The organism is Anaeromyxobacter sp. SG66 (assembly GCF_022690805.1).
GTDB classification, from domain to species: Bacteria; Myxococcota; Myxococcia; order Myxococcales; family Anaeromyxobacteraceae; genus Anaeromyxobacter; species Anaeromyxobacter soli.
The window spans coordinates 1-55,489 of sequence record NZ_JALCZC010000019.1 but is presented as its reverse complement, the minus strand read 5'-3'; the positions used below and the strand labels follow the sequence as shown (position 1 = coordinate 55,489).

Here is a 55,489-nt window from a genome sequence, read left to right as displayed (position 1 = left end):
CAGCAGGTCGAGCTTCGTCGCGGGGTCGCCCGCGTCCTGGAGGGCGACGACCGGGCCGGGCGACGGCGGGCGAGAGTCGTCCACGAACCGATCGTGCGGATCGACCACGAGCGACCAGACCTCGCGGAACGTCCGCTCCGCGTCGCGCTTCTTCACCACGAGCTGCACCGGCGCGGCGGGCGCCGGGAAGCGCACCGACTCGGAGAACGTCCGGTTCGCCTTGCGCGCCTCGTCGGTCAGCTCCCACTCGCCGAAGATCGAGGCGAAGCCGCGCGAGTAGAGGACCTTCTGCGTGCCGAGGTCGCGGACCTCGAAGAAGTACTTGCCGAGGTTCGTGTCGTCGACGGGACGGTCCGGCCGGCCGGGGAAGGGGAGGGGCTCGAGCACCACGCGATCGAGGCTGAAGCGCTCGTCGGTGGCGGTGCCGGTGTGGAAGTAGTCGACCCGGAGCGTGCGCGGGGGCGCCGCGACGAGGCTGACGGCGGCGAGCAGGGTGGCGAGCATGGCGCGGGAGTGTAGTACGGGGCCTGCACCGCACGGGCCGGGGCGCGCGCCACGCCGGGGGCTCCCCGACCCTTCTGCGCCGATATCGCGAGGCTCCAGGTGGGAGGGCCCCAACCGCGAGCGCCTGAACGCCTGGGCGCACCACGCCGAAGGGGTTGCATCGTGCGCTGGGCGCGGTCTACTTACCGGGCATGGCGGCGCGGAACGACGATCGGCAGGGGCGGGCTCCGCTGAGCCCGAGGGACCTGCTCGAGTTCCACCCGTGGATGCTCGCGCTGGCGGTCTTCCTCGCCTGCGCGATCGGCATCGCGCTCATGGAGCAGGTCCGCGACGCCCGCGACATGTGGGCCGCGTTCCAGCCGCAGGACGACGCGGGCCAGCACCCCTGAACGACCTTCCCCCGTCGGACGATCGGCCCAGGACCTGTTTCGCATCGCGTCGCGCGCCGCTCCCCGTGAAGCCGGTACGGTCACCCCGGTAGCTCGACGGAGCGAACGGCGCCTCCCGCTTCTCCTCCGCGCCCCCACGTCACTAGCTTGCTCCGGCGGCACCGATGGCGCTCCTCCGCATCCTGGTCGTCGACGACAACCACCTCGTCCGCAGGCTCGTGAGCCTCATGCTCGAGGACGCGGGGCACGTGTGCCTCGAGGCCGAGTCGGGAGAGGTCGCGCTCGCGCTCGCCCACGCCGATCCGCCGGACCTCCTGCTGGTGGACGACGCGATGCCCGGCATGCGCGGCGCGGAGGTCGTCACCGCGCTGCGTCGCTCGCCGGACCTCCGCCTCGCCTCCCTCCCGGTGGTGGGCATCTCCGGACGCCCGGCGGCGCGCGTCGAGCTGTTCGCGGCCGGCGCCGACGTCTTCGTGCCGAAGCCGATCGAGGAGGGTGCGCTGCTCGCCGGGATCCGGGCCGCGCTCCACGCGCCGCGCCCCGGCGGCGCCGCGCCACCCGGCCAGCCTTCGGCGTGACGGCGTGCTCCGCCCGCCGTCCTCGATGATGAGCCCGGCGCGCGGGGGGCGCCGTCACTCCTCCAGCCGCACCGGGTCGTCACGCAGCCGGCAGCCCTCGTCGTCTCCCTCCGCGCAGGCGCGCTCGAACAGCGCCCGGGCGCGCGCCTCGTCGTGGGGCACGCCCGCGCCGAAGCGGAGGAGCACGCCGAGGCGGCTGCACCCCGCGGCGAGCCCGAGCTCGCAGGCGCGGGCGTAGCGCTCCGCGGCGCGCGAGCCGTCCGCCGGCGCCGCCCGCCCCTCCTGCAGCACCTTCCCCGCCTCGAGGCACGACTCCCCGTCGCCGTCCGCGCAGCGCGCCTCGCCGGCGGGCAGCGCCATCGCAGCGCAGGCCGCGTCCGCGCCGAGGCGACAGGCCCGCCACAGGAGCTCTCCCCGTCGCTCGCCGTCGGCCTCGCGGGCGAGCGCGAGGCACCCCTCGGCGGCGCCGAGATCGCAGGCCCGCTCGGCGAGGCGGTCGGCGCGGCCGGGCGGGGCGTCCGCCGCGAGCAGCGCGCACGCGCGGGCCGAGCCCATCGCGCACCCCTCCTCGCGGGAAGCGCGGGCCCCCTCCCGATCGCCCCGCGCCGCGCGCAGCTCGGCCGCGCCCGCGCACGCGTCGGCGACGCCGGCGGCGCAGGCGCGAGCGAAGAGCGCGAGCGCGCGCTCGGGATCGGGCCTGCCTGCGGTCCCCGCCTCGAGCACGCGCGCGAGCCCGTGGCACGCGAGGCGCCGGCCGGAGTCGCACGCCTCCTTCAGCGCGTCGGCGCAGCCGGGCTCGCCGCCGGGAGGCTGCGGCGCGCTCGGGAAGAGGGCGCGGTGCAGCGCGCAGGCGGAGGGCGGGAGGCCGGGGGCCTGAGCGAGCGCGAGCGCGACGAGGAGGGCGAGCACGGAGGTGGGGAGGATAGCGCGGAGCCCGGTGGAGCGGGTCGCGTCACGAGGCGCGCGATGGGGTCGCTACCGCTCGCAGGCGGCGAGCGCGCGCGCGAAGAGCCCGCTCCCGGCGGTCCCCTCGCGCCGGGCCTGCGCGCGGATGGCGGCGCAGGACGAGGCGGGGGAGCGGCGAGAGAGCACCTCGGCGGCGCCGGCGCGGACGCCGCGATCCGGATCGCGCTCGAGGAGCGGGCGCAGCGTGGCGTCGAGCTTCTCCCGGGGGACGAGCCGGCCGAGGCCGCGGATCGCGGCGCGGCGGACGGCGCGCGGCTCGTGGGTGTCGGCCGCGAGCGAGCGGTGCAGCTTCTCGGCGCGCGCGCCGCCTATGGCGGCGAGCCCCTCGAGCGCGAGGGCGCGGCGGGTGGGGAGCGCGTCGGAGGCCGCGACCTCGGCGAGCACCGGCTCGGCGTCCGGCCCGAGCGCGCGCCAGGTCTCCGGCCGGATCGGACGATCGATCGCGCCGAGGAGCTCGAGCGTCCTCGCGCGCACGGCGGGATCGCACGGGCGGGCCCCGGCCTCCGGCGCGCTCGCGCCGGGGGGCGTGCACGCGGGCGCGCGGGCGGCACCGGTGGAGGAGACGAGGGCGAGCGCGAGGGCGGCGAGGGCAGCGGTCATGGAGGCTCCGTCAGCGGACCGCAGGGTTGAGGCGCATGACCTCGGACTGCTGCGGCGTGACCGACCCGTTCGAGCGGGTGTCGTCGAGCAGCCAGAACATGAGGTTCGAGGCGCCGGCGCAGGTGGTGCCTGCGCCGGAGCAGTCGGCGCCGGTCACGTCGAAGGGCGTCTGCGAGGGGTCGGTGAGCTTGTCCTCGCAGGTCGCCCGATCGGCGACCGGCGCGCAGGTCGCGCAGGCGCAGGTGGGCGTGTCGGAGAGCGGGTCGAACATCGTGCCGGACCGCTCGGTCGTGTGGTACAGGCCGAGCCAGTGGGACGCCTCGTGCGCCACGATGAAGGCCATGCGGTCCGTGCCGCAATGCGCGATGTCGACCGTCCCGCCGCAGCTCCCCATGCCCAGGTCCGCGAGCGTCACCACCGCCCCCCCGTTCACGGTGCCGGGGACGCCGGACGGGCCGGGGATCGAGCCGTCGATGCCGACGATCGCGAACGGGTCGTTCGGGTCGTTCGCGGTGACGGTGAGCTCGTCCACGAGGAAGAGGTGGATCGACGGGCGCTGCGCCTCGGCGAGCGTGAAGAGCTGCGAGAGCGGATCGCACGGGCCGGTGGAGTCGATGTTCACGTTCGCGTACCTCGACTGCGCCCACGCCGGCAGGTCGTGGAGCACCACGCTGCCGAGGCAGAGGCCCGCGTGTCCGAGCACCGCCGCCACGCTCTGGAACAGGCGCGCGAGCTGCGGGTCGTGCGCGAGCCCCGCCGCGGTCGCGCTCGCCGACGCGACGTAGACGTCGACGTCGAGCGTGCCGGTGGAGGTGATGGGGCCCGCGCGCGTGAGGACCTGCACGTCGTAACGGCTCGAGCTGCTCCCCCCGGTGCACCCCGACATCGCGGCGCACTCGTAGGCGTAGTCGTTGACCGTGAGCGTCCAGGTGCCGGGCGGCAGCCCGCCCGCGCTGCGCGCGGCGTCCAGGCCGGGGGAGGTGTTGGGGAGCGTGAGCGCGCCGGAGACGGGCGTGAACCCCCCGTAGTAGCCGAGGAGGCCGGTGTAGTCGGGATAGCCGTTCGCGTCCTGGGGGATCTTGGCGAGCTCGTCGTAGAAGACCCGGGAGTCGGGTGCGGTGACGCCGGTGGGGACCACCGAGTTCGGGATCCCGAACGCGCACTGTCCGCTCACGCACTGCACCCCGGCCCCGCAGTCCGCCGTCACGCCGCACGCCTGCCCGGTCTCGAGGTAGACGAAGTCGGGCGCCGAGCCGGCGACCTCCTGGGAGACCACCGTCACGCTCCAGGTCCCCGGCGGCACCTGGAACTGCGCCTGGGCGCCGACCGGGAGCTCCCCGAGCGATTGGGCCCCCGGGTACACCGGCGCGCGGATGGGGGTCTGGCAGGCGGTGCCGGGATCGGGCGCCGTCATGGGATCGCCGAGGACGGCCGTGGGGTGGGAAGGCGGCGAGCAGGCCGCGGAGACGGGCGCCGCCGCCGCACACTTTCCGGCGATGCAGACGAGGACGCCGCCGCAGTCGATCGCGGCCTTGCACGTCTTTTCGGTCCCGCTGCTCTTCGACCCGCCGCCACAGGCGAGCGCGCAGGCGAAGGCGAGGACCGCGGCGGGGGCGAGTCGTCTGCGCACCGTCCGACATCCTAAGCTCCACCGCGGGGCCCGGCGACCCGCGAGGACGGGGCGCCTCAACGCGGGAGCTCCCCGTGGAACGCGCGGTCGAGCAGATCCGCGAGCACGCGGGCGGTGAGCCCCCACACGACGCGCGCCGGATCGGCGTGGAACGACCACACCCGCCACTGGCCGGTCGCTGCGTCCACCTCCTCGAACGGCACCCGCACCGAGAGGAGCGCCGCGGCGGCCTCGGCCGGAAGCCGCGCCGGATCCCACAGCGAGGCGCGCCGGTTCCCCGGGTCGAGCAGCCGGGCGAGCGGCAGCTCGAACGGCTCGGAGACCTCGGCCTCGGCGCGCACGAAGGCGGGGGGCGGGGCGGGCACCGCCGCGACCACGGGGGTGACGACGTAGCGCGCGATGCTCGGGACGTCGTCGAGCGCGCCGAGCAGCTCCACGCCGCCGGGCGCGAGCCCGACCTCCTCGTCGGCCTCGCGCAGCGCCGCGGCGAAGGCGCTCTCGCGCGGCGCGCAGCCGCCACCGGGGAACGAGATCTCGCCCTTGTGGTGCGGGAGCGTCTCGGTGCGGCGGGTGAAGAGCAGCGTGGGGCCCTCGGGCCGCGCCAGGATCGGGACGAGCACGCCCGCGCGCCGGAAGCCGGGCACCTCGAGCGCGCGCGCCGGCCGCTCGGCGAGCGCGGCGCGAACGCGGGCGATCGCCTCCTCGAAGCTCGGAGCGGGCGCGGCCATCGCCCGTGCTCATAACCGGACGGCGCCCTCGCCGCGAGCGGGCGGGCGGGCGGTCAAGCCGCGCGGGTTGACAACCCGGTGGCCGAATGGGGACAACCGGAACGTGCGCAGCGACATGATCAAGAAGGGGTTCGAGCGGGCCCCCCACCGCAGCCTGCTCCGCGCGACCGGCCTCACCGACGCCGACTTCGACAAGCCGTTCGTCGGGATCGCGAACAGCCACGTGGACATCATCCCGGGCCACTTCTTCCTCCAGGAGTACGGCCGGATCGCGAAGGACGAGATCCGCAAGGCGGGCGGCGTCCCCTTCGAGTTCAACACCATCGGCGTGGACGACGGGATCGCCATGGGGCACGCGGGCATGCTCTACAGCCTGCCTTCGCGCGAGCTCATCGCCGACTCGATCGAGACGATGATGAACGCGCACTGCCTCGACGCGCTCGTCTGCATCCCGAACTGCGACAAGATCGTCCCCGGCATGGTGATGGGCGCGCTCCGGGTGGACGTGCCGACGGTGTTCGTCTCCGGCGGGCCGATGAAGGCGGGCCACAAGGCGGACGGCACGCCCATCGACCTCACCACGATGTTCGAGGCGGTCGGCAAGCGCGCCCGCGGGGAGATGGGCGACGCCGAGCTGCACGACATCGAGTGCCGCGCCTGCCCCTCCGGCGGCTCGTGCTCCGGGATGTTCACCGCGAACTCGATGAACGTCCTTTGCGAGGCGATGGGCATCGCGCTCCCCGGCAACGGGACCATCCTGGCGCTCACCCCGGAGCGCGAGGCGCTCCTGCGCCGCGCGGCGCGCCGGGCGGTGGAGATCGCCGGCGACGAGCGCTTCCGGCTGCGGCGCATCGTCACGAAGGACGCCATCCACAACGCGATGGTGGTCGACATGGCGATGGGCGGCTCGTCGAACACCGTGCTGCACATGCTCGCCATCGCGCGCGAGGCGGGCGTCGCCCTCGACCTGAAGGACATCGAAGCGATCGCGGGGAAGGTCGCGCACATCGCGAAGATCGCGCCGTCGCTGTCCACCGTGCACATGGAAGACATCCACCGCGCGGGCGGCGTCCCGACGGTGCTGCACGAGGTGGCGCGGCGCGGGGGGCTCGTCCGCGAGGACGCGCTCACCGTGAGCGGCGAGACGGTCGGCGAGCGCATCCGCGAGGCGGAGATCAAGGATCGCACCGTGATCCATCCGCTCGAGGAGGCCTACTCGCCCGTGGGCGGCCTCGCGGTGCTGTTCGGCAACCTCGCGCCGGAGGGCGCGGTGGTGAAGACCGCCGGCATCGAGCCCTCGATGCGGAGGTTCACCGGCCGCGCGATCTGCTTCGACTCGCAGGACGAGGCGACCGCCGGGATCATGGCCGGCAAGGTGAAGCCCGGGCACTTCGTGGTCATCCGCTACGAGGGGCCGAGGGGCGGGCCGGGCATGCAGGAGATGCTCTCGCCCACGGCGCTCATCCAGGGCATGGGCCTCGGCGAGCAGGTCGCGCTCGTCACGGACGGCCGCTTCTCCGGCGCGACGCGCGGCGCCTGCGTCGGGCACGTGTCGCCGGAGGCCGCCGAGGGCGGGCCCCTCGGCCTCGTGCAGGACGGCGATCCCATCACCATCGACGTGGCGGCGCGCGCGCTCACCGTGGACGTCCCCGACACGGAGCTCGCCCGGCGGCGCGAGGGCTTCCGCCCGAAGCGCAAGGAGGTCCGCTCCTCCTGGCTCAGGCGCTACGCGCTGCTCGTGTCGAACGCGTCCGCGGGCGCGGTCATGAAGACGGAGCTGTAGGGCATGTTCGAACGGGGGCTGCGCCCTCAGGATCCTACACATCTGGCGTTCAGCGCCCCGCCGTGATCTACCCTCGCCATGGACATCCGCGGCGAGGTCGACACGGCGGACTTCGGTGACAAGCGGCTGAGCAAGCGGCTCGTTCGCCTCGCGGAGCAGATCGCGAAGGCGCCCGATCGGAGCTTCCCGAAGGCGGCCGGATCGGACGCGGCGCTGGAGGCCACGTACAGGTTTCTCGGAAACGAGGCCGTAACCCCCGAGGTGGTGCTGGTACCGCACGTTCGCGCCACCGTCAGTCGGTGCGCGAGCGCGGGCGCCGTCGTGGTCGCGCACGACAGCTCGGAGTTCCGGTTCAGCTCGGAGCGCGAAGGTCTCGGCCGAATAGCAGGTGACACGACGCACGGCTTCCTCGGCCACTTCGCGCTCGCGGTGGCTGCTCGCGACCGCGCGCCCCTCGGCGTGCTCGGCATCGAAACCGTGTTTCGTGAGCGCGGGGGCCGGACGCCACGCCATCGCGAGCGTCGGCCCATGGAAGACAAGGAGTCGCGTCGCTGGGTGGACCTCGTTCGGCGCGCGGACGCGGAACTCGGCGAGCGCGTTTCCGCGGTGCATGTCATGGATCGCGAAGCCGACGGATACGAGCTGTTCGCGGCACTCGCGTCGGAGAACCGACGCTTCGTCGTTCGGCTGCAGTTCGACCGCGCCACAGAGACTGCGCTGGGGCGGGGCCGCATCAGCGATGTCCTCAGGGGCAAGAGGGCGCTGCTCACGCGGCAGGTGGCGCTCTCGGCGAGGTCGCCCCAACGGCGAGATCCTCCGAGCCGAGCGAAGAAGCATCCCTACCGGAGGGAGCGTTCGGCAACGCTCTCCGTGACCGCCTGCTCCGTGACGATCCTGCGCCCCTCACATCTCGGCGCGCGCGTTCCCGAACGCCTGCGCCTCAACGTGGTGCGCGTTCGCGAGAAGAACGTCGGGCGTGGCATCGATCCGGTCGAGTGGCGACTGGTCACGACCGAGCCCGTCGAGACCGCCGAAGACGTGGCAGCTATCGTCGACGCGTACCGCGCCCGGTGGGTTATCGAGGAGTTCTTCCGCGCGCTGAAGCAGGGATGCGCGTACGAGAAGCGCCAGCTCGAATCGAAGCACGCGCTCCTGAATGCGCTCGCGGTGTTCACACCCATCGCCTGGCAGCTGTTGGCGTTACGCCAGCTCTCCCGCGATGACGCAGATCTGCCGGCGGACCGCGTCCTCTCCCCCCTCAAGCTGATGCTCCTGCAGCGGCACCCCGACGTGAAGCTCCGGGAGGAACCCACCATTCGCGACGCGATGTTCGCCGTCGCGAAGCTCGGCGGGCATATCAAGAACAACGGCGAACCGGGCTGGCAGGTGCTCGGAAGGGGCTACGAAGACCTGCTGTTACTCGAGCGCGGAGCGGCGCTGGCCCTCAGGATGTGATCAATCCTGAGGGCTGCGCCCCCGCCCCGCCGACGGCTGGCCGCCGTCGTCGGGGACCCACCCCTGCTCGCCGGGTCCCGTGCGCCGCCGCGAGCGGCTTCGCCGCTTCCGCGGCGTCGCCCCGGCGGGCTCGCTTCGCTCGCCTGTTTCGCGAATCATTGATCGGCCGCTCACCCCCTGCGCTCCCAGACCGCCGCGAAGAACCCGTCCGTCCCGTGCCGGTGCGGCCAGGTCCGCACGAACCGCTCTCCCGTGATCACCGCCGGGTCCGCGGCGGGCGCCACGCGCACGTACTCCGGGTGCCCCGCCTCGAAGGCGAGCGCCACCTCCTCGTCCTCCTGCCGCCGGAACGTGCAGGTCGCGTAGACGAGCCGGCCGCCGGGCCGGACGTGGCGCGCGGCGCGCGCGAGGATCCCGAGCTGCAGCGCGGGGAGCGCCGGGAAGCTCGCCGGATCGATCCGCCAGCGCTGGTCCGGCCCGCGGCGCAGCGCGCCCAGCTCGGAGCAGGGCGCGTCCACCAGGACGCGATCCGCGAGGAGCGCCTCCGGCGCCGCGGCGCCCTGGATCACCACGGAGGGTCCAGCGCCCGCGCGCGCCGCCCGCACGCGCAGCCGGTCGAGCCGCGCGGCGTCGGGATCGACGGCGAACACGCGCCCCGCCGCGCCGACGTCCGACGCGAGCAGGAGCGTCTTCCCGCCCGCGCCCGCGCAGGCGTCGAGGATCGTCTCCCCCGGTCGCGCTCCGACGAGCGCGCCGAGGAGCTGGCTCCCCTCGTCCTGCACCTCGACGATCCCGGCGCGGTGGGCCTCGAGGCCGAAGACGTTGGGCCGCGCCGAGGTGACCACGAGGCAGGCGGGGGCGAGGCGCCCGGCCCGGGTCGCGACGCCTTCCGCGGCGAGCCGCGCGGCCGCCGCCTGGCGCGTGGCGCGGAGCAGGTTCACGCGCAGGCAGATCGGCCCGGGGAGGTCGAGCGCGTCGGCGAGCGCGTCCGCCTCGTCCCCGGCCGCAGCGACGAGCTCTGCCGCGAGCCAGTCGGGGAGCGAGGCGCGATCGGCGAGGGCGGTGGGCGCCGGTCGGGGCGGGGGCAGCGCGCCCGGCGCGAGCGCCGCGAGCGTCTCCGCGTCGGGGCGGAGGGCGAGGTCGCGCAGCAGCGCGCCGAGGAGCAGGCGCGGCGGCGCGTCCGGATCGCCGAGCTGGGCCCGCAGGCGGCGCCGCCACAGCGCCACGCCGAAGAGCGCCTCCGCGAACGCCCGTCGCGCCTCGCCCGGAAGCGCGCGCTCGCCGCGCAGGACGCGATCGACCACCCGCTCCGCTGCCGCGCCGCCGAGGATCTCCGCGAGCGGCGCGTCGAGCGCGGCTGCCCGTCCGGCGAGCGCGTGCCAGGGGATCTCGCGCAGCCGCTCCTCGGGTCTCGGTCGCACGGGCGCATCCTCCGCGCGAGCCGGGCCTCGGTGCAAGCCGCCCGCCGGGCGGGTGACGGCGCGCATCAGGTGAGCACGTAGAGGATGGGGACCTCGACCGACTGCTCCTCCGACGGGCGAGGAAACGGGGCCGAGGCGCGGACGTCCTCGAGGGCGCACTCGTCGAGGACCTGCCTTCCGCTCGACTTCACGACCCGAAGGTCGGCGACGCTCCCGTCCGTCCGGATCGTGAAGGCGACTCGCACGAGGCCCGTCCAGCCCATGGCCGCGGCGACGATGGGGTAGGGCCGCGTGGAGGCGCGCTCCTGGATGCGCCGAACGATCTCGCGCTGGTGCAGGACGAGCCACTCCGACGCCTCGACGCCCCCCGGCGCGATCCCGCCGCCGGCGCCTCCTCCGCCGCGCGGGAGCCGGCTGTACGGATCGCCGCCCTTGCCGGAGAAGGCGACCTCCCCGCCGGTGAGCGCCGGCAGCTCCCCCGGGTCCACCGCCTCGAGCGGCGGTGCGCTGGCGGAGACGGGCACGTTGGGAGGGACGAGGCGGCGGGGATCCGGGCGACGGGCGGGCCCGGGGGCGGGGCTCAGCGGCCCCGGAGCCCGGCGCTCGGGGGCGGGGGCCGGCGAGGGCAGCAGGAGCCGCTCGCGCAGCGCGCCCGGAGGGACGAGCAGGACGTCGAGCGGGACGGCCGGCCGCGGCGGCGGCGGCGGTGACCGGGTCGCGACCCAGACCACGAGCGCGTGCGCGACCACGGCCCCGCCGGTGAACCCGAGCCGCCGCGCCCCCACCGGCTCGCGCGAGATCACCCTGAACCCCCGATCCGCCGCCACCTTGCCTCTTCTCCACCGCGGGTCACTACGACGCGGCGTTCCGGGAGCCTAGATAGCATCGATCCGGGCGCTCGCCTCCGTCCCCCGCTACACTGTGATGGGGTAGCGGTGCCCTCCTCGAGCTGCCGGCCGGCGCGGGCTCGCGTGCCCGGCCCTTCGAGAGAGAGCGGTGCGCCGCGCGTGAAGGAAGGCATGCGATACGGATCGGGAACGGCGCGCCGGCTCGCGCTCGGCTTCGGGGCGCTGGTGCTCCTCTTCGCCGCGGCGTCTGCGGTCGCCATCGCGGGCTCGATGCGGATCCACCGCGGGCTCACCGAGATGAAGTCGCGCGAGGAGGGGGTCCGCCTCTCGCTCGAGCTCGCGAGCGCGGTGCGCGACCAGTACGCGCACCAGGCGCACACCATCATCATCGGCGACACCTCGCACCTCGGCTTCTACGCTACCTCGCGCGAGACCGTGCTCCGGCTCACGCGCGCGCTCCGTCAGGCGGCGGAGGAGCCGGAGGAGCGCGCGCTCGTGGACCGGATCGAGGCGGAGAGCGGCCGGCTCGATGGCATCTTCCGCGAGCGGATCGTGCCGGCCGTGCTCTCGGGCGAGCACGCGAGCGTGAAGCTCGAGCACGGCCGCGCCCAGCTCGTCGTGACGCGGATCCAGGACCTCACCCAGGCCCTCGTCGAGCGCTTCGAGACCAAGATCCGCGCCTTCCGCCAGGAGGCCGAGGCCGTCCAGCGCCGGACGCTCGGGTTCCTCGTCGGGCTCCTCGTCGCGGCGCCGGGGGTGGCGGTGATCGTCTCGGTGGTGATCGGCCGGTCGATCGCGACGCCGGTCGCGCAGCTCCAGGCGGGCGCGGCGCGCATCGCGGCAGGGGAGCTCGACGCGCGCATCGAGGTGCACGGGGCCCCCGAGCTCGAGGCGCTCGCGCGGCAGTGGAACGCCACCACCGCCGCCCTGCGCGAGCACCAGGACCGCCTGGTGGAGTCGGAGAAGCTGGCCGGGATCGGCCGCCTCGCCGCCGGGGTCGCCCACGAGATCAACAACCCGCTCGGCGTCATCCTCGGCTACGCGAAGCTCCTCCGGAAGAAGGCCGACCCTGCGGTGGCCGAGGACCTCGCGGTCATCGAGGAGGAGACCCTGCGCGCGAAGGAGATCGTGGACGGGCTGCTCGACCTCTCCCGGCCGCTGCCGGCCGCGGCGCAGCCGGTCGATCTGCGGGCCCTCACCGACGACGTCGTCTCCCGGCTGCGGGACGCGCGGCTGCTCGAGGGCGTGGTGGTGTCGGTCGCCGGCGGCGCCGTCGCGCCGGGCCACCCCGAGAAGCTCCGGCAGGTCCTCGTGAACCTCGTGCGGAACGCCGCCGAGGCGGCCGGTCCGGGCGGGAGGGTGGCGGTCCGCCTCGCGGCGCAGGACGGCACCGCGGAGGTGTCGGTGGAGGACTCCGGACCCGGCATCGACACCGCCGACCGCGGGAAGCTGTTCGAGCCCTTCTTCACCACGAAGCCCCGCGGGACCGGCCTCGGGCTCGCCGTGTCGCGCGCCATCGCGCGGGCGCACGGCGGAGATCTGGCGGCCGACGCGGGCGACGGCGGGGGCGCGCGCTTCGCGCTCAGGCTCCCGGCCCGCGCGGGCCGGGCGGAGGCGTAGATGGAGCCGGTGCGGATCCTCGTCGCGGACGACAAGGAGAACATGCGCAAGCTGCTCGCGAAGATCCTCGCGGACGGCTTCGAGGTCGAGACCGCGCAGGACGGCGCGAGCGCGCTCGCGCTCGTGGCGACCCGCGCCTACGACGTCGTGATGACCGACATCCGCATGCCCGGCGCGGACGGCTTCGAGCTCCTCGCGGCGGTGAAGGCGCGCGCGCCGACCACCGAGGTGGTCATGATGACGGGCTACGCGACCGTCGCCGACGCCGTGCGCGCGATGAAGCAGGGCGCGTTCGACTACCTCGAGAAGCCGTTCGACCCGGACGCCGCGCTCGCGGTCGTGGCGCGCGCCGCCGAGCACAAGCGGCTCGTGGACGCTGCCCGCCGCACCGCCGCACCCGGCGACGAGGACGCCTTCCACAACCTCATCGGCCGCAGCGCCCGGATGCGCGAGGTGTACGCGCTGCTCGAGAAGGCCGCGCAGGTGGACGCGACCGTGCTCGTGCTCGGCGAGACCGGCACCGGCAAGGAGCTCGCCGCGCGCGCCGTCCACTACCACTCCGCGCGGCGCGAGCGCCGCTTCGTCGCGGTGAACTGCGGCGCGCTGCCGGGCGAGCTCGTGGAGAGCGAGCTGTTCGGCCACGCGCGCGGCGCGTTCACCGGCGCCGCCGCCGCGAAGCGGGGCCTGTTCGAGGAGGCGGAGGGCGGCACGCTCTTCCTCGACGAGGTCGGCGAGCTGCCCCTGCCCGCGCAGGTGAAGCTCAACCGCGCCCTCCAGGAGAAGGAGATCCGGCGGGTGGGCGAGAGCACGCCGGTGAAGGTCGACGTCCGCATCATCGCCGCGACCCACCGGGACCTCCGCGACGAGGTTCGGGCCGGCCGGTTCAGGGAGGACCTCTTCTACCGGCTCAACGTGATCGCGGTGACGCTCCCGCCCCTGCGCGAGCGCGCCGAGGACACGCCGCTCCTCGCCGCGCACTTCCTCGAGAAGCACGCGCGCGCGCTGCGCCGGAACATCACCGCCATCGAGCCGGAGGCCCTCGTGCGGCTCGCGAGCCACGAATGGCCGGGCAACGTGCGCGAGCTCGAGAACACCATCGAGCGCGCCGTGGCGGTGGCGGGCGGGGACCGCATCACGCTCGCGGACCTCCCTCCCGAGATCGCCTCCACGCCCGCCGTGGCGACGCCCGCGGGGGCGCTCGCCGCCCTGCCCTACCGGGACGCGGTCGCGGGCGCGCGGGAGCGGGTCACGCGCGAGTACCTGGTCGCGCTCCTGAGGGAGTTCGAGGGGAACGTCACGCGCGCGGCGGAGCGGGCGGGGCTCGAGCGGGAGAGCCTCCACCGCCTGCTCCGCAAGCACGGGCTCCGCTCCGAGGACTTCAAGGCGCCGTGAGCCCCGGTCGAGCGCCCCTTCGCGCTCGGCGCTCTCCGGGGGAGCGAGCGGGCGCCATCCCGCGGCGCGACAGAAATCGGGGCGCCCGGAGAATTCGTGCCCGGGCCGCGCCGTTTGTATTCACGAGTGCGAGACCCAGCCACCGCAGCAGCGCTCCCCCGTGCGCGAGACCCCCGGCCCTTCCCGCGTCCCGACGGACTCGACGTCGTCCGGGCCGGGCGCTTCGGCGTGCAGTACGAGCCCATCGTCGAGGTCGCCACGGGCCGGCTCCACGCCTACGAGGCCCTCGCGCGCTTCCACCGGCGCGACGGCGTGGCGGTCCCGCCCGCGGTGGTCTTCGAGCGGCTGCGGGCCGCGCCGGAGCTGCTCGTCCGCACCGAGCTCGCCCTGAAGCGCCTGCAGGTGAAGGAGGCGCCGGGGCCGCGCGTGTTCCTGAACGTCAGCCCGGAGATCTGGTCCCTCGCCGCCGCGAGCTTCCAGGAGGTGTTCGCCTCCTCGCGCGTGGCGGTGGTGGTCGAGGCCGTGGAGTGCGTGCACGCGAACGCCGTCGGGCGCGGCGCGACGATGCTCCGCGATCTCGCGGAGGCGGGCATCCCGGCGGCGCTCGACGACCTCGGCGGCGCGAACGTGTTCGTGAGCGTGGAGGAGCTCCACCTCGCCCGCGTCCTCAAGCTCGACCGCTCCGTGCTCCGCAGCGTGGGCGACCCGTCGCGGCGCGCGATGCTCGACTCGCTCCTCGCGTTCGCCGGACGGACCGGGAAGCGCGTCGTCGCGGAGGGGGTCGAGACCGCGGCGGACTTCGCCCTCGTGCGCGGGCTCGGCATCGGCTTCGCGCAGGGGGACCTGTTCCGCGAAGGCTACCGGCGGGTGCTCCCGCGTCACCAGCACTGATGGGCGGCGTGGGCCGCCTCGGGGGCCTCGACAGCGCGGGCCGGGCGCGGCAGAACCCGCTCAGGTGACCGTCCTCCTCTACGTGCTCGGCGCGGCGGCGATCGTCGCGGGCATCGCCGGCCTGGTCCTCCCGATCCTGCCCGGCTCGCTGCTCCTCGTCGCGGGCGTCGTGCTCGTCGCGTGGGCGGAGGACTTCACCCGCGTCGGCTGGGGCACGGTCGCCTTCGCGGCCGTGGTCGGCGCGCTCATGTGGCTCGTGGACCTCGCCGCGGCCGCGCTCGGGGCGAGGGCGTTCGGCGCGTCGCGGCGATCGATCCTCGGCGCGAGCGTGGGGCTCCTCGTGGGCCTGTTCCTCGGTCCCGCCGGCGTCGTCCTCGGCCCCATCGTCGGTGCCGTGCTGTTCGAGCTCACCCGCAACCCCGACCTGCGCGCGGCGGGGCGCGCCGGGGCGGGCGCGTTCGTCGGCTTCGTGCTCGGCAATGCGGTGAAGGTCGCGCTCGCCTTCGTGCTGGTCGGCGTCCTCGTGCTCGCGCTCGTGGTTTGAGGGTGCGAGGGGAGCGCGCCGGGAAGGAGCCCGACGGCCGCGAGCGAATCGAGCCGAAGCGGGTCGTCCGCCCCCGCTGGATCACTCCACGTCGACGCGCGAGAGCGTGCCCCGCGCGGACTCCTCGCGCGGGGAGGCGCAGGCCTCGAACGAGTGAGGCGACTCGCGTCCCTCCGCGTCGATCGCGGAGACCCGGTAGCAGCGCCGCTCGGCGGACCGGGCCGTCGCGCTGAACACCGTCTTGCCCGTGGAGCCGATCCGGCCGCCCTTGTCCCAGTACACCGCGTAGACGACGCCGCTGTCGGACGAGGGCTCCCAGAACAGCGCGATCGAGCTGGCCGACTCCGGCTCGGCACGCAGCGCCGCGGGGGCCCCCGGGACGCCCGGCGCGGCGGTCGTCGCGCAGGCGGGCCCGCGCGGCGGGGAGCGGTTGCCGGCGGCGTCGAGCGCCACGACGGCGTAGCAGGCCTCGCTCGACGGCGAGAGGCCCGCGTCGACGTGGTGCCTGAGGCGCGCGTCCACCCGCGCGACGACGGTGCCGCCGCGCTGGATCTCGTAGCTCGTGACCGCCACGTCGTCCGCCGCGGCGCCCCAGACGAGCGCCATCCGCGTGGGCGAGTTCGGCAGCACGGCGATGCGGCTCGGAGCCGACGGGGGCGTGAGATCCGGGGTGGTCGCGCAGGCGCGCTTCGAGGGGGCGGAGACGTTGCCGGAGGCGTCGTGCGCGCGGACGACGTAGCAGTACTCGCGCGCCGGCCGGAGGCCCGCCTCGCTCGCGCTCGTGGCCTCCGTCGCGGCGACGACCTTGTCGTCGCGGAGGACCTCGTAGCCCTGCACGCCGAGCTCGTCCGTGGACGCGGTCCAGCGGAGCTCGACGCGCGTGTCCGACTTGGCGGTCGCGACGACGCCGGATGGCACGCTCGGGGCGGTGAGATCCGGGGGCGTCGCGCAGGCGGGCCCGCCCTCCGCGGAGCGGTTCCCGGCGGCGTCGAGCGCACGCACCGTGTAGCAGTAGCGCTGCGTCGGGCGCAGTCCCTTCTCGAGGGCGGCGAGGTCACTCGCCGTCGCGACCACGCTTCCGTCGCGCAGGAGCTCGTAGGCGGTGACGCCCACGTCGTCGGCCGATGGCGCCCAGTGCACGCGGACCGCGCGCTCTCCCTGCGCGTCGGCGACGACCGGGTCCGGCCGCGTGGGCGGCGTGAGGTCGGGGGTGGTCGCGCAGGCGGGCCCGGCGGCGGGCGAGACGTTCCCCGCGGCGTCGTGCGCACGCACCGTGTAGCAGTAGGTCTGGGCGGGCGCGAGGCCGGACTCGGTCACCGCCGTCCCCGGCACCCTCGCGACGATCGCCTCGGCGCGCAGCACCTCGTACCCCGCGACGCCGACGTCGTCGCTCGCGGCGTCCCAGCTCACGACGACCTGCCGCTCTCCGCGCGCCTCGGCCCTGAGCGCGGTCGGCGCGGTCGGGGGGCTCTGGTCCGGAGTCTCCGCGCAGGCGGGCCGGGTCGGGCCGGAGCGGTGCCCCGCGGCGTCCAGGGCCACGACCGTGTAGCAGTGGCGGATGCGCGGCCTGAGGCCGTCGTCGGTGAAGCCCGCGTGCGCGACGATGCCCGCGGCGCTTCCGTCGCGGAAGACCTGGTATCCCGTCACGTCCCCGGCCTGCTCCGCCGGCTCCCACGCGAGCACGATGCGCGAGGGCGAGAGCGCCGCCGCCGTGAGCAGGCGCGGCGGGGCAGGTCTCGGCGCGGCCGGAGCAGCCGGGGCGGCGGCGGGCGCGGGCGCGCTTCCACCGTCCGCCTGCGCCTCCGTGCTCGGCTCCACGGCAGCTGGGGCGGGCGAGGGCGCCGCTGCCTCGACGCGCTGCGGAGCGGCGGCCGGAGGCGGGGTCACGGTTGGTGAATGTGGAGCCTCGTGCGCTCGCTCGCAGGAGACCGAGGTCACGGCGAGCCAGAGGGCGGCGAGGGTGGCGGAGCGAGAGCGCGTCGGCATGCGGTTGTCCCCTCGCGTGAGCTCCAGGAGGAGAGGTGCGGACGTTGTCCGGAAACCAACGCCTCGGAGACCAGGCTAGCACACACAGGCCCGCATCTCTCCCCCCTTCAGGGCGCCGCGTGGCTTGACCCAGAGCAAGGGCTGGTGGGGAGCTTGTCCGCACCCAGGGGGCGGACTAACTCGGACCCAGTGCAGGACCTGCCGCTTACCAAGAAGCTCGGAGCGGGCGAGCGCGGGCGCGCGCGCCCCCTCGTGCTGCACGTCGAGGACGACGAGGCGACCCGTTACCTCGTCGCCCGGCTGCTGACCCGCGGCGGCTTCGACGTGGTCTCGGCGGCGACCGGGCGCGAGGCGATGCTGCGGCTGTCCGAGCGACCTGACGCCATCCTGCTCGACGTGAAGCTCCCCGACATCACCGGCTTCCAGCTCTGCCGGCACCTGCGCGGCGATCCTCGGGCGGCGACCGTCCCCATCGTCCACCTCTCGGCGAGCCACGCGCTGCCGGACGATCAGCGCTATGGCCTCTCCGTCGGGGCCGACGCGTACCTGGTTCACCCCGTCGACGGCGCGGTCCTCACCGAGACGCTCCGCCGGCTCATCGACCGCGCCACCGAGGGGCGCGGGCCGCCGAAAGGCTGACGGGCGCTCGGGGGCTCCCGGCGAGAGGCACGAGAGCCCAGGTTCTGCCCGGCGCCGGAGCGCGGCCCCTGGCGTGCGGCGTCGGGAAGTGGTGCGCCGAACGTGCCGCTTCCGGCCGACCCGGCGAGAACGAGGGTGAGGCACTCCTGCCGAGAGTGACGATGTCCGACAGGCCTGACCGCGCGGCCGCCGCGCCTCCGTGGTCCTACGCCGCGGCGCTCGCGCTCGCCGCCGCAGGACTCGCGATCACGTACGTCCTCCTCGGGGCGCTCGGCGGTGAGCGGTACGTCTTCGTCCTCGCCGCGGTCGCGCTCGCTGCGGTCCTCGGCGGCACCGCGCCGGGGCTCGTCGCCGCCGCGGCGAGCACGGCCGGCTTCGCCTGGCTGTTCCTCGAGCCCCGGGGGAGCCTGCGCGTCGCGAGCCGCTCCGACCTGCTCGCGCTCGCCGGGTACCTCGCGAGCGCGAGCGTCATCGCGGTGGCGGTCGGCGCCTTCCGGGCCGCGGATCGCCGCACGCGCCGCGCGCTCGCCGAGACGCGCGCCGCGCAGGAGCGCCTGCGCCTCATGACCGAGGGCGTCCACGCGCACGCCATCCTGCTCCTCGATCCGAACGGGCTCGTCACGGGCTGGAACGCCGCCGCGGAGCGGCTCACCGGCTGGCCCGAGGCCGAGATCCTCGGCAGGAGCTTCGCGCTGTTCCACACGCCCGAGGAGCGCGAGGCCGGCCGTCCCGAGCAGCTGCTCTGGCGGGCCACGCGGGACGCGCGCGCGGAGGAGGAGGGCCTCCGGGTGCGCAAGGACGGGACCCGCTTCTACGCGAGCGTCGTGCTGAGCGCGGTGCGGGACGAGCAGGGGCACCTCGGCGGGTTCGCCCACGTGCTGCGGGACGTCAGCGACCGGCGCCGCGCGGACGAGCTGGATCGGTTCATGATCGAGGCGGGCGCCGCGCTCGCCGAGTCGATGCACCCGGAGCGGATGCTCGAGCAGCTCGCGCGCCTCGCGGTCCCGGCCCTCGCCGACGCGTGCACGATCGAGACGCTCGACGAGGAGGGGCGCCTGCGGCTCGTCGCGCTCGCCCACGCGGACCCACGCCGCGAGCACGCGCTGCGAGACCTGCGGCTCCGCTTCCCGCCCGACCCGGCGACCTCGCCGGTGTGGCAGGTGCTCCGCAGCGGTCAGCCGGAGCGCGCCTCGGAGGGGGACTCCGCCGCGCTGGCCGCGCTCGCCCCGGACCCGGAGCACCGGGAGGCCCTGCGCTCGGAGGGCCTGCGCGCCTGGCTCGTCGTGCCGCTCGCGACCGGACGGCGGAACCTCGGGGTGCTCACGCTCGCCATCACGAGCCCCGACCGCGAGCTGGGCCCGCGCGAGCTCGGCGTCGCGCGCGACCTCGCACGCCGCGCGGCGCAGGCGATCCACAACGCGGGCCTGTACGTCGAGATGCAGCGCGCCGGGCGCGAGCGCGACGAGGTCCTCGCGATCCTCTCCCACGACCTGCGCGCGCCGCTCGGCGCCGTGTTCGCCTCCGCCCGGGCGCTCCGCTCCGACGCACCGGAGGGCCCGGGAGGCGAGCGGATCCGGCGCGGCGCCGCCGCGATCGAGCGCGCCGCGGAGGCCATGTCGCGCCTCGTCGCGGACCTGCTCGACCTCGCGAGCCTCGAGGCGGGCCGGCTCGTCGTCAACCGTCGACCCGAGCACACCGCCGCGCTCGTGCACGCCGCGGCGGACGCGCAGCGGGAGGCGGCCGGCCGCGCCGGGGTGACCCTCGTCGCGGAGGCCGCGGGGACCCTCCCCGACGTCGACGCGGACCGCGAGCGCGTCCTCCAGGTGCTCGGGAACCTGCTCGCCGACGCGCTCGACGGGACGGAGGGGGGCCTCGTCACGGTGCGGGCACGGGCCGTGGACGGCGGCCGCGCCGTCGCGTTCGAGATCGAGGACAGCGGGCGCATGATCCCGGAGGATCAGCTCGCGCACTTCTTCGACCGGTTCAGGCGCGGCCGCGGCGCCTCCGCGCGCGGCGCGGGCCTCGGGCTGGCGGTCGCGCGCGGCATCGTGGAGGCGCACGGCGGTCGCATCTGGGCGGAGAGCCGCTCCGGGCAGGGGAGCCGCTTCACCTTCACGCTCCCGGCGGCCGCGCCATGGCAGGCGCACTCGCCCGCCGAGGCGCTCGCGACGCGCGCCCCCGGGTGAGCGCTCGTCGTCAGCCGGCGACGGCGGTTTGCTCGAGCGCCGAGGTGCTCGCGGTGGGCAGCGCGAAGCGGACCATGGTGCCGACCCCCGGCGTGCTCTCGGCCCAGATCCGCCCCCCGTGCGCCTCGATCAGCGCGCGGGCGATCGCGAGGCCGAGGCCGGTGCCCGCGTAGGGCGCGGAGCGGCCCCGCCGGAACCGATCGAACACGTGCGGCAGCTCCTCCGCGGGGATCCCGGGCCCGGTGTCGCGCACCTCGAAGACGACGTGATCCCCCTCCACGCTCACGCTGATGGCCACGTGCCCGTGTGCGGTCGCCTTGACCGCGTTCGAGGTGAGGTTGCCGAGGACCTGCAGGACGCGATCGTGATCGCACGACACGAGCGGCAGCTCCTCCGGCGCGCGGCAGCGCACCTCGAGCCCCTTCGTCTCCGCCTGGGGGCGGATGACGTCCGCCGCCTCCCGCGCCAGCGTCTGCGGCGCGAGCGGCTCGCGATGCATCGACAGGCCGCCCCCCTCCAGGCTGGCGAGGTCGAGCAGGTCGCCGATGAGGCGGTTCATGCGGTCGCCCGCGCTCGCGATCCGCGCCGCGGTGGTGCGCACGCGCTCCGGATCCCCCGCCGCGGCGCCCCCGAGCAAGCGCGCGCCCATGACGATCGCGCTGAGCGGGGTGCGCAGGTCGTGGGAGACGATGGCGAGCACCTCGTCGCGGCGCCGCACGGCGTCCTCCGCCTCCTGCTGCGCGCGTCGCGTCTCGGTGACGTCCTGGAACGCCGCGACGGCGCCGGTGATGCGGCCGAAGGCGTCGCGGATCGGGGCGGCGTTGTTGAGGATCGTGGCGCGCGTCCCGTCGAAGCGCACGATGTCGATGAGCTCACCGGTCACGGTCTCGCCCCGGAGCACCGCGCGCTGGATGGCCCAGTCTCCGGGCGCGAGCGCGAGGCCGGTCTCCGCCCAGGCGCCCCGGTAGGCATCGAGCGCGGCGTCGCCGCCCCAGATGTGGCGGGCGTGATCGTTCGAGCTCGCGGCGCGGCCGTCGGGCCCGGCGATGACGACGCCGACGGGCAGCGTCCGCAGGATGGTCTCGAGCCGGAGCCGCTCGTCCTCGGCCACCTTGCGCGCCTCCACCTGCTCGGTGACCTCGGTCACGAGGAGGAGGACGTCGGCCCCGTTCTCGCCCGGGATGGGCCGCACCGACCAGCGCCACCAGGTCGCGCCGCGCGCGAGGCCGTCGTGCCGGTACTCGGGCGTGTCGGCGGGCTTGCCGGTCGCCGCGACCCTCCGGAGGACCTCGACGAGCCCGGACTCGCGCGCGTTCGGCACGAAGTCCTCGATCCGGAGCCCCTCGATCCCGAGCTGCGCGAACGGCGCGTCCAGGAACGAGAGGTAGGTCCGGTTGGACCACTTCGCGCGGAGGTCCCGCCCGTCGAAGATCACGATGCCGGCGGGCGCCTCGCGGAACACCGCCTCGAAGCGGCGGCGCTCCGCCTCGACGATCACGAGCGACTGCGCGGCCGCCGCCTCGGCGTGGCGGCGGTCGGTGACGTCGCGGAACCGCACGGCGACGTGCTCGAGCCGGCTGCCCTCGCGGACCGGCTGGTAGCTCGCCTCGACGCAGCGGCGCCCGGCGGGCAGGTCCGTCCAGAGCTCGTACTGCACCGACTCCCCGGAGAAGGCGCGCTCGATGCGCGGCGCCATCGCGTCGAACGCGTCGAGGCCGATGATCTCCACGAGCGGTCGCCCGAGCAGGTCCGCGGTGGGGAGCCCGCGCATCGCGGCGTAGGCGGGGTTCACAGCTCGCAGGCGCAGCCCGCGGTCGAGGAGGATCATCGAGTCCGGGGAGGTCTCGAAGATCCGCTCGTGCAGCACGAGCGAGGCGTTCGCGGCGACGAGCTTCTTCGCCATGTCGTCGAAGGCGCGCCCGAGGCGGACGATCTCTCCGGGACCGGTGACCTCGGCGAGGTCGGCGCTCCCGCGGCCGAGCTCCTGGACGTGCTGCTCGAGGCGGCGCAGCGAGCGGGCGATGCGCCGGGTGACGAGGATCGAGACCAGCACCGCCAGCGACGCCGCGGCGGCCCCGAGCCCCGCGGCGCGGGCGATGGCGGTGCGGAAGGGCGAGGCGACGTCGGCGAAGGAGCGGCTCGCGACGGCGGACCAGCCGACGAGGCTCACCGGCACCGCCGCCGTGATGGCGCCGCCGTCGGGGGTCCTCCGCGCGATCTCCCCGCCGCGGAGCGCCTGCGCGACCGCGCCCGTGTCGAGCACGCCGCCCGCCGGCCCGCCCGCGCCCGGCCGGCGGAAGACGATCTCGCCGCGGCGATCGGCGAGCGCGATGTCGGCGCGGCCGAGCCGCTCGAAGGGGAGGGAGAGCTCGCCGAGGCGCGTCGCGTCCACGGTGGCGAGGACGATCCCCTTGAGCTCGCCGCCTTCCCGGATCCCGCGCGCGATCGCGACGCTGCGCGCGCCGTCCGCGTCCGCCGCGCGGACGTCGCTCACGGTGAAGACCGCCCCGGCGAGGATCCGCCGCAGGTCGTCGCGCCCCGCCGTCGAGCGCCCGACGAGCCTGCGGTCGCTCGAGGCGACGAGACGCCCGTCGGGGGTCACCCAGGAGAGATCCCGGACGGAGACGTACTCCTGGTCGGCGCGAGCGAGGAGGAGATCGACCACGTCCGGCGCGAGCCGTCGCGTCGCGATCGCGTCGCCGACGAGCTCCTCCTGGCGGAGCACGTCGCGCACGAACCCGTCGAACGCGTGGGAGGCCGCGCGGGCGAGCTCGAGGTTCGCGTCGAGCTCGGCCTCGATGCGCTCGCGGTACACGACCGCCCCCGCGCACGCCGAGATGGCGACGAACGGAACGAGCCACGCGAGGACCACGAGGACCACGCGCCCCGTGATGGAGCGCCATAGCGGGATGCCCCCCATTGCTGCCGATCAACAGCTCACGCACCTCTGCGCATTCCGTACGCAAGGGTGGGCGCCGGTGCGTGCGCCCGCTCGGTGGGACGGAGGGCGAGCCCCTTCGCCTCGCGAGGTGCGTCACGGCTCCGCCCCGAGGGGACGTCCCCTGGAGCGTCGGGTTGCGCGGTGCGGGGCCGCTGCCAGCTTGTCGAGCAGCACCATGATCGAGATCCGCGACCCCGGCCTCCTCGCGAGCCTCATCGAGCTCGAGCTCGTGCGGTTCCGCCACGCGGAGGGCGTGCTCCGCGTCCCCTCCTCGCTCGTGGACCTGGCCGACGCGCTCGAGCGGGTCGCCGCGATCCTGCGCGAGGCCGACGACCGCGGACAGGCGGTGGACCTCGGCGACGGCGTGATGCGGCTCCTCCAGCAGTTCCGGGGCATGCTCCGCACGGTGGGCGGGGCGCCCGCCGAGGCGTGATTGCGCTGTCCGCCAGGGCTTTCCCCTGCCGCGGCGAACGCCGGCTGCCTGCGCTGTGGCTCACCCGCGCGGCCTGAAGCGCGCGGCGTCGATGATCGACCAGAGGTGGACGATCCACCCGAGGAACACGAGCCAGAGCAGGCCGGCGAGCACGAACATCACGAGCGCGAGGAGCGGGCGTCCCTGGATGAGCTGACCGAGCCCCGGGATGAAGAAGCTCGCCAGCGCCGCGATCACGTTGCCCGTCGATCCCTGTCCCGCCATGCCGTTCCTCCCGCCCCCGGGCAGCATAGCGAGGAGGGCGGGATCGCGCAGCCGAGGGTGGCGCGGGGAGGCGCCGCGCCGCGGCGGCGCGCGCCCGGCGTCGTTCACCCCGAGTGAGCGACGCTGTAGGCGTGTGAGCGCAACGGGCGTGTAGACGGTGTGTGAAATGTGGACGCGTGGAGGTGTCCTGTTCACAGGCCCTTTGGGGACATGGAAAAGCGACGCGCGATCGTCGGACAGTACGCGTCACCGACCGTGATTCGGCCGGGGAGGGGCTCACCATGAAGACGATCGTAGCGCTCGTGCTCGCGCTGTCAGCGCAGGCGGCGCTTGCCCAGCAGGGCAAGGTCGAGATCACGCGCGCCGACGCGGATCTCGGCACCGGCATGCTGTTCGTGAAGGGGCAGGGCTTCGGCGCCCAGGCCGCGACGGTCCTCGTCGGCAGGACCGTCCTCGACGTGAAGAGCCACTCGCCCACCGACGTCGTGGCGGCGCTGCCGCAGGGAATGCCCCCGGGCACCTACCGGCTCACCGTGGTGCAGGCGCCGGGAAACGCGAGCGCGACGATGGACGTGACGATCGGCGCCGAGGGAGCGCAGGGGCCCGCCGGGCCCGCCGGGCCGGCCGGACCGGCCGGGCCGCAGGGCGCGACGGGGCCGCAGGGGCCGCAGGGGCCGCGCGGTGACATGGGACCCCAGGGGCTCACGGGGCCGCAGGGAGCGACCGGACCGGAGGGGCCGCGCGGCTTCGTCGGGCCGATGGGGCCGGCGGGGCCGCAGGGCGAGACCGGGCCGGCCGGCCAGATCGGGCCGATGGGACCGGCGGGTCCGCAGGGCGCGAACGGCGTCTCCGGCTACCAGATCCTCTCCCGCTCCGTGTTCGTGAACCCGAGCACGCTGACGACGCAGCAGATCACGACCACGTGCCCGAGCGGCAAGAAGGCGCTCTCCGGCGGCGCCCGCTCGGATCGTCTCGGCACGCTCGTCGGAACGTATCCGAGCGCGGACGGCCTGGCCTGGATCGGCGAGTTCGCCACGCAGCCCGAGGCGTACGCCGCCAAGGTGACCGTCATCTGCGGGTACGCCTTCTAGTCGGCTGGCGACCGCTCGACCGCGGTCGATGACGCGCGCCCCGGCCCGCCCGCGAGCGGGCCGGGCACGCGCGTCTCGTCATCAGCTCGCGGCGGCGCCCGCCTCCTGGCGCGCCGCGTCCCACGGCAGCGTCACGAGGAACGTCGCGCCGCCTCCCGGCGTGTCGCGGATCTCCACGCGCCCTCCGTGTGCCTCGACGATGCGCCGGACGACCCACAGCCCCACGCCCACGCCGCCGAGGCGGCGACCGCCCTCGAGCTGCGCGTAGCGGGCGAACACGCGGGTCCGCGCCTCCGGCGGCACGCCGGGGCCGTGATCGCGGACCGACACGACGGGGCCGGCGGCGCTCGCGGCGATGGAGAGCTCGACCGGACCTCCGCCCGCGTGCCGCGCGGCGTTCGCGAGCAGGTTCGTGAGCACCTGCTCGAGGCGGAGCCTGTCCCAGCGGCCCGGCGTCGCGGCGGGGACCGACAGCGTGAGCGCGCAGCCGACGCGGGCGAGCGGCTCCTGCATCCGCTCCGCGACCTCGCGGGCGATCGCCGACAGATCCGCGTCGGAAGGGACGACCTCCGCGCGCTGGCCGGGTCGGGACACGTGGAGGAGATCGTCGAGCAGCCGTGCGATCCGCTGGCACTGGGCCGCCGCGCGCTCGAGCCGGCGGTGCTCGTCCTCCGCGGAGCGATTCGTCCGCTCGCGCGCGCGGAGCAGCGAGTCGACGAGGAGCTGCAGCGACGCCATGGGGGTGCGGAGCTCGTGCGAGGCGACGACGATGAGCTCCTCTCGCGCGCGGAGCGCGGCCTCGAGCACGGCGGCGCGCCGCTCGAGCGGCTCCTCGCCGGCGCGCGCCCGCCCGGGAGCGATGACCTCGCAGGCTCCGCCGCGGAGCGAGAGGGTCCGATCGTGGTAGCGCACGACCTCGAGCGCCGTGCCGGCGTCGCAGCCGTCGAGCCCGTAGCTGCACAGCGCGAGCAGCCTGCGCCGCGCGAAGGCGGCGCTCACGCGCGCCTCATACTCCAGGAAGCCCGGGGCGCCGCACGCGCCCTCCGGGCCCGCGCTGCCGGCGACGCGGAGCCCGGTGAACCCCGCGCGGCGGGCCGCCTCCTCGCGCACGAGCCAGCTCTGCACGACCCGCGCGCCGTCGTCGCCGCCCGCCGCGCGGTACCAGCGCTCGTGCTCGAGGATCTCGAGCTGCCCGCGCGCCTCCCGCGCGCCGAGATCGGGCACCGCCGCGGCGAGGGCACGCCGCGCGGCGTCCGCCTCGAGCGGCGCCGCCGTCACCCAGACGCAGCGCTCCCCCTGCTCGAGCCCCCGGCGCAGGAAGGGGACGAGGACGTCCCCGAGCTCTCGCGCGGTCCGATGGAAGAGGCAGACGTGGCTGCCCCACCGCAGCCGGCCGAAGCCGTCGATCCCGCTGTCGGTGGAGGCGTGCATCCATCGGCTCCTACGGCTCGCGCCGAGGTGCCGCAACTCCTGAGGGGGCGGCGGGGTCTCACGTAGCTCGGCGGAGCGTCGCCCGAACGGGAGATGCGCGCGACGCCGGCGCGGCGGGGCCCGCGGCGCTCGCGGAGATCCAGCGCGTCAGCCGCGGGAGCCGCTGCCCGGGCGGACGAGGCGCGCGGGGAGGAACACGAGCGGAACGACGAGCACCGCCAGCACGAGCAGCTCGCCCCAGCCGAGCCGGCGGGCGAGGAGCGCGTACGCGCTGAGCAAGGCGATCGTGAGCGGGACGAATCGGCGCTGGCGCCAGCGCCCGCTCCGGGCGAACCAGGCGACCGAGATCGCCGCGAGCGCGGTGAGGAGGACGACGAGGAGCTCGACGCGGCCGATGCCCATGCGTCGCGGATGATCGACGGGCGTGCCTCTGCGCGCAAGGGCCCGCGCGCCGGTGCGTCCGCCGGTGTATGGGAGTGGAAACGCGCCCGAGGAGCCCGATGCCGCGCCACCCCCGCGTCGCCCCAGTCGTCGCCAGCCTGTCCCACGACGTCTACAGCGCGCTCGCCGCCCGGGCGCGCGAGCGGCCCGGGCCGGTCCATCCCCTCCACGTCGGCGACACGTGGCTCGATCCGCTCCCCGCCGCGCGCGCCGAGGCGCAGCGCGCCGACGCGCACCCGCGGCTCCACGGCTACGCTCCGGTCCAGGGAGAGCCCGCGCTGCTCGCCGCGATCCTCCGCCGGCTCGCGTCGCGCCACGGCGTCGAGGTGGATCCGGCCTGCCTGCAGGTGATGCCCGGCGCGACCACCGGGCTCGCCATCGTGGTCGGGGCGCTCCTCTCGCCCGGCGACGAGCTCGTCGTGCCGTCCCCGTTCTGGCCGCTCATCCGCGGGATCGCCATCTCCCACGGGTGCACCAGCGTGGAGGTCCCGTTCTTCACGCGCTTCGCGGAGCCGGGCTTCGATCCGGAGGCCGCGCTCGAGCGGGCGATCGGGCCGCGCACCGCGGCCATCTACGTGAACGCCCCCAACAACCCCACCGGGCGGCTGCTCCCCGACGCCGTCGCCGAGGCCATCGCGGCAGTGGCGCGCCGGCACGACCTGTGGGTGATCGCGGACGAGGCCTACGAGGACCTGGTGCACGCCGGGGAGCACCGGCCGCTGTGGCGCCGCCCCGACCTCGCGGGGCGCACCGTCGTCACCCACACGCTCTCGAAGAGCCACGCGCTCGCCGGGGCGCGCATCGGCTACACCCACGGCCCGCCAGAGGCGATGCGCGCCATACGGGCGCTCCAGTTCCACGAGAGCTACTGCGCCGCGCGTCCCATGCAGTTCGCCGCGGCCGCCGCGCTCGACGGGGGCGACGCCTGGCTCGCCGAGGCCCGCGCCGCGTACGCCGCCGCCGGTCGCGCCGCCGCGGCCGCCGTCGGCATCCCGCCCCCCGAGGCGGGGACGTTCCTCTTCTTCGATGCGGCGAAGGCGTTCGCGCCGGGTGAAGGGCTGCCCGGCTTCCTGGAGCGGTGCCTGGAGGCGGGCGTGCTCCTCACGCCCGGGCCGGCGTGCGGGCGGGACTACGAGAGCTGGGTGCGGCTCTGCTTCACGGCCGTGCCTCCGGACGCGCTCGCCGACGCGCTCGCCCGGCTGAGCGCGGTGCTCGGGCGCTGAGCGCCCCGCCCCGTGCGGAGCGGTCTTCCGCGCCGGCGCCCGCGCTCCGCTCAGGTTCCTCACCACGGCTCACTCCAGAAGGCGACCGTGCGGCGCGCCGAGCGATCGGAGAGCATGCCGGGGAGAGGAGCCAGAGCATGTTGCGCAGGTCGATGGGGATCGCCGCGCTCGCCGCCGGAGGGCTGGGGCTCGTGGTGGCTGTGCAGGGGAAGCGCTTCAACCGGCGCATCGCGCGCGAGGCGCACGCGCTCTGGACGCAGGAGAGCTCGGGGCCGGAGCGGCGCACCGCGCTCGAGGCGCTGCCGCCGCCGGTTCGGCGGTACGCGGAGGCGTCCGGCGCGGCGAGCCACGCGCCGGTCCGCGCCGCGCGTCTCCGCCACGGAGGCACCTTCCGGCCGCGCTTCGACCGTCCGTGGCTCGCGATCCGCGGAGTGCAGTACTTCGCGAGCGATCCGCCCGGCTTCGTCTGGTGGGGCCGCGTGCGCACGGGGGCCGGGCTCTGGATCGACGCGCGCGATCGCTCGCTCGCGGGCGAGGGGGGCATGCGGATCATGCTCGCGTCGTGCTGGAAGCTCGCCGACGTGCGGGGCCGCGAGGTGGGCGAGGCCTCGCTGCAGCGGCTCCTCGCGGAGATGGTCTGGTTCCCGACCGCCTTCCTGGACGCGCGCCACGTGCGGTGGGCGCCCATCGACGACACGCGGGCGCGGGCGATCCTGCGCGTCCGCGGCCTCGAGGTCGCCGTCGACTTCCACTTCGACGCGAACGGTGTCCCCTCCCGCATCACCGCAGAGCGCTACCGCGACGTGGACGGCGAGCCGGTGCTCACGCCCTGGACCGGCGAGTGCAGCGGCTATCGCGTGATCGACGGGATGCGGGTGCCGTTCCGGCTCGAGGCCTCCTGGCACGTGAGGGGGCGCACGGAGCCGTACGCCCGGTTCTCCGTCGACGAGCTCGAGCTCGATCGGCCCGAGGCGTTCCCGGGCTGAGGGCCGCGCGCCGCGAGTCCGGCGGCTCGCGCCGGGGTCACTCGGTCTGACGGCCGTCCGCCGCCGGCCCGCGCTCGCGGGCGCCGGCGATCCACCCCCGCCCCGCGTGGCGAGAGAGGGCGAGCTGCTGTCTCCGCGCCGCGAGGAGGCGGGCGTCCTCGCCGAACGTGGTCGGGTAGACGGGCGGCACGTCGCGCTGGCACATCTCGCGGTCCACGTTCACGAACGTGAACAGGCACGAGTTCGAGATCGCGCGCACGCTCCGGTCGCGGCTCCGCCGCTCGATGCTGGCCTCCACCGACACGAGGCTCCCCGCCGTGTGCACGACGCGGCTGGAGAAGTGCAGCGTGTCGCCGAGCCGCACGGGGTTCAGGAAGTTCACCCGGTTCACGGCCGCCAGCACCGGCCGATCCGGCGCCGCGAGCTCCGCGCAGATCGAGGAGAGCTCGTAGGCGCGGCGCATGAGGTAGCCGCCGAAGATCTTCCGGGGCACGTTCTCCTGCTCGGGGAACATGCGCTCCCAGGCGTCGGTGACGAGCCGCGCGGAGAGGAGCCCGGTGAACCCGGGCCGCTCCTGCTCCCGGTGGAGCCGGTCGAGCAGCTCGAACTCCTCGTGGCTCGGCGGCTCCTGCGAGGCCGCGACGTAGCGCCGGTACTCGTCCCGGCGCTCCTCCGCGCGGCGCGCCCGGCGCCGCGTGAGCTCGTCCTCGTAGTCGAGCGGCGGCAGCGGCACGCTCTTCGCCTCGTCGCCCTCGCCGATCCGGGCGACCATCGTGAAGTAGCAGGAGGCGACGTGGAGCGGCGCCTCGCCCGCGAGGCCCGGCTGCGTCACGCGGATGCCCACCTCCATGGAGGTCCGGCCGACGTGGTTCACCCGCGCGACGAGGTCGAGGTCGCGCTCCACGTCGGCCGGGTTCCGCACGAGGATGTTGTCCACCGCCGCCGTGACGACCCGCGCCTGCGGGTGGGCGCGCCGCGCGTACGCGAGCGCAGCCTCCTCGGCGAGCTTGTCGAGGACCTCAAGGAGCAGCCCGAAGCGCAGGTTGCCGTGGAGCGGCTCGTCCACGACCTTGTAGCGGCGCTTCAGGGACGGCTCCCGGGAGAGGGGCAGCGTCAGGGCGAGATCCGTGTCCTTGGGGGTCATGTCGCTCTCCATCATGGCTCGCCTCGCCCCGCAGCGCGCGCGGCCCGAACCTGATGGATGCGACCGGGCGGGCGCACGGGCCCATCGAGGGACACGCGAATTTGTCGGCTCGCCGCATGTTGCTTCGGGCGGGCGAGCGCCAGTTCGGACGCACCTTCGCTCACACACAGGCCAGGAGGCACACAGACGATGTCGTCTCGAAAGTTCTGGAAGCTCGGAGTCGTGGCTGCGCTCGTCAGCGCGCTCTCCGCCTGCGGCTCGAGCAGCGGCAGCGGCGCGGTCCGCGTGCGCCTGGTCGACGCGCCCGGCGATTATCAGGCGCTCGACCTCGAGGTCCGGCGGGTGGAGATCCACGCCGACGGCGGTGACTGGATCGTGCTCGGCACGCCCGACGCCCAGGTCGATCTCCTCTCCCTCACCGGCGGCGTGAGCGCCACGCTCGTCGACGGCGCGACCATCCCCGCCGGCAGGTACACGCAGCTGCGCCTCGTGCTCGGCCCCCGGAACACGGTCACGCTCGCGGACGGAAGCGTCCACGACCTCACCGTCCCGTCCGGCCAGCAGTCGGGCGTGAAGCTCACCGTGAACTTCGAGGTCGCGCCGAACACCACCCGCGACGTCGTCGTCGACCTCGACGCCCACCGGTCGGTCTTCGTCCACGAGACGGGGGCCTCGGAGAAGTTCATCCTGCGGCCCACCGTGCGCGCCGTGGACGTGCTCGCGACCGGAGCGGTCGAAGGCAAGCTCACCGACGCCGCGAGCGGCGCGGGCCTCCCCGGCGTGCTCGTCACCGCGCAGGCGCTGTCCGCGACGGGCCAGCCCTCGATCGTGCGCGCCGCGCTCACCGGCGCCGACGGAACGTACGTCCTCGATCTGCTGGACGCGGGCGGGACCTACTACGTCGTGAGCCAGCCGGTGGTCGGGGCGGCGGCGTACGCGCCGCGTGCGAGCGGCGCGATCGCGATCACGGGGCCGACGGCCGTCGTGGCCTGGGACGCGGCGTTCGAGCAGGCCTCGCAGGTGGGGACGCTCTCGGGCGGCATCTCGCCCGCCGCGAGCGTGTCGCAGGCCGACGAGGTGGAGGTGCGCCAGAGCCTCGACGCGGGCGGCTCGCCCAGGGAGCTCATCGTGCGCACGGCGCCCGGCGCGGTCGCCGGCGGGGTGGAGAGCTACTCCGTCTCGTCCCTGCCCGCGGCGGCTTACACGGTCCTCGCCAGCCGCCGGACCGTGGACGCCGACGGCAACGAGACGGTCACGGTGAGCGCGCCCGTGAGCGCCAGCGTCCCGGCGGCCGGGACGGCCACCGCCGATCTCGTCCTGCCATAGGGTGGAGCGGACGGGGGCTCGCGCCGGATCCGGCGCGGGCCCCTCCGTGCGTCACGGCGCCGGGTCGGCGGCGACGATGTCGTAGTTGTGCACGGTGGGCTCCGGGTCGATGAGGAACTCCGCGTCGCGCGGCAGCGCGCGCGTTCGCGAGATGTCCTCCCCCGCGTACGCGTGGATGGCCTCGCGCGACGCCCAGTAGCTCACGACCATGAAGTGCGACTCCGAAGGTCCGTCCTCCCGGTACATGGCGTAGCCGAGGTTTCCCGGGATCTGGCGGAACTTCCGGACCGCCTCGGAGGCGTACGCCGCGTACTCGTCGGCGCGGGCGGCAGGGGTGCGGCCGTGCCAGACGCGGGCGACGCGGGCGCCGGCCGGAGCGGCGGCGCCCAGCCCGGCCTTCGGAGCGGGCCGCGCAGCCGGGGCCGCGCAGGAGATCGCGAGGAGCAGCAGCGAGAGGGAGATGGCGCGCACGGCGGGCCTCCTTCGGTGGACGAGCGCGCGCGATCATGTCGCGGCCGAGGGCCGTGCACCCACGCCTCTCGGGTGCACGCACGGACCGCGCGCTGCCCCTCTTTCGTCACACCGGGTGACGACCCGTCTCGGAGGCCGGAGCGCCCCGCTCGTCGGGGCGGGCGATCTCGAGCGCCTTCATGCGGGACTTGAGCGTGGAGGGGCTCACGCCGAGGAGCGACGCGGCGCCGCCCCTGCCCCCGACGCGCCAGCCGGACCGCTCGAGCGCGGCGATCATGTTCCCGCGCTCGATCGCGCGCACGCGCTGGTCGGTCAGGACCTCGCCGTCGACCCGCTCCGGCGCCGCCGCGCCGCTCGACGGCGTCGCGACGTCCGGCTCGGGCAGCGCCCGGTCCAGGTGGAGCCGGCCGTCGGGGGAGGTGATGATCGCCCGCTCGATCACGTTCCGCAGCTCCCGCACGTTCCCGGGCCAGGGATACGACCTGAGGGCGGCGGCGTCCGCCGCGTCGGGCGGGGCGATGCTCCGCCCGAGGCCGCGGGCGAGCTGCTCCGCCATCGCTGCGGCGAGCAGCACGACGTCGTCACCGCGCTCGCGCAGCGGCGGGAGCGGGAGCGGGAAGACGCTCAGCCGGTAGAAGAGATCCTGCCGGAACCCGCCCTCGCGGGCGGACCGCTCCAGGTCCCGGTTCGTCGCGGCGATGACGCGCACGTCCACCTTGCGCGTGCGCGAGCTCCCCACCGGCTCGAGCTCTCCCTCCTGCAGGACCCGCAGGAGCTTGCCCTGCAGCTCCAGGGGGAGCTCGCCGATCTCGTCGAGGAAGATCGTCCCGCCGTCGGCGAGCACGAACCGGCCGTCCCGCCGCTGCGTCGCGCCGGTGAACGCGCCGCGCTCGTGCCCGAAGAACTCGCTCTCGATGAGGGTGGCGGGGATCGCCGCGCAGTTCACCTTCACGAGGGGACGGCCGCGCCGGGCGCTCCGCTCGTGGATGGCCCGGGCGAAGAGCTCCTTGCCGGTGCCCGTCTCGCCGAGGAGGAGCACCGTCGCGTCCGTCGCCGCGACCTGCGCGACGCCCTGGAGCGCCCGGCGCAGCGCCGGGCTCCTGCCCACGATCTCGTGGAACCCGTGCTCGGCCGCGAGCTCCTCGCGGAGGTAGGCCGCCTCCGCGCTCAGCGCGCGGATCCTCCGCTCCGCCTCGAGGCGCTCGTCCACGTTCCTCAGGATGAGCGTGTAGAACGGCCGCCCCCGCACCTCGAACCGCGAGAGCGTCGCCTCGGCCGGGAAGGGCTTCCGCCCCGGCGGCTCGGCCACGAGGTCGCCCGGGATCCACAGGGCGCGCTCGCCGCCCGTTCGCCGCTCGAGCTCGCCGGTCAGCGCGCGGAGCCTCGCCGTCGCGGGGCCGCCCAGGAGCTCGTCCGCCGGCCGCCCGTGCAGCCCGCCGGCGGCGCAGCCGAACACCTTCTCGGCGGCGGCGTTCATGAGCGTGATGCACAGGTCTCCGTCGAGCTCCACGATCCCGTCCATCGCGCTGCCGATGAGCCCGGCGAGCTTCTCCTGGCGCTCGCGCAGATCCTGCTCGACGCGGACGCGCCGCATCTCCGCGAGCGCGCGGTTCGCGAAGATCCGGAAGAGCGGGAGGAGCCGCTTCTCGGCGGGCATGGGCCGGGTGTCCACGACCGCCAGGTGGCCGAGCACGCGGTCGTCGGGGTCGAGGAGGGGAACGCCGAGGTAGCTCACGGCCCCGGGGAGGGGGGACTTCACCTCGGGGTACAGCTCGGTCACGCGATCGGGGACGTGGACGACGCGTCGCTCGCGCACCGCCGTCTCGCACGCCGTGCCGGCGATCGCGTACTCGTGGCCCTCCACCCATCGCCCGTCGAACCAGAACGCGAGCGCGCGCAGCCACCTGCGGCGCTCGTCGTACTCGGTGAGCCATGCGCCGCAGGTGTCGAGGGCGCGCGCGAGGTTCCTGACGAGCGCCCGGTAGAACTCCTGCCCCGTCGCCGAGGCGGTCCCCTCGACGACGGCGCGCAGGGCGAGCTCCTCGTCGATCCGCCGCTCCCCGATCCCGTGCTCCATGTCCGGCTCCGCGGCGACGGTCCGCGGCGCCGCGCCGCGCCCGGAACATAGCGAGGCCGAGGCGGCGCGCCCGGATGAAAGCCCGTCGCGGTGCGCGGCGAGATCTCGTCCACGACGAGGTCTCGCCGCGACCCCGCCGGGCCGGCCACGCCCGGAACCCAGCGGATTCCCGTGGTGTCGGTCCGGAGTCCGGCGTGGCACGGCGCCTGCGATTCCCCTCCGTGCCCAGCGAGCGAGACCGATGGCCGGTCCACCGGGCGACGGAGAACGACGATGGAGACGCCCACGATGCAGACCCCCACGACGCAGACCGCCACGACGATGAAGCGGCCTTCCCGCACGCCCGTGCCGATGAACGGCGTGGACACGCCGACGCTCTTCGCGACCATCGGGGCGGTGAAGCAGCAGCCCGAGCTCGGGAGCTTCCAGTTCCGGGCGACGAACCACTGGCAGCAGGGCACCCACAGCCGGACCCGCATCGAAGGGTTCAGCGGCGCGGGCGGCGAGCACGCGCACGCGCGCGAGTTCAGCTACGACGCCGATCACCCGGCCGTCCTCACCGGGCGCGACCAGGGGCCGACCCCGGTCGAGTTCCTGCTCCACGCGATCGCGGCCTGCCTCACGGCAGGGATCGCCAACATCGCCGCGGCGCGCGGCGTGACCCTCTACGAGGTCGAGTCCACCGTCGAGGGCGACATCGACCTGCGTGGGATCCTCGGGCTCTCGGCGGAGGTCCGCAACGGCTACCGCCAGCTCCGCGTGAGCTTCCGGATCAAGGGCGACGCGCCGGCGGCGAAGCTCGAGGAGATCGTCGCGCAGTCGCGGGCCCGCTCGGCGGTCTACGACGTGCTGACGAACGGCGTCCCGGTCGCGGTCTCGGTGAACGCAGCGTGAAGTGCCGATGGGGACCGCCGGCCGACGCGCGACGCGCGCCCGCCGGCGGCCTCCCGCCACGCTCCTCGGGGAGATGCCATGAAGCGCACGGACGTGGTCGTCGTCGGAGGTGGGCAGGCAGGTCTCGCCGCGAGCCGCTGCCTCCAGGCGCGCGGCGTGGATCATACGGTCCTGGAGCGCGGGCGCGTCGGCGAGCGCTGGCGCTCGGAGCGCTGGGACTCGCTCCGGCTGCTCACCCCCCGCTGGCAGTCGCGGCTCCCGGGCTTCTCCTACCGCGGCCCCGATCCGGACGGGTTCATGTCCCGGCGCGAGGTGATCGGGTACCTCGAGGCGTACGCGCGCTCCTTCGCGGCGCCGGTCGAGGCGGGCGTCGCCGTCCACGCGGTCGAGCGCGACGGCGACGGCTACCGGGTGACGGCCGATCGCGGCGCGTGGCGCGCCCGGAGCGTCATCGTCGCCACCGGTCACTGCGACCGGGCCCACGTCCCACCGCTCGCGGCAGAGCTCCCCGCGGACGTCGTCCAGCTCGTCCCGGCGCGCTACCGGAACCCCCGGGCCCTGCCCGCCGGCGGAGTCCTCGTGGTGGGCGCGTCCGCGACCGGCCTCCAGCTCGCGGACGAGCTCCACCGCTCCGGCCGGCCGGTGACGCTCGCGGTGGGCAGGCACGTCCGGCTGCCCCGGCGCTACCGCGGCCGCGACGTGATGGAGTGGCTCGACGCGACGGGCATCCTCGACGAGGGCGCGGACGCCGTGGCGGACCTCGAGGCGGCCCGCCGCCAGCCGTCCCTCCAGCTCGTCGGCCGCCCCGACCATCGCACGCTCGATCTCGGCGTGCTCCTCGACGAGGGCGTCCGGCTCGTCGGACGGGTCCAGGGCGTCGAGGGCGGCCGCGTGCTCCTCGCCGAGGACCTGGACGAGACGATCGCGGCGGCGGAGCGGCGCCTCGCGCGGCTCCTCGGGCGGATCGAGGCCCACGTCGCGCAGAGCGGCGCGGCGGCGGTTCCGCCGCCGGAGCCCATCCGCGCCATCTCACCGCCCCCTGCCCCGCGCGCGATCGACCTGCGCGCGGACGGGATCCGGACGGTGATCTGGGCCACCGGCTACCGCCGCAGCTACCCCTGGCTGCGCGTGCCGGTGCTCGACGAGCGCGGCGAGATCCGCCACGCGGGCGGCGTCACCCCGGCGCCCGGGCTGTACGTGCTCGGGCTCCAGTTCCTGCGCCGCCGCAACTCGAGCTTCCTCGACGGCGTGGGCAAGGACGCCGCCGTCCTCGTGGATCACCTGGCCACGCGCCTCGCGCGCCGGTCCGCCGCCTGAAGGAGAGGAGAACACCATGACGACCACGACCGCCTCCCTCATCCGCCCCGAGTACGACGCGCTGGTCGTCGGGGCCCGCTGCGCCGGCGCCGCGACCGCGATGCTGCTCGCCCGCGCGGGGCTGCGCGTCCTGGTGGTGGACCGGGATCGCGAGGGGAGCGACACGATCTCGACCCACGCCCTCATGCGCGGCGGCGTGCTCCAGCTCGCGCGGTGGGGGCTCCTCGACCGGCTGCGCGCGACGGGCACCCCCGCCGTTCGCAGCGCGACGTTCCACTACGGGCACGAGGCGCTGCCGTTCGCGGTGAAGCCTCGCGACGGCGTGGATGCGCTCTACGCGCCGCGGCGGACGGTGCTCGACCCGCTCCTCGTCGACGCCGCCCGCGCCGCCGGCGCGCAGGTGGTCCACGGCGCCGCGCTCGCGGAGGTGGTCCGTGGCCCGTCGGGGCGGGTCGAGGGAGCGGTGATCGAAGGGCTCGACGGGAGCCGCGCGCGCGTGGCGGCGTCGATCGTGATCGGCGCCGACGGCGCGCGGTCGAGAGCTGCCCGCCTCGTGAGCGCCCCCACCGAGCGCGCGGGCCGCCACGCGTGCGGAGTGGTCTACGGGCACTGGTCGGGTCTCGAGGTGGAGGGCTATCACTGGTACTACCGCCCCGGCGTGAGCGCCGGCGCCATCCCCACCGGCGACGGGCGCACCTGCGTATTCGCCGCGCTGCCGCGGCCGCGGCTCCTGGACGCGCTGCCCGGAGGCGCGGACGCCGTCTACCGGGAGGTCCTCACCGAGGCTGCGCCCGAGCTCGCCGCCGCGCTCCGAAGCGCCCGCCTCGACGCGAGGCTCCAGCCCTTCCCCGGGATCCCTGGCTTCATGCGCCGTGCGTGGGGACCGGGCTGGGCGCTCGTCGGCGACGCCGGGTACTTCAAGGACCCGATCACCGCCCACGGGATCACGGACGCGCTGCGTGACGCGGAGCTGCTCGCGCGCGCGGTGGTGAGCGGCACCGAGGCCGCGCTGGCCGGCTACCAGACGGCGCGAGACGCGGCGTCGGTGGAGCTGTTCGAGGTCACCGATCGCATCGCCTCGTTCGAGTGGGACCTCGAGGAGGCGAAGGGGTTGCACAAGCTGCTCGCGCGCCACATGGCGAGCGAGGTGGAGCTGCTCGGCACGCTCGACGAGACCTCCGGCGGCGCGACGGGCCCGTCTGCCGCTCTCGGCGTCGCCGGCGGGATCGCAGGTCGCTGAGAGGTCCGAGAGGAGGCGGAGATGACGACGAGCGAAGCGTGGCCGAAGGGTGCTCCTCGCGTCGGTCAGCGGGCGGAGCGTCGGCGGAGAGTCGAAGCCGAGGACATCCGGCGTTTCACGGCGATCAGCGGGGACCGGAACCCGCTCCACTACGACGAGGCGGCCGCGCGCGCCTCGCGCTTCGGCGAGATCATCGTGCAAGGCGGGGTGACGAGCGCGATCCTGAACGCGGTGGTCGCCGAGGATCTGCCCGGGCCGGGGACCGTCTTCCTGCACGTGGACTGGAGCTTCAAGGCCCCGGCGCGCCCGGGGGACACGCTCACCGGCGCGGTCGAGGTGCTGAAGGTGCGAGAAGACAAGCCCATCACCGAGCTCAGGACCACCGTGACGCGCGGTGACGGCGTGGTGGCGCTGGAGGGGACGGCGCTCTGCTACACGGTGCCGCTGTAGAGAAGACCTCGCGTCTCGGGGCTCTCGCGCGCGCACCGCGCGGAACCGAAGCTCCCCGACGCCGAGGGTGAGGTGGTACCGTGGCCGCCAGCGCAGGCGTCGCCGCGGGCCGGGCGCCGGAGATCGCATCGTGCTCGAGCCGGACGTCACGCTCACCGACCTCGGCCTCGCCCTCGAGTGCGCCGCGTTCGCGGTGCTGCTCTCGAGGGAGGGCGGCGCGCGCGCACGGCGGTGGTTCGCCGGGTTCTTCGCGGTGCTCGGCGCTGCGGCGGCGCTGGGCGCGATCGAGCACGGGTTCGTGGCGGACAAGACCTCTTCGGTCGGCGCGGTCGTGTGGAGCGCGACGCTGCTCGCCGTCGGGCTCGGGGCGGTGGCCGGCTGGGGCGCGGGGGCGCGGCTCGTGCTCGGCCGCCGCGCCGCGCGTGCGCTGACGGGCGGGGTCGCGCTGGCGTTCGGCCTCTACGCGGCCGTGGTCCTCGGGGGCGAGCGGCGCTTCGCCGTGGCGATCGCCTTCTACCTGCCGGCGGCGCTCTTCCTCCTCGTGGCCTTCCTGCTCGCCGGCCGGCGCGCCGAGGCGCGCGTGAGCGCCGGCGCCTGGGGCCTCGGGCTGACCTTCGTGGCGGCGGCCATCCAGCAGGGACGCATCGCGCTCCACCCGCGGTACTTCGACCACAACGCCCTCTACCACCTCGTCCAGGCGGTGGGCCTGTACCTCGTCTTCCGCGGCGCCCGGCTCGCGACGCGCCCGGCGGCGACGCCCTGATCGGCGCCGCCGCCCGGGAGCCGGGTCGATCCGCCAGGACGAGGCCGGCGCGCCGTCCGGCCAGCCGCCGGCGGTGGCCTCCGCCACCCGCTCGCGGCTGAGGGGGCGGGTGCTCACATTCGATCCAGTGCGCGACGTCCGTCTGCTGAGCGAATCCCGTGTCGCCGAGCGGTCGCTCGCCGTGCTGGCGACCGGCGCGGCGCTCGCGTTCTGCTACCTCGCGCGCGAGCTCCTCGTCCCGAGCGTGGTCGGGATCATCCTAGCGTTCACCGTGCACCCGGTCGTCGCGGCGCTGGAGCGGCGCAAGGTGCCGCGGTCCGTCGCGGCTCTCCTGGGGACGCTCCTCGCCCTCGCGGTGGTGGCCGCCCTCGTCGCGCTGCTCTGGAACCGCGTCGCGGCCTTCCTCGACGAGCTCCCCAGCTACGAGGGGCGGCTGCGGGAGGCCTCCGCGGCGGTGGCGCGGCGGTTCGTGCACTTCCGCGCGCAGACCGAGCAGATCGCGAAGCCACCGTCGCGGCCGGGCGCGGTGCGCGTGGAAGAGGGGATCCCCTGGGGACAGGTCCTCGTCGGCACCGCGCAGGGCGCGATCGCGGTGGCCGCGGCGTGCACCGTCGCGATCTTCGTCCTCTACTTCGCGCTCGCGGAGGGACCGCGCTACCACGCCAAGTTCCTCGCGCACGCCGGCCGCGATCCCTCCGCGCGCGCCCGCGCGCTCGCGGCGTTCGAGGAGCTCCACCGCGACGTCGAGCAGTACATGCTGAACCGGGTCGGGCTGAACGCGCTCCTCGGGCTCGTCACCTGGGGGATCTACGCCCTGTACGGCCTGGAGCACGCGGCGGTGTGGGGGATGGCCACCGCGCTCCTGCACTTCATCCCGTACGTGGGCCCGGCGATCGGGCTCGCGCTCCCGACGCTCATGGCGCTCCTCCAGTACGGTTCGCTGAAGCACGTCCTCGCCGTCGGCGGGATCTACCTCGCGCTCGTGTCGATCCAGGGGAACGTCGTCGACCCGATCTTCCTCGGCAAGCAGCTCAGGCTGAACTCGCTCGCGGTGTTCCTCGGCTCGCTGTTCTGGTTCTGGGTCTGGGGTCCCATCGGCCTGTTCGTGGCGGTGCCGGTGCTCTCGACCATCCGGATCGCGTGCAAGTACATCCCGCGGGTGGGGTTCATCTCGGACTTCCTCGCGGAGTAGAGCGCGGCGGCCCGTCCGGCTCGCCTGTCTGTAGCATCAGGCACGAAGGGCGCTCCGCCCCCGTTGCCGGCGCATGCGAGAATCGAGAAGGACTGAACATGCGCAAGGCTTCCCTGTTCCGGCTGCTCGACCCCGTATCCGCGGCCATCGCGCGCCAGCTGGCCGGGCCGCGAGGCTGGTTCGGTCGCACCGTCATGACCCGGGTCCTGAACCGCGGGAACCGCGCCCTCATCGAGGCGACGCTGGAGGGCGTCGCGCTCACGCCGGGGCACCGGCTCCTCGACGTCGGCTTCGGCGGGGGCGCCCTGCTCGAGCTCGCGCACGCCCGCGGCGTCCGGAGCCTCGCGGGCGTCGATCCGTCCGACGCGGCGGTGGCGTGGCTGCGCGCGCGGCGCGCGCGGTTCGGCGGGTCCGAGCTCCGCCTGGAGCGCTGCGCCGTCGAGGCGCTCCCCTTCGAGGAGGCGAGCTTCGACGTCGTGGCCTCCACGAACACCGTCTACTTCTGGCCGGACCTCGCCCAGGCCTTCTCCGAGCTGCACCGCGTGCTCCGGCCGGGCGGGCTCCTCACCGTGGGCTTCTCGAGCGCGGCGAAGCTCCGCGAGTTCGGCGGCATCACCCGGCACGGGTTCCGGTTCCACGAGAACGCCGCGCTCGTCGCGGCGGCCGAGGCGGCTGGGTTCAAGGACGTGCGGCTCGTCGAGCTTCACGGTCGAGTCACGCAGGGCGACCTCGTGCTGCGGGCGTGCCGCTGACGCGGTCGTCGCGCGAGCGGACGAGTCCACCTGCGCCACGCCCGGCGTTGCGCCCCGCGCCGGCCGGCGGCGTGCCGGGGCTCGCAGCGGCGCCGCGCGTTGTGTCGATGGGCGGCTCATGCCACTCTCGCGACATCTGTCGCGTTCGAGAGACGACGAGCCGATGAGCCGACTTGAGACCGGAGCTGCCGCGGAGCCGCTCGACGCTCCGTGGCCAGCCGAGCACCTCGAGGTCCTGGGCCGGTGCCCCGCCTGCGCCTCCCCTTCCCGGACGCTCCTCTTCGAAGGGCTGAGCGACCGGATCTTCCGCGCCGCGCCGGGTCGCTGGACGCTCTGGCGCTGCTCGGGCTGCGGCGCGGCCTACCTCGACCCGCGCCCGGACCTCGCCGGGATCGGGCTCGCCTACCGCACCTACTACACGCACGGGGGGACCGCGCCGCGGGACGTCTTCGCCGCTGGCGGTGGGCTCCGGCGGGCCGTGAAGCGGCTCCGCCACCACGCCCACTACAACGCCGCGTTCGGTTACGCGTTGCGACCGGCCGCGCCTCTGGCCCGGTGGGTCGCTCCGCTGAGCGCGGCCGCGCGAGCGCAGGCCGGCCAGCTCATCCGTCACCTGCCCGCGCCGGCGGGTCCCGGGAGCCGGCTGCTCGACGTGGGCTGCGGCAACGGGGACTTCCTGCGCATCGCCCGCCGCCTCGGCTTCGACGTCATGGGGCTTGACCTCGACGCCGCGGCCGTCGCGCGCGCAAGGGGATCGGGGTTCACGGTTCTCGCGGGAACGATCGAGGAGGCCGCGCTCGACCCGGAGAGCTTCGAGCACGTGACCCTCAACCACGTCGTCGAGCACCTGCACGATCCGGTCGGGACTCTCCGCAGGGTGCTCGCGCTGCTTCGGCCGGGCGGACGGGTCTGGGTCCAGACCCCGAACCTGGACGCCGAGGGGCTGAAACGCTTCGGCGCCGACTGGCGCGGCCTCGAGCCGCCGCGCCACCTCACCCTCTTCGACGCGAGCAGCCTGGAGCGCGCGCTCTGCGCCGCCGGCTTCTCCCGGATCGCGCTGCTGCCGCCGAAGCCAGACGGCGCGTACTTCTTCGCGGAGAGCCTCGCCATCCAGCGGGGCGCCCCCGTCGACCGGAGCGAGCGCGCCCTCCGTCGCCGGATCCGCTCCGAGGCGCGCCGCGCCGACCGCGTCGCGCGGCGGCAGCCCGAGCGAGGCGAGTGCATCACCTTCGTCGCGCATCGCCCGGCGTGAGCGCTGCCGAGCAGGGGGCCGCCGGCAGCGGCTTCGTGCGAGAGCCGCCGAAGCGGTCGCAGCGAGCAGACGTCGAGGGGCCGCGAGTACCCCGCCCGCCGTTGCGCCTCGCGCCGGCCGACGGCATGCTGCCGCCGTGCCCACGCTCCGGGACTGGCTCGCCTCGGGACCCTTCACCCTCGCGCTGTCGTCCGGGTTCTTCGGGTTCTACGCGCACGCGGGCGTGGTGCGGGTCCTCGAGGACGAGGGGCTGCTCCCCGCGCGCGTCCTCGGCTCGAGCGCGGGGGCGCTCGTGGGAGGGCTCTGGGCCGCCGGGGTCCCTGCGGGGCGGCTGTGCGAGGAGCTCGTGGCGCTGCGCCGCGAGCACTTCTGGGATCTCCGCCCCGGGCTCGGGCTCCTGCGCGGAGCGCGATTCCGGGCGCGGCTCGAGGCGCTCGCTCCTGCCGGGAGCTTCGAAGAGTGCCGCGTTCCGCTCGCCGTGTCCGTGTTCGACGTCCTCGCGAGGCGCACCGCCGTGCTCGACGATGGCGAGCTCGCTCCGGCGATTCACGCTTCGTGCGCGCTCCCGTTCCTGTTCCAGCCGGTTCGGATCGGGAGACGCCTGTACCTGGACGGCGGCGTCCTGGACCGCCCCGGCCTCGCCGGCGCGCTCGCCGGAGAGCGCGTCCTCTACCATCACCTCACGTCCCGCTCGCCCTGGCGCCGGCGGGGCAGCCCCGCGCTCCGCATCCCGGAGCGCCCGCGCATGCAGGCCGTCGCGCTCCACGGGATCCCGCGCGTGAGCCCGTTCCACCTGGAGCGCGGCCCCGAGGCGATGGAGCGCGCGGCGGAGGGCATGCGGAGCGCGCTCGCGCGCGAGCTGTCGCGGGGGTGATCGCCCCGTCGGGCGACGCGCCTTCGCCGCTCAGTCCCAGGGGCAGGAACGCTGGCACTTCATCCCGGCCGGCGTGACGGGCTCGATCCGGCCGCGGCTGCGGTCGAGCCGCCATGCCTTGCGGGGGCGCGAGAACACGCACCGCGCTCCCGGCGGCACCGGCGGATCGTCGACCAGCGCGACGAAGTCCCGGTCCGGGTTCGCCGCGCCGGCGGGGGTGCAGGCGAAGCCGATCGCGTGGCCGCGGGGGACCTCGACCCGCAGGGCGTCCACCACCCGGTCCTCGCTCCTCAGGAACACGATCGCCTGGCCACGGCGGTTCCAGATCACCCACCCGTACCGCGGGGTCGCTCCGGGCTCGTCGACCAGCCACGTGTCCTGGAGCTTCCACGAGGCGAACTGGCCGCGCCCGGGTTCGGGGAGCGGCTGCCCCACGAGCGCGCGGGGATCGGCGTCCCTGGCCCGCGAGGGGACCGCGACGAGCAAGGCGGCAGCGAGGAGGGTCGCGAGCATCCCCCCATGCTCGCCTGGATCCAGCTCGATGTCTCCGGGTACGGGTGGTGCGCCCTGCGTCAGACAGCGCTAAGGCCCGATTGCGATCGATCCGCGTCAGTGGACGAGAGGTGCGGATTTCACGCCGTCCGGCGTCGCCGCCTTCGCCGCGCACCGCTGGAACTCCGCGAGGTGGTCGATGTAGTCCTGCCGGTCGCGCGGCTTCATCCGATCCGGCAGGAGATCGATCGCACGCTGCTGCATGCGCACCGCCTCCCCGCAGTCCCCGAGGCCCGCGAGCACGCCCGCGACGGTGTCGACGATGGCCGGATCCCAGGGCGCCGCGACGAACGCCTTTTTCGCGAGCGGCAGCGCCTCTCCGGGGCGGCCGCTCCGGAGCAGGTTCCAGGCGAGCGCGTTCAGGGGCTCCGGGTTCTCCGGCGCAGCCGCGACGGCCCGCCGGAGCGCCGCCTCGCGGCCGGACACGTCGGACTCCGGCAGCACGTCACCGAGGAAGAGCCACGCCCGGGCGTCGTCGGCGTGCGCCTCCGTCGCCTTGCGAGCGAGGGCGGCGGGCTCCGCGCCGCGGGAGCGTGCGGCGACGGTGAGCGCCACCACGTTGCCGGGGTCCTCCGCGAGCGCCTCCGTCACCTCGGCGTCGAGCTTCTCCGGGGGCCACCGCATGGCCGACGCGAGCGAGAGGCGGACGTCGTGGACCTCGGCCGGGAGCATCGGCCGCTCGCGGACGGGGTGATCCTTCACGAGGTGGAGGTCGCGGTACCTGAACCTGCCGCGCGCGACATGGCTCCCGAGCTCCGCGTCCAGCGCGTCGGTCGCGCCGGGAACGGCGGGATCCCACTGCGGGAACACGTCTCGCCAGGCGACGTCGGGATCGTCGCCGCGCACGAAGCGCGCCTGGAGCGCGTTGAACTCCACCGGGTGGACGTTGATGAGGTAGTGCACGAGCGCCCACGACACCGCGTACTGAGGCAGCTCCAGCGCGCCGCGAGCGGTGAGCACCTCGCGCACCTTCCCGAAGTACGGGTACACGAGCGCGTGGTAGTGGCGCGGCACGCCTCCGACCGTGGGCGTGTTGCCGAGGCCGCTCGAGCCCACCGTCTCCATGTACGCGGCCATCCCCTCGGCGAACCAGCGCGGCTGGCGCGCGAACGCGCGCGCCGCCATGTAGTGCGTGAGCTCGTGCGCGAGCGTGGTGCGCACGCCGTACGGGAGCGCGCCGTCGAGCACGACGAGCGGCTCGCCGTGGAGCGTGCCGAAGAAGGCGGCCAGGGACGCGGGCGCGAAGCCCAGGAACTCGTCACGCGTCCGGAACACCACCACGCGGATCGTGCCCGGCATCGCCGGCGGAGTGCCGAACAGCGCCGAGCGGAGCGCGAGGTGGAGCATCTCGAGCTCGCGCGTCAGCTCCTGCGCGCCGCGGGAGCCGAGGTCCGTCGTGACGACGAAGTGCTCGGAGCGGACCTCGCGCCAGGGCACGCCGCCTTTCGCCGGGCAGGTGAAGCTCGTCGAGAGGTGGGCGCAGCCGGTCGCGAGGGCGATCACGGCAGCCATTGCGGCACGGGGGACGTTGCGGCGGAGCATGCGGGACAGCCTACCGAGAGTGCACCTTCCGGTTCAACTCTCCGCGAAAATCTGCGAAACGAGCTGGAGGCCGGGTCCGGGACTTCACGGCACTGTTCGTGAGACGACTCCGGGTGATAATGCGTTCGGAGTGCGGCGCGTGCGGCCGAAAACGAGAGGCAGCGTACGTACCCTGCGTGACTGCGCCGCTGATCTATGATCTCCTCGGAGCCCCATGTCGCGCGCACTCGTTGCCTCCGTGGGCTACGTCCTCATCTATGGTGGTTGTTTGGCGGTGCTCCTCACCGCTCCTGGATTCGACGCGAGCGAGGTGGCCGCCGTTCTGCTTCTCCTCGGTGTGGCACCAGCGCTCGCAGCCTGGCTCGCGACGATCGGCGCGACCCCACGGGCGCAGCCGGTGCACGAGCCAGCGCGCGAGCTCTCGTGGATCGCGCTCCTTCTCGTTGCCATCGGCGTGGGGTTTCTCGGCTACGGACTTTCCGCGGTGAGGGCAGCGGTCACCAATGAGCCCGCGCGATCGGTCGCCATTCTCACCGCCAAGTTGGCTGTCATGGTGTGGGTGCCTGCGCTCGTGTTCCGCCGCCTTGGCTACTCGTGGCGGCAGCTGTTCGAGTTCCCAGGACTCGACTGGATCGAGCTGCGGACCCTTCTCGTCATGATGGGGTTGTTCTCGATCATACAGCTTCGATTCGGGCGCGGTCCTCAGGCCATCGGCACGCTCATGGCCGAGTATGAGCTCTCGGCCTGGCAGGTGATCGCGATGGCGTTACCGGTTTGGGCCTGGCTGGCGGTCGAAGCAGGGCTCGTGGAGGAGTTCCTGTTTCGTGCGCTGCTCCAGTCGCGCATGGCGGCGTGGCTGCGATCGCCTGTCGCTGGTGTGCTGGGAATGTCAGTCCTCTTCGCGCTCGCGCACGCGCCGGGGTACGTGCTGCGAGGCGCACACACCGTGGAAGGCATGGCCAGGCCGCCGGAGGTGCTCAGCGCCGCTGCCTACGCGATGGTCATGTTGTCCCCCATCGGTGTCGCGTTCGGCATACTCTGGGCGCGCACCCGGAACCTCACGCTCGTGGTCGTGCTGCACGGCTGGGGGGATCTCATCCCCAACCTCGCCCCTCTGATCCGCGCTTTCGCGAGCTGATCCGGGCGCGCGCCCGGCCGTCGTCGTCAGAGGTCCAGCCTCGCGGGAGCGCACCGCCGGTTGCGGAGTGCGTCAGCGTCGCGAGAGCCAAGCACGCGTAACTCCGCGATTGACGCGCGTGATGCGCGTCGGCCGTGTACCGCGATTACTCTGGGTCGGGGCGCTCTACCGCGATTACTCTGGGTCGGGGCGCTCTGGGGTCGGGGCGCTCTGACTTCCGTCTGGCGCTCCACGGGATCCGCGCGCGCGGGCTCCGGCAGGGCGCCGGGGCAGGCCCGGCGCGGGCCTGGTCCTGCGGCCTCAAGACCAGGCGTGGATGCGGCGGGCCGCGACCGCCACGCCGCCGAGCGCGGCGGCCGCATCCACGCCGACGACGCAGAACTCCGGGGCGGGCCCGAGCACCAGCTGCCGCTGCCAGCTCTCGCCGGGAGGGAGCCTCGCGAGGAACTCCGTGTAGGGGACTCCGTCGGGCTTCGAGCACCACGTCGTGCGGTCGAGGGCCCCTTCACCGCCCGGAGCGACGAGGCGGTAGAGGCCGCCATGGCCTCCGCCCGCGAGCCGCGCGGCCGCGTCGTGTGGGTCGCGGCGGGCGCCGGAGACGGCGGCCTCGTTGAGCGCCCCGAGCGCGGCGAAGTCGTCCACGAGGTACCAGTCCTCGAACGCGCGCGGGACCGCCAGCCACGGCGCGGCCTCCACCTCGTACACGCGCGAGGCGCGCAGGCCGGGAGGAGCGTTGGACGCGAGGGCGCGGTGAAAGGCGACGAGAGACTCGACGTAGCGCCCGGCGTCCACCGTCGGCGCCGGCCAGTGCCAGAAGAGGTACGCGAGCATGTCCTCGTCTGTACTGGACCGAACGCTCCGGTCGCAACCTCCTGAGCGTCGTACGGTCTCGCGCCGGGAGCGTGGAGGGCGACGAGGAAGAAGCGGCGCCAGCGGAGGAGAAGACGCTAGGGCCCCGGCGGCACCGGCGAGCAGCTCCCGGCACGGCAGCTGCCACCCGGGCACTGTGAGTCCATCGAGCACTCCGGAACCCCCGGCGGCAAGGACGAGCACGCTCCCATCCGGCAGGAGCCGCCGGGACATTCGGAGTCGAGGGCGCAAGGCATGTGCTCGCGCGAGGCGTACGAGCACACGCCGAGCTGGCAGCGCCCACCGGGGCAGTCGGAGTCGATCGAGCACTCCTCGTGCGTGTCCGGCGCGGCGGCCGTCTTGCCGTGTCCCGCCGCGACGCATGCCACGGACGCCGCGATGGGGAACATCAGGGCGCAGGCGATCAACCGAAAGTTCATGGCCATCTCCGCTTCGAGCCAACCCGCCTCCGCTCGAAAGGTTACCGCAGTCTTCGGGGTACGAGAGACGACCTCGAACGCTCATCCCTTCGTCGCGCTCCATGCGAGATGATTGACGAGCCCGAAGTCGGTCGGGCGTGCGTCGCGTGAACGACGGAACGGTTATCGTGCTTCACCGTCTGTGGTCTTCTTCGGGATTACCGGGCGTCGGTGGGGGACGAATGACACGCGATCGGGTGCAGGATCCGGCGGCGCCTCGCGACATCGTGCCCTGGTCGAGCGTCCGGGACTGGGCGCCCATCGCGGCGCTCCTCGGACGGAACGTCGCCGCGCTGCGGGGCGAGGTCGCGGCGCTGCCGGACGGGATCGAGGGCGTCGCGCTCCTCGAAGACGGCACGCCGGCCGCCGTGGGGCTGTGGGTCGCGAAGGGCCTCACGGAGACGGGCCGGTGCGCGCTCACGTGGCTCGCGGGACCGGCGCCGGGGGCGCTCGCGATCGTGGACGAGATGGAGGCGCGCGCGCGGAGCGCGCAGGCGCGGACGCTTCGCGTCGTCGAGCGCGACGCCCCCGGCGTCGGTGCGAAGCTCGAGGCGCGGGGCTACCAGCCGGCGGACGCCGTCGTCGGCATGCGCCGCACGCGCCCGCGGCCGCCGCTCGCGCTGCCCGCCGGTCTCGCGGAGGTCGGCCTCGAGCAGGTCGGGCTCGACGCCTGGGCGGCGCTCGAGAACGACGCGTTTGCCGGGGTCGGATTCACGGTCCCCGTCACCGCGGAGGACGGTGCACGCATCGTGGCGGCGCCAGGGTTCGACCCGAAGCTCCTGCGGTTCGTCGTCGACGCTGACGGCGCCGTCGGCCTGCTGCGCGGCGTCGTGGCGCCCGAGCGCGAGGGGGAGGACGAGGTGGAGACGATCGCGGTCGCGTCGCGCGCGCGGCGTCGCGGACTCGGGCGATGGCTGCTGCGCCGGTGCGAGGCGCTGCTCGACGCGGCCTGCGCACGCGAGGTCGTGCTGCGCGTCGCGGCATCGAACGCGCCGGCGCTCGCGCTCTACCGCGCGGAGGCGTGGGTCGAGCGGTGGCGGCGGGGCGCGTGGGAGCGGGCGCTCTGACGCGTTCGCATGCGGCGCCAGTTCGAACCCGGCTTCCCGCTCCAACTCTCGAGGCCGGAACCTGGTGGCTTGGTCGCCCCTACGTTCCGGCCTCTCTCTTGCTGTCCGAGGCTCCTTGAGCCGGTCGGCAACGTTGTGACGTTCGTTCGCCACGAGTGGCTTCTTGAGGCTGGCGCGGCCGTTGCCGTCAGGATCGAGCGAGCTAGCGACGCCCAGAGTCAGTCACTACGTTCCTTCAGCGCGACGTTTCACCCATGGGGGAGACGATGGCTCAGGCGATAGTTCACAAGTCGGGTGAGGGTAGGGCCTTCTGGATGCTCGGAGGGCTCTACGAAGTCCTGCTGTCGAGCGACGAGTCGAATGGCGAGGCGACGGTCATGCAGATGACCATGCCCGCAGGCATGGGGCCGCCTGCACACGTTCACCGTCGCGTTGTGGAAACCGTGTACGTCGTCGAGGGAACGCTCACGTTGCACGTCGACGGGAAGAAGCTCGAGTGCGGGCCCGGATCGCTGATCCGCATCCCCGCCGACAAGCTCGAGCACTTCGAGCCTACGAGCAAGCTCCGCGTGGTCGTGACCTACGAGCCGGGTGGGATCGACAAGTTCTTCGCCGAAGCGGGCGAGCCGGCGCAGCGGCGCGAGATTCCTCCGGCGCCGACTTCGCCGCCGGACGTGGATAGGTTGACCAAGCTCGGCGCTCGCTACGGTCTCGAAATCCAGACGTCCGCGTGACTCTCGATCAGTACTCCGCCAGTTCACGCTGGCGTCGCCCGCGCGCGCGTCCCAGTCGCTGCCGTTGACGCTCCAGCGCTGACCGACGCAGGGAGGCGCCTCGTCGAGGGCGCCGGCCCGGCGCTGGGACAGGTACGACTTCGAGCCGATGGTGGAGGAGCAGCTCCGCACCGGCCAACTGCAGCGGGTCCTCGAGCCCTACGCCTCTGCCGTGCCTGGCTTCTTCCTGTACTTTCCCAGCCGCGCGCAGCGCTCCCCGCCGCTGCGGCTCTTCATCCAGACCGCGAGGGAGTTGGCCGTACGGGCAGCGTGAGCCGCTCACCCGTGGCGCACGACGGTTGGTGGCAGGCATCAGGAGCCTTGCCGGGAATCGTAGGGGGCGCCGCGACTTCGGAACGAACGCCGAGCCGGAACCCTCAGTCCACAAAGCAGAGGGGTCCCGCCTCTCGACGGAACCCCTCGGAAGAACTGGAGCGGGAAACCGGGTTCGAACCGGCGACCCTCAGCTTGGGAAGCTGATGCTCTACCAACTGAGCTATTCCCGCGTCGCGGACCAGTTTTTGCCGTGAAGGGGCCCGGGAGTCAAGGAGTTCGGCCGGGTGGAGCCGCCCGGGGCATGCGGGGTGCGTGGGCGCCGCCGACCGGCTAGAACGGCAGCCGTGAGCGACGAAATCCGGCGGCGGATCGAGGACGGGGTGGCGGCGCTGCGGGCGCGCTTCGGCGAGAAGCTGCGGGCGACGCCCTCGCTCTCCGACGCCGCGCCGCAGGGGGACGGGCCGCGGAACCGGCACGGCATGCCGAAGGAGCCGCCGGGCCAGAACGTCTTCGAGAAGTCGGAGTGGCCGGTGCTCGATCTCGGCGAGACGCCGGAGATCGCGCCCGAGCGCTGGCGGCTCGTGGTGGACGGGGCCTGCGAGGCGCCGCTCACGCTCTCCTTCGCCGAGCTGATGGCGCTCCCGCAGGAGGACGTGGAGGCCGACTTCCACTGCGTGACCGGCTGGTCGGTCCTGGACCTCGCCTTCCGCGGCGTGCGGCTCGAGACCGTCCTCGCGCTCGCGCGGCCGCTCGCGGAGGCGACCCACCTCATGGCGCACGCGTCCGACGGCTACTCCACCAACCTGCCGCTCGAGGAGGCGCTCAAGCCCGACGTCCTCCTCGTCCACGCGGTCGAGGGCGCGCCGCTCCCGCGGGCGCACGGCGGGCCGGTGCGCGTGGTGACGCCCCAGCTATACGCCTGGAAGGGCGCGAAGTGGGTCTCGCGCCTCGAGCTCATGACCCACGACCGGCGCGGCTACTGGGAGATCCGCGGGTACTCGAACACCGCGTACCCGTGGCGCGACGACCGGATGTGGTGAGCTCGGCTACTTCTTCTTCGCGAAGCGGCGGAAGAAGGCCACGATCTGCTTCTCGGCGTCCTTCCAGCCGATCTCCGGGGCGGGCTCGTCCTCCTCGCCCTCGATCCAGATCCCGCCGCAGGACTCGCAGGTGTCGTAGGTGACGGCGCGCTTCTCGCCGCCCTCGACCACCACGAGATCGACGTTACAGGCCGGGCACATCCCCGCGATCTCGTCCGCGTTCACGTAGCCGCCGAGCGCCGACAGCGCCGGCAGGTTCGCGTGCAGCAGCATCTTGTTCAGGTCCGCGACATCCACCACCCAGACTCCGCCGCACTCGCCGCAGCGGTGCACCACGCTGTCCTCGTGGGAAATCTCGGCCATCTCGACGCTGCACCGCGGGCAATCCATGACGGAAACGGGTCCTCCTTGGGACCGTGAAGCACGAGGATCAGGAAAGGGATCCGAGCGAAGCGCCGGAGCTATCCAGGAAACCCCCGGATACTAGGCAGAAGGCCCGGGACCTTTCAACGGACTTTCGGCGCTGCCGCCTCGCCGCATACCCGGCGAAGGGCGGCGATCAGCCGGCGCAGGCGCTCCGCGTGGAGCTTCAGGGCCACCCGGTTCACCACCAGGCGCGCGGAGACGTCGAGGACCGTCTCCTCGATGACGAGCCCGTTCGCGCGAAGGGTCTCCCCGGTCTCGGTGATATCGACGATGGCGTCGGCGAGGCCGAGCGAAGGGGCGACCTCGATGGAGCCGTGGAGCGGGATGATCTCCGCCGGGATGCCCTTCTTCGCGAAGTGGTGGGCGGCGAGCGAGAGGTACTTGGTGGCGACGCGGGGCGCGACCCCGCGGGGGAGGGGCTTCGCGTCCCGGTGCCGGGCCACGATCACCGTGCAGCGGCCGATCCCGAGGTCGAGCGGCTCGTACAGGTCGCGCGGCTCCTCCCGCAGGATGTCGAGCCCCACGATGCCGACCGCCGCCGCCCCGTGCTCCACGTAGCTCGCCACGTCCGCGGCCCGGATGGAGATGAAGCGCAGCCCCGCCTCGGGCGCGTCGGCGGCGAGCTTGCGCGTCCCGTCGAGGAGCTTCTTCGGGGAGACGCCGAGGGCGCGCTCGAAGAGCGCCGACGACTCCTCCAGCAGCCGGCCCTTCGGGACCGCGACCGTGATGATCTCGCCGTTCACGCCTTCTCCCGCCGGATGCGCGCGCCGAGGGGCGCGAGCTTCTCCTCGATCCGTTCGTAGCCGCGATCCAGATGGTACACGCGATGGACCTCGGTCGTGCCCTGCGCGGCGAGGCCGGCGAGGACGAGCGCCGCCGAGGCGCGCAGGTCGGAGGCCATCACCGGCGCCCCGGAGAGCCCCGGCACGCCCTTCACCACCGCGGTCTTCCCGTCGACGGCGATGTCTGCGCCGAGCCGCTGCAGCTCGTGCACGTGCATGAAGCGGTTCTCGAAGACGGTCTCGGTGATCTTCGACGACCCGTCGGCGAGGCAGAGCAGCACCATCATCTGCGCCTGCATGTCGGTGGGGAAGCCGGGGTGCGGGGCGGTGCGGACGTCCACCGGGCGCGGGCGGCCGTCGCCGACCACGCGCAGCCCGCCCTCCACCGGCAGGACCTGGGCGCCGACCGCCCGGAGCTTCTCGACGAGCGCCTCCACGTGCGCCGGGACGCAGCCCTTCACCGTCACGTCGCCGCCGGGCAGCGCGCCCGCGACGAGGAACGTGCCCGCCTCGATGCGGTCAGCGATCACGACGTGGTCGATCGGCCGGAGCGACTCGACGCCCTCGATCCAGATGTCGTCGGTGCCGTCGCCCTCGATGCGGGCGCCCATGCCGCGGAGCGCGTTCGCGAGGTCCACGATCTCCGGCTCGCGCGCGCAGTTCCGGAGCAGCGTCTCGCCCTCGGCGAGCACCGCCGCCATCATGACGTTCTCGGTGCCGGTGACGGTCTGGCCGTCGAAGGTGAAGGTCGCGCCCCGGAGCCGGCCGCGCGGCGCGGTCGCCTCGACGTAGCCGTGCTCGAGGTGGATCTCGGCGCCGAGCGCGGCGAGGCCCTTGAGGTGCTGGTCGATCGGCCGCGCGCCGATGGCGCACCCGCCCGGCATGGACACGCGCGCCTTGCCCCAGCGCGCGACGAGCGGGCCGAGCACGACGACCGAGGCGCGCATCGTCTTCACGAGCTCGTACGGCGCCTCCGGCTGCACGGCGGCCGGGACGCGGATCCACAGGGCGCCCTTCTCGCCCGCGTTCCGCTCGGCCTGGCAGCCCATGTGGCCGAGCAGCCGCCCGAGCGTGCGGACGTCCGCGAGATCGGGGACGTTGCGGATGCGGTGCTCACCCTCGGCGAGGAGGGAGGCAGCGATGATGGGGAGGGCCGCGTTCTTCGCGCCGGAGGCCTCGACGCTGCCACGCAGCGGGACGCCGCCTTCGATGAGGATCTTGTCCAATTCCACTCCGTGCCCGCGGCGCGCGCCGCGGGTGTTGCACCGCGCGTGACAGCGCGGGCCCGTCGGGCCCAGACCGGGCGTCGAGGCGGGCGGATTCTACGCCGGGTGGGGCCCGCCCGCCATGTGGGCCACCACCAGCCTGGGCAGCCCGGCGTGGTCCCGGCGGGCCTCCGCACGCTCGAAGCCGGCCTGCAGGCACAGGCTCGGCAGCTCGGCGAGGTGGCCCTCGTGCATCTCCAGCACGAGCGTTCCCCCGGGGACGAGCCGCGCCGGTGCGCCGGCGACGATGCGGCGGAGGAGCGCGAGTCCGTCGGCCCCCCCGTCGAGCGCGATGCACGGCTCGCGCCGCACCTCGCGGGAGAGCCCGGCGAGCTCGCCCGTCGGAACGTAGGGCGGATTGGAGACGATCACCTCGAACAGCGCGTCCCCGTGGACCGCCGCCCACAGGTCGCCGTGGGAGAACTCGACCACGGCGCCGAGCCGGGCCGCGTTCTCCCGCGCCACGGCGAGGGCGCCCTCCGAGGCGTCGGTCGCGAGGACGCGCGCGTCCGGCCGCTCGAGGGCGACGCTGACGGCGATCGCGCCGGAGCCGGTGCAGAGGTCGAGGAGCCGCCCGCCCGGCGGCAGCGCCGCGAGCGCCGCCTCGACGAGGAGCTCGGTCTCGGGGCGCGGGACGAGCACCCGCGCGTCCACCGCGAACGCCCGGCCGTAGAACTCTCTCTTGCCGACGAGGTAGGCGGTGGGCTCGCCCTCGCCGCGGCGGCGGACGAGCTCGCGGTAGGCGGCGAGCTCGGGCTCGCCGAGCGGCTTGTCGAAGTCGAGGTAGAGCCGGACCCGATCGCAGGAGAGCGCGTGCGCGAGGAGCACCTCCGCCGTGAGGCGCGGCGAGTCGACGCCCTTCTTCGCGAAGAACTCCTGGGTCCAGGCCAGGAGCTTCAGAGGGGTCCAGGACGTGGTGATCATGCGGGGGCCGCGCCCCCGTCCCCGCGCGCCGGGAGCGCCTGTTCACGCGTCGTCATCGGTGGCGGGGGGTGGGGCTCACGCGCGCCGCTCCGCGGCGCCCTCGGCGGCGTTCCCGCGCGACGCCTCGCGCAGGGCCGCCGCGGCGTAGAACGTGCGGCACGCGTCGATGACGTCCTGGACGTCGCCGTCCATCACGGCGGGCAGGTTGTGCCGGGTGTAGTTGACGCGGTGGTCGGTGAGCCGGTCCTGCGGGAAGTTGTAGGTCCGGATCTTCTCGGAGCGGTCGCCCGTGCCGACCTGGCTCTTCCGCGCCGCGTCGCGCGCGCTGCGCTGCTTCTCGAGCTCGATCTCGTAGAGCTTCGCGCGGAGCATGCGCATCGCCATGTTGCGGTTCTTGAGCTGGCTCTTCTCCTGCTGGCACTTCACGATGATGCCGGTCGGCTTGTGCGTGAGGCGCACGGCCGAGTCCGTCGTGTTGACGCTCTGGCCGCCCGAGCCGGTGGAGCGGAACACGTCCATCTCGATGTCGGCGGGGCTCACCTGGATGTCGATGTCCTCGGCCTCGGGCATCACCGCGACGGTCACCGTCGAGGTGTGGATGCGCCCCTGCGCCTCGGTGGCGGGCACGCGCTGCACGCGGTGCACGCCCGACTCGTACTTGAGCCAGGAGTAGACCTGGTCGCCGGCGATGTTGACGGTGACGTCCTTCACGCCGCCCAGGTTGCCGCCCGAGCTGTCCGCGACCTCGGCGCGCCAGCCTCGCCGCTCGGCGTAGCGGAGGTACATGCGCAGCAGCTCCGCTGCGAACAGCCCGGCCTCGTCGCCGCCCGCGCCGGCGCGGATCTCGAGGATGACGTCCTTCTCGTCGGCCGGGTCCCTCGGCACGAGGTAGATCTTGAGCTGCTCCTCGGCGGGATCGACCTGCGGGCGGAGCAGGGCGAGCTCCTCCTTCGCCATCTCGCGCAGCTCGGGGTCCTTCTCCGCCAGCAGCGCCTCGTTGTCCTCGATGTCCTTCACGAGCCGCCGGTAGGCGCGGAGCGCCTCCACGGTGGGCTCGAGCGACGCGCGCTCCTTGGACACCTTGCGGAAGCGGTCGCCGCTCGACGCGACGCCGGGATCCGACAGGAGCGCGGTGAGCTCCTCGAAGCGCTGCTCGATCGCCTCGAGCTTCTTCAGGACTTCCTGGGACAGCATGGGGGCACGTTCTTAACCGCTCCGGGCCTCGCCCGGCAAGGCGCACGGGGCGTAGGGCGCGGCGGAGCGCCGCCTTTGCGCGGCGTCGGCGCGGGAGGGATGATGCGCGCCCGTGGACGGACGGATCGTCATCCGGAACGGGATCGTGCCCCCGGCGGGCGCGGGCGCGACCGTCGTGGTGGAGGGGCGGCGCATCGTCCTCGTCGCGCCGCCGGGCCGGCGGGTCGAGGGGCGGCCGGGCGACTGGGACGTGGACGCGGACGGGCGGCTGGTGGTGCCCGGGATGATCGACGCGCACACCCACCTCGCCCTCGGGTCGCTGCAGCGGCTGGCGGGGCTCCCCGGGCGCCCCCCGCCCACGATCTCCGATCTGCGCGCCGGCCTCCGCGGCCGGGCCGAGCGCCGCGCCACCCCGGAGCGCCTCGGGGCGCTGGCGCGGGCGGGCGCGCTCGCCGCCCTG

General features: G+C 74.6%; 53 protein-coding genes, 1 tRNA gene and 1 pseudogene (1 of these 55 cut by a window edge). 30 read left to right on the top strand and 25 right to left on the bottom strand.

The window, feature by feature from the left end; translation table 11 throughout:
* Positions 1-504 carry the start of an IgA Peptidase M64 gene (locus tag MNZ39_RS08345; RefSeq protein ID WP_242337284.1) on the bottom strand. It extends 885 nt beyond the left edge of the window, so the window shows 504 of its 1,389 coding nt (coding positions 1-504); its start codon is at positions 502-504; its stop codon lies beyond the left edge, outside the window.
* A gap of 191 nt (positions 505-695) precedes the next feature.
* Here MNZ39_RS08345 and MNZ39_RS08340 point away from each other — a divergent pair, with 191 nt between their 5' ends.
* Entirely contained in the window at positions 696-893 is a 198-nt protein-coding gene (locus tag MNZ39_RS08340) for a hypothetical protein (protein ID WP_242337282.1), read from the top strand.
* A gap of 164 nt (positions 894-1,057) precedes the next feature.
* Entirely contained in the window at positions 1,058-1,471 is a 414-nt protein-coding gene (locus MNZ39_RS08335) for a response regulator (RefSeq protein WP_242337280.1), read from the top strand.
* A 54-nt stretch (positions 1,472-1,525) separates the two neighbouring features.
* On the opposite strand, the gene MNZ39_RS08330 is transcribed toward MNZ39_RS08335, so the two are convergent.
* The 4 genes from MNZ39_RS08330 to MNZ39_RS08315 form a co-directional block, all read right to left on the bottom strand.
* On the bottom strand, positions 1,526-2,380 hold the full coding sequence (locus MNZ39_RS08330) for a tetratricopeptide repeat protein (RefSeq protein WP_242337278.1): 855 nt from the start codon (positions 2,378-2,380) through the stop codon (positions 1,526-1,528).
* A 66-nt stretch (positions 2,381-2,446) separates the two neighbouring features.
* A complete protein-coding gene (locus MNZ39_RS08325) occupies positions 2,447-3,037 on the bottom strand; it encodes a HEAT repeat domain-containing protein (protein ID WP_242337276.1) in 591 nt (196 codons plus the stop codon).
* Between the two features lie 10 nt (positions 3,038-3,047).
* Positions 3,048-4,667, bottom strand: a complete 1,620-nt coding sequence (locus MNZ39_RS08320; protein WP_242337274.1) for a hypothetical protein — start codon at positions 4,665-4,667, stop codon at positions 3,048-3,050.
* A gap of 56 nt (positions 4,668-4,723) precedes the next feature.
* Entirely contained in the window at positions 4,724-5,395 is a 672-nt protein-coding gene (locus MNZ39_RS08315; protein WP_242337272.1) for a CoA pyrophosphatase, read from the bottom strand.
* Positions 5,396-5,498: 103 nt separating this feature from the next.
* On the opposite strand from MNZ39_RS08315, the gene ilvD reads away from it, so the two are divergent.
* Together ilvD and MNZ39_RS08305 are read left to right on the top strand one after the other, a co-directional pair.
* Positions 5,499-7,178 (top strand): dihydroxy-acid dehydratase, encoded by a 1,680-nt coding sequence (gene ilvD, locus MNZ39_RS08310; protein WP_308197188.1) that lies wholly within the window; start codon positions 5,499-5,501, stop codon positions 7,176-7,178.
* 78 nt (positions 7,179-7,256) lie between these two features.
* Positions 7,257-8,633 (top strand): IS4 family transposase, encoded by a 1,377-nt coding sequence (locus tag MNZ39_RS08305; RefSeq protein WP_242337270.1) that lies wholly within the window; start codon positions 7,257-7,259, stop codon positions 8,631-8,633.
* A 170-nt stretch (positions 8,634-8,803) separates the two neighbouring features.
* Here the strand turns inward: MNZ39_RS08305 and MNZ39_RS08300 are convergent, their stop codons facing one another.
* Both MNZ39_RS08300 and MNZ39_RS24880 read right to left on the bottom strand, forming a co-directional pair.
* Positions 8,804-10,054, bottom strand: a complete 1,251-nt coding sequence (locus tag MNZ39_RS08300) for an RsmB/NOP family class I SAM-dependent RNA methyltransferase (RefSeq protein ID WP_242337268.1) — start codon at positions 10,052-10,054, stop codon at positions 8,804-8,806.
* 65 nt (positions 10,055-10,119) lie between these two features.
* Entirely contained in the window at positions 10,120-10,881 is a 762-nt protein-coding gene (locus MNZ39_RS24880; protein ID WP_242337266.1) for an energy transducer TonB, read from the bottom strand.
* 192 nt (positions 10,882-11,073) lie between these two features.
* On the opposite strand from MNZ39_RS24880, the gene MNZ39_RS08290 reads away from it, so the two are divergent.
* From MNZ39_RS08290 to MNZ39_RS08275, 4 genes are all read left to right on the top strand, one after another.
* Entirely contained in the window at positions 11,074-12,522 is a 1,449-nt protein-coding gene (locus MNZ39_RS08290; RefSeq protein WP_242337264.1) for a sensor histidine kinase, read from the top strand.
* On the top strand, positions 12,523-13,914 hold the full coding sequence (locus MNZ39_RS08285) for a sigma-54 dependent transcriptional regulator (RefSeq protein WP_242337262.1): 1,392 nt from the start codon (positions 12,523-12,525) through the stop codon (positions 13,912-13,914). It begins immediately after the preceding gene.
* 126 nt (positions 13,915-14,040) lie between these two features.
* Positions 14,041-14,805, top strand: a complete 765-nt coding sequence (locus tag MNZ39_RS08280; RefSeq protein ID WP_242337260.1) for an EAL domain-containing protein — start codon at positions 14,041-14,043, stop codon at positions 14,803-14,805.
* 64 nt (positions 14,806-14,869) lie between these two features.
* Complete coding sequence (locus tag MNZ39_RS08275; RefSeq protein ID WP_242337258.1) at positions 14,870-15,349, top strand: DUF456 domain-containing protein; 480 nt, start codon at positions 14,870-14,872, stop codon at positions 15,347-15,349.
* An 81-nt stretch (positions 15,350-15,430) separates the two neighbouring features.
* On the opposite strand, the gene MNZ39_RS08270 is transcribed toward MNZ39_RS08275, so the two are convergent.
* Positions 15,431-17,335 (bottom strand): fibronectin type III domain-containing protein, encoded by a 1,905-nt coding sequence (locus MNZ39_RS08270; RefSeq protein WP_242337256.1) that lies wholly within the window; start codon positions 17,333-17,335, stop codon positions 15,431-15,433.
* Positions 17,336-17,524: 189 nt separating this feature from the next.
* Here MNZ39_RS08270 and MNZ39_RS08265 point away from each other — a divergent pair, with 189 nt between their 5' ends.
* Both MNZ39_RS08265 and MNZ39_RS08260 read left to right on the top strand, forming a co-directional pair.
* Positions 17,525-17,974, top strand: coding sequence for a response regulator transcription factor (locus MNZ39_RS08265; RefSeq protein WP_242337255.1), 450 nt, complete (start codon positions 17,525-17,527; stop codon positions 17,972-17,974).
* Positions 17,975-18,135: 161 nt separating this feature from the next.
* The gene (locus tag MNZ39_RS08260; RefSeq protein ID WP_242337253.1) at positions 18,136-20,160 is read left to right on the top strand and encodes an ATP-binding protein; all 2,025 of its coding nucleotides are present in this window, start codon (positions 18,136-18,138) and stop codon (positions 20,158-20,160) included.
* Between the two features lie 10 nt (positions 20,161-20,170).
* Here MNZ39_RS08260 and MNZ39_RS08255 read toward each other — a convergent pair whose 3' ends face one another.
* Positions 20,171-23,080 carry a PAS domain-containing protein gene (locus MNZ39_RS08255; protein ID WP_242337250.1) on the bottom strand — a complete coding sequence of 970 codons (2,910 nt, stop codon included), beginning with the start codon at positions 23,078-23,080 and terminating at the stop codon, positions 20,171-20,173.
* 196 nt (positions 23,081-23,276) lie between these two features.
* Here MNZ39_RS08255 and MNZ39_RS08250 point away from each other — a divergent pair, with 196 nt between their 5' ends.
* The gene (locus MNZ39_RS08250; RefSeq protein ID WP_242337248.1) at positions 23,277-23,534 is read left to right on the top strand and encodes a hypothetical protein; all 258 of its coding nucleotides are present in this window, start codon (positions 23,277-23,279) and stop codon (positions 23,532-23,534) included.
* A 60-nt stretch (positions 23,535-23,594) separates the two neighbouring features.
* Here MNZ39_RS08250 and MNZ39_RS08245 read toward each other — a convergent pair whose 3' ends face one another.
* Positions 23,595-23,798, bottom strand: coding sequence for a hypothetical protein (locus tag MNZ39_RS08245; RefSeq protein WP_242337246.1), 204 nt, complete (start codon positions 23,796-23,798; stop codon positions 23,595-23,597).
* Between the two features lie 281 nt (positions 23,799-24,079).
* On the opposite strand from MNZ39_RS08245, the gene MNZ39_RS24685 reads away from it, so the two are divergent.
* Positions 24,080-24,889: an IPT/TIG domain-containing protein gene (locus tag MNZ39_RS24685; protein ID WP_277956972.1), complete on the top strand. Its 810-nt coding sequence runs from the start codon at positions 24,080-24,082 to the stop codon at positions 24,887-24,889.
* An 81-nt stretch (positions 24,890-24,970) separates the two neighbouring features.
* Here MNZ39_RS24685 and MNZ39_RS08235 read toward each other — a convergent pair whose 3' ends face one another.
* Complete coding sequence (locus tag MNZ39_RS08235) at positions 24,971-26,320, bottom strand: MEDS domain-containing protein (protein WP_242337244.1); 1,350 nt, start codon at positions 26,318-26,320, stop codon at positions 24,971-24,973.
* 147 nt (positions 26,321-26,467) lie between these two features.
* Complete coding sequence (locus MNZ39_RS08230) at positions 26,468-26,722, bottom strand: hypothetical protein (protein ID WP_242337242.1); 255 nt, start codon at positions 26,720-26,722, stop codon at positions 26,468-26,470.
* 98 nt (positions 26,723-26,820) lie between these two features.
* On the opposite strand from MNZ39_RS08230, the gene MNZ39_RS08225 reads away from it, so the two are divergent.
* The gene (locus MNZ39_RS08225) at positions 26,821-27,984 is read left to right on the top strand and encodes a pyridoxal phosphate-dependent aminotransferase (protein WP_242337240.1); all 1,164 of its coding nucleotides are present in this window, start codon (positions 26,821-26,823) and stop codon (positions 27,982-27,984) included.
* Between the two features lie 137 nt (positions 27,985-28,121).
* Complete coding sequence (locus tag MNZ39_RS08220; RefSeq protein ID WP_242337238.1) at positions 28,122-28,970, top strand: DUF6544 family protein; 849 nt, start codon at positions 28,122-28,124, stop codon at positions 28,968-28,970.
* A 37-nt stretch (positions 28,971-29,007) separates the two neighbouring features.
* Here MNZ39_RS08220 and MNZ39_RS08215 read toward each other — a convergent pair whose 3' ends face one another.
* Complete coding sequence (locus MNZ39_RS08215) at positions 29,008-30,114, bottom strand: hotdog domain-containing protein (protein ID WP_242337236.1); 1,107 nt, start codon at positions 30,112-30,114, stop codon at positions 29,008-29,010.
* A gap of 189 nt (positions 30,115-30,303) precedes the next feature.
* Between MNZ39_RS08215 and MNZ39_RS08210 the strand changes: the two genes are divergently transcribed.
* A complete protein-coding gene (locus tag MNZ39_RS08210) occupies positions 30,304-31,440 on the top strand; it encodes a DUF4382 domain-containing protein (protein ID WP_242337234.1) in 1,137 nt (378 codons plus the stop codon).
* A gap of 51 nt (positions 31,441-31,491) precedes the next feature.
* Here MNZ39_RS08210 and MNZ39_RS08205 read toward each other — a convergent pair whose 3' ends face one another.
* On the bottom strand, positions 31,492-31,911 hold the full coding sequence (locus MNZ39_RS08205; RefSeq protein WP_242337232.1) for an antibiotic biosynthesis monooxygenase: 420 nt from the start codon (positions 31,909-31,911) through the stop codon (positions 31,492-31,494).
* A 106-nt stretch (positions 31,912-32,017) separates the two neighbouring features.
* Positions 32,018-33,988, bottom strand: coding sequence for a sigma 54-interacting transcriptional regulator (locus MNZ39_RS24330; protein ID WP_255821235.1), 1,971 nt, complete (start codon positions 33,986-33,988; stop codon positions 32,018-32,020).
* A gap of 273 nt (positions 33,989-34,261) precedes the next feature.
* On the opposite strand from MNZ39_RS24330, the gene MNZ39_RS08185 reads away from it, so the two are divergent.
* The 9 genes from MNZ39_RS08185 to MNZ39_RS08145 all read left to right on the top strand — a co-directional run bounded on the left by MNZ39_RS08185 (position 34,262) and on the right by MNZ39_RS08145 (position 42,722).
* On the top strand, positions 34,262-34,882 hold the full coding sequence (locus tag MNZ39_RS08185) for an OsmC family protein (protein WP_242337230.1): 621 nt from the start codon (positions 34,262-34,264) through the stop codon (positions 34,880-34,882).
* A 78-nt stretch (positions 34,883-34,960) separates the two neighbouring features.
* Positions 34,961-36,199 (top strand): NAD(P)/FAD-dependent oxidoreductase, encoded by a 1,239-nt coding sequence (locus MNZ39_RS08180; protein WP_242337228.1) that lies wholly within the window; start codon positions 34,961-34,963, stop codon positions 36,197-36,199.
* A 16-nt stretch (positions 36,200-36,215) separates the two neighbouring features.
* A complete protein-coding gene (locus tag MNZ39_RS08175; protein ID WP_242337226.1) occupies positions 36,216-37,439 on the top strand; it encodes an NAD(P)/FAD-dependent oxidoreductase in 1,224 nt (407 codons plus the stop codon).
* Positions 37,440-37,460: 21 nt separating this feature from the next.
* On the top strand, positions 37,461-37,889 hold the full coding sequence (locus tag MNZ39_RS08170) for a MaoC family dehydratase (protein WP_242337224.1): 429 nt from the start codon (positions 37,461-37,463) through the stop codon (positions 37,887-37,889).
* Positions 37,890-38,019: 130 nt separating this feature from the next.
* A complete protein-coding gene (locus MNZ39_RS08165; protein ID WP_242337222.1) occupies positions 38,020-38,652 on the top strand; it encodes a hypothetical protein in 633 nt (210 codons plus the stop codon).
* 181 nt (positions 38,653-38,833) lie between these two features.
* A complete protein-coding gene (locus MNZ39_RS08160) occupies positions 38,834-39,844 on the top strand; it encodes an AI-2E family transporter (RefSeq protein ID WP_242337220.1) in 1,011 nt (336 codons plus the stop codon).
* Between the two features lie 98 nt (positions 39,845-39,942).
* Entirely contained in the window at positions 39,943-40,596 is a 654-nt protein-coding gene (locus MNZ39_RS08155; RefSeq protein WP_242337294.1) for a class I SAM-dependent methyltransferase, read from the top strand.
* A 163-nt stretch (positions 40,597-40,759) separates the two neighbouring features.
* Positions 40,760-41,848, top strand: coding sequence for a bifunctional 2-polyprenyl-6-hydroxyphenol methylase/3-demethylubiquinol 3-O-methyltransferase UbiG (locus MNZ39_RS08150; protein WP_242337218.1), 1,089 nt, complete (start codon positions 40,760-40,762; stop codon positions 41,846-41,848).
* Positions 41,849-41,984: 136 nt separating this feature from the next.
* Entirely contained in the window at positions 41,985-42,722 is a 738-nt protein-coding gene (locus tag MNZ39_RS08145) for a patatin-like phospholipase family protein (RefSeq protein WP_242337216.1), read from the top strand.
* Between the two features lie 30 nt (positions 42,723-42,752).
* Here MNZ39_RS08145 and MNZ39_RS08140 read toward each other — a convergent pair whose 3' ends face one another.
* Together MNZ39_RS08140 and MNZ39_RS08135 are read right to left on the bottom strand one after the other, a co-directional pair.
* The gene (locus MNZ39_RS08140) at positions 42,753-43,235 is read right to left on the bottom strand and encodes a hypothetical protein (protein ID WP_242337213.1); all 483 of its coding nucleotides are present in this window, start codon (positions 43,233-43,235) and stop codon (positions 42,753-42,755) included.
* 96 nt (positions 43,236-43,331) lie between these two features.
* A complete protein-coding gene (locus tag MNZ39_RS08135) occupies positions 43,332-44,786 on the bottom strand; it encodes a hypothetical protein (RefSeq protein ID WP_242337211.1) in 1,455 nt (484 codons plus the stop codon).
* A 268-nt stretch (positions 44,787-45,054) separates the two neighbouring features.
* Between MNZ39_RS08135 and MNZ39_RS24875 the strand changes: the two genes are divergently transcribed.
* Positions 45,055-45,954, top strand: coding sequence for a CPBP family intramembrane glutamic endopeptidase (locus tag MNZ39_RS24875; RefSeq protein WP_242337209.1), 900 nt, complete (start codon positions 45,055-45,057; stop codon positions 45,952-45,954).
* Between the two features lie 300 nt (positions 45,955-46,254).
* Here the strand turns inward: MNZ39_RS24875 and MNZ39_RS08125 are convergent, their stop codons facing one another.
* Both MNZ39_RS08125 and MNZ39_RS08120 read right to left on the bottom strand, forming a co-directional pair.
* Positions 46,255-46,785 (bottom strand): hypothetical protein, encoded by a 531-nt coding sequence (locus MNZ39_RS08125; RefSeq protein ID WP_242337207.1) that lies wholly within the window; start codon positions 46,783-46,785, stop codon positions 46,255-46,257.
* Between the two features lie 116 nt (positions 46,786-46,901).
* On the bottom strand, positions 46,902-47,243 hold the full coding sequence (locus MNZ39_RS08120; RefSeq protein WP_242337205.1) for a hypothetical protein: 342 nt from the start codon (positions 47,241-47,243) through the stop codon (positions 46,902-46,904).
* Positions 47,244-47,464: 221 nt separating this feature from the next.
* Here MNZ39_RS08120 and MNZ39_RS08115 point away from each other — a divergent pair, with 221 nt between their 5' ends.
* The 3 genes and pseudogenes from MNZ39_RS08115 to MNZ39_RS08105 all read left to right on the top strand — a co-directional run.
* Positions 47,465-48,349 (top strand): N-acetyltransferase, encoded by an 885-nt coding sequence (locus MNZ39_RS08115; RefSeq protein ID WP_242337203.1) that lies wholly within the window; start codon positions 47,465-47,467, stop codon positions 48,347-48,349.
* A 254-nt stretch (positions 48,350-48,603) separates the two neighbouring features.
* On the top strand, positions 48,604-49,083 hold the full coding sequence (locus MNZ39_RS08110; protein ID WP_242337202.1) for a cupin domain-containing protein: 480 nt from the start codon (positions 48,604-48,606) through the stop codon (positions 49,081-49,083).
* A 133-nt stretch (positions 49,084-49,216) separates the two neighbouring features.
* Positions 49,217-49,396 (top strand): annotated as a pseudogene (locus MNZ39_RS08105) (LysR family transcriptional regulator); the annotation flags it as partial.
* A gap of 156 nt (positions 49,397-49,552) precedes the next feature.
* Here the strand turns inward: MNZ39_RS08105 and MNZ39_RS08100 are convergent.
* Positions 49,553-49,628, bottom strand: a tRNA-Gly gene (locus MNZ39_RS08100).
* 114 nt (positions 49,629-49,742) lie between these two features.
* Here MNZ39_RS08100 and MNZ39_RS08095 point away from each other — a divergent pair.
* On the top strand, positions 49,743-50,438 hold the full coding sequence (locus MNZ39_RS08095; RefSeq protein ID WP_242337200.1) for a sulfite oxidase-like oxidoreductase: 696 nt from the start codon (positions 49,743-49,745) through the stop codon (positions 50,436-50,438).
* A gap of 6 nt (positions 50,439-50,444) precedes the next feature.
* Here MNZ39_RS08095 and MNZ39_RS08090 read toward each other — a convergent pair whose 3' ends face one another.
* The 5 genes from MNZ39_RS08090 to prfA form a co-directional block, all read right to left on the bottom strand.
* Positions 50,445-50,828, bottom strand: a complete 384-nt coding sequence (locus MNZ39_RS08090; protein ID WP_242337198.1) for a zf-TFIIB domain-containing protein — start codon at positions 50,826-50,828, stop codon at positions 50,445-50,447.
* A 116-nt stretch (positions 50,829-50,944) separates the two neighbouring features.
* Positions 50,945-51,607: an ATP phosphoribosyltransferase gene (hisG, locus tag MNZ39_RS08085; protein ID WP_242337196.1), complete on the bottom strand. Its 663-nt coding sequence runs from the start codon at positions 51,605-51,607 to the stop codon at positions 50,945-50,947.
* Positions 51,604-52,872, bottom strand: a complete 1,269-nt coding sequence (murA, locus tag MNZ39_RS08080; protein ID WP_242337195.1) for a UDP-N-acetylglucosamine 1-carboxyvinyltransferase — start codon at positions 52,870-52,872, stop codon at positions 51,604-51,606. The genes hisG and murA overlap by 4 nt, the downstream gene beginning before the upstream one ends.
* 96 nt (positions 52,873-52,968) lie before the next feature.
* Complete coding sequence (gene prmC, locus MNZ39_RS08075) at positions 52,969-53,835, bottom strand: peptide chain release factor N(5)-glutamine methyltransferase (protein WP_242337193.1); 867 nt, start codon at positions 53,833-53,835, stop codon at positions 52,969-52,971.
* 75 nt (positions 53,836-53,910) lie between these two features.
* The gene (gene prfA / locus MNZ39_RS08070) at positions 53,911-55,029 is read right to left on the bottom strand and encodes a peptide chain release factor 1 (protein ID WP_242337190.1); all 1,119 of its coding nucleotides are present in this window, start codon (positions 55,027-55,029) and stop codon (positions 53,911-53,913) included.
* A 112-nt stretch (positions 55,030-55,141) separates the two neighbouring features.
* Here prfA and MNZ39_RS24870 point away from each other — a divergent pair.
* A partial coding sequence (locus MNZ39_RS24870; RefSeq protein ID WP_242337187.1) for an amidohydrolase family protein occupies positions 55,142-55,489 on the top strand: 348 nt, incomplete at its 3' end.

Coding starts and splice junctions, on each gene's coding strand:
- MNZ39_RS08340 (WP_242337282.1), top strand. CDS start 696: ATGGCGGCGCGGAACGACGATCGGCAGGGGCGGGCTCCGCTGAGCCCG.
- MNZ39_RS08335 (WP_242337280.1), top strand. CDS start 1,058: ATGGCGCTCCTCCGCATCCTGGTCGTCGACGACAACCACCTCGTCCGC.
- MNZ39_RS08325 (WP_242337276.1), bottom strand. CDS start 3,037: ATGACCGCTGCCCTCGCCGCCCTCGCGCTCGCCCTCGTCTCCTCCACC.
- MNZ39_RS08315 (WP_242337272.1), bottom strand. CDS start 5,395: ATGGCCGCGCCCGCTCCGAGCTTCGAGGAGGCGATCGCCCGCGTTCGC.
- MNZ39_RS08305 (WP_242337270.1), top strand. CDS start 7,257: ATGGACATCCGCGGCGAGGTCGACACGGCGGACTTCGGTGACAAGCGG.
- MNZ39_RS08290 (WP_242337264.1), top strand. CDS start 11,074: ATGCGATACGGATCGGGAACGGCGCGCCGGCTCGCGCTCGGCTTCGGG.
- MNZ39_RS08285 (WP_242337262.1), top strand. CDS start 12,523: ATGGAGCCGGTGCGGATCCTCGTCGCGGACGACAAGGAGAACATGCGC.
- MNZ39_RS08270 (WP_242337256.1), bottom strand. CDS start 17,335: ATGCCGACGCGCTCTCGCTCCGCCACCCTCGCCGCCCTCTGGCTCGCC.
- MNZ39_RS08260 (WP_242337253.1), top strand. CDS start 18,136: ATGTCCGACAGGCCTGACCGCGCGGCCGCCGCGCCTCCGTGGTCCTAC.
- MNZ39_RS08255 (WP_242337250.1), bottom strand. CDS start 23,080: ATGGGGGGCATCCCGCTATGGCGCTCCATCACGGGGCGCGTGGTCCTC.
- MNZ39_RS08250 (WP_242337248.1), top strand. CDS start 23,277: ATGATCGAGATCCGCGACCCCGGCCTCCTCGCGAGCCTCATCGAGCTC.
- MNZ39_RS08245 (WP_242337246.1), bottom strand. CDS start 23,798: ATGGCGGGACAGGGATCGACGGGCAACGTGATCGCGGCGCTGGCGAGC.
- MNZ39_RS24685 (WP_277956972.1), top strand. CDS start 24,080: ATGAAGACGATCGTAGCGCTCGTGCTCGCGCTGTCAGCGCAGGCGGCG.
- MNZ39_RS08235 (WP_242337244.1), bottom strand. CDS start 26,320: ATGCACGCCTCCACCGACAGCGGGATCGACGGCTTCGGCCGGCTGCGG.
- MNZ39_RS08230 (WP_242337242.1), bottom strand. CDS start 26,722: ATGGGCATCGGCCGCGTCGAGCTCCTCGTCGTCCTCCTCACCGCGCTC.
- MNZ39_RS08225 (WP_242337240.1), top strand. CDS start 26,821: ATGCCGCGCCACCCCCGCGTCGCCCCAGTCGTCGCCAGCCTGTCCCAC.
- MNZ39_RS08220 (WP_242337238.1), top strand. CDS start 28,122: ATGTTGCGCAGGTCGATGGGGATCGCCGCGCTCGCCGCCGGAGGGCTG.
- MNZ39_RS08215 (WP_242337236.1), bottom strand. CDS start 30,114: ATGACCCCCAAGGACACGGATCTCGCCCTGACGCTGCCCCTCTCCCGG.
- MNZ39_RS08210 (WP_242337234.1), top strand. CDS start 30,304: ATGTCGTCTCGAAAGTTCTGGAAGCTCGGAGTCGTGGCTGCGCTCGTC.
- MNZ39_RS24330 (WP_255821235.1), bottom strand. CDS start 33,988: ATGGAGCACGGGATCGGGGAGCGGCGGATCGACGAGGAGCTCGCCCTG.
- MNZ39_RS08185 (WP_242337230.1), top strand. CDS start 34,262: ATGGAGACGCCCACGATGCAGACCCCCACGACGCAGACCGCCACGACG.
- MNZ39_RS08180 (WP_242337228.1), top strand. CDS start 34,961: ATGAAGCGCACGGACGTGGTCGTCGTCGGAGGTGGGCAGGCAGGTCTC.
- MNZ39_RS08175 (WP_242337226.1), top strand. CDS start 36,216: ATGACGACCACGACCGCCTCCCTCATCCGCCCCGAGTACGACGCGCTG.
- MNZ39_RS08170 (WP_242337224.1), top strand. CDS start 37,461: ATGACGACGAGCGAAGCGTGGCCGAAGGGTGCTCCTCGCGTCGGTCAG.
- MNZ39_RS08155 (WP_242337294.1), top strand. CDS start 39,943: ATGCGCAAGGCTTCCCTGTTCCGGCTGCTCGACCCCGTATCCGCGGCC.
- MNZ39_RS08150 (WP_242337218.1), top strand. CDS start 40,760: ATGAGCCGACTTGAGACCGGAGCTGCCGCGGAGCCGCTCGACGCTCCG.
- MNZ39_RS08140 (WP_242337213.1), bottom strand. CDS start 43,235: ATGCTCGCGACCCTCCTCGCTGCCGCCTTGCTCGTCGCGGTCCCCTCG.
- MNZ39_RS08135 (WP_242337211.1), bottom strand. CDS start 44,786: ATGGCTGCCGTGATCGCCCTCGCGACCGGCTGCGCCCACCTCTCGACG.
- MNZ39_RS08125 (WP_242337207.1), bottom strand. CDS start 46,785: ATGCTCGCGTACCTCTTCTGGCACTGGCCGGCGCCGACGGTGGACGCC.
- MNZ39_RS08120 (WP_242337205.1), bottom strand. CDS start 47,243: ATGAACTTTCGGTTGATCGCCTGCGCCCTGATGTTCCCCATCGCGGCG.
- MNZ39_RS08115 (WP_242337203.1), top strand. CDS start 47,465: ATGACACGCGATCGGGTGCAGGATCCGGCGGCGCCTCGCGACATCGTG.
- MNZ39_RS08110 (WP_242337202.1), top strand. CDS start 48,604: ATGGGGGAGACGATGGCTCAGGCGATAGTTCACAAGTCGGGTGAGGGT.
- MNZ39_RS08090 (WP_242337198.1), bottom strand. CDS start 50,828: ATGGATTGCCCGCGGTGCAGCGTCGAGATGGCCGAGATTTCCCACGAG.
- prmC (WP_242337193.1), bottom strand. CDS start 53,835: ATGATCACCACGTCCTGGACCCCTCTGAAGCTCCTGGCCTGGACCCAG.
- prfA (WP_242337190.1), bottom strand. CDS start 55,029: ATGCTGTCCCAGGAAGTCCTGAAGAAGCTCGAGGCGATCGAGCAGCGC.